Source organism: Streptomyces gamaensis (assembly GCF_042656465.1).
GTDB classification, from domain to species: domain Bacteria; phylum Actinomycetota; class Actinomycetes; order Streptomycetales; family Streptomycetaceae; genus Streptomyces; species Streptomyces gamaensis.
Genome location: NZ_JBHSPB010000027.1, coordinates 1 through 57482 on the forward strand (window position 1 = coordinate 1; position 57482 = coordinate 57482).

General features: G+C 69.7%; 47 protein-coding genes and 1 pseudogene (1 of these 48 running past the window's edge). 22 read left to right on the plus strand and 26 right to left on the minus strand.

All coding sequences use genetic code 11. The annotated features are described in order from the left end of the window. Positions 1-184: 184 nt before the first annotated feature. Positions 185-586, minus strand: a complete 402-nt coding sequence (locus tag ACFP1Z_RS29760) for an ATP-binding protein (protein WP_390320812.1) — start codon at positions 584-586, stop codon at positions 185-187. Between the two features lie 149 nt (positions 587-735). On the opposite strand from ACFP1Z_RS29760, the gene ACFP1Z_RS29765 reads away from it, so the two are divergent. The 8 genes from ACFP1Z_RS29765 (at position 736) to ACFP1Z_RS29800 (ending at position 10431) form a co-directional block, all read left to right on the plus strand. Beyond that, positions 736-1584, plus strand: a complete 849-nt coding sequence (locus tag ACFP1Z_RS29765) for a helix-turn-helix domain-containing protein (protein ID WP_390320813.1) — start codon at positions 736-738, stop codon at positions 1582-1584. Then, positions 1581-1799: a DUF397 domain-containing protein gene (locus ACFP1Z_RS29770; protein WP_390320814.1), complete on the plus strand. Its 219-nt coding sequence runs from the start codon at positions 1581-1583 to the stop codon at positions 1797-1799. Before ACFP1Z_RS29765 ends, ACFP1Z_RS29770 begins: the two co-directional genes overlap by 4 nt. A 155-nt stretch (positions 1800-1954) precedes the next feature. Next, a complete protein-coding gene (locus tag ACFP1Z_RS29775) occupies positions 1955-3163 on the plus strand; it encodes an ROK family transcriptional regulator (RefSeq protein WP_390320815.1) in 1209 nt (402 codons plus the stop codon). Between the two features lie 98 nt (positions 3164-3261). Further along, entirely contained in the window at positions 3262-4389 is a 1128-nt protein-coding gene (locus ACFP1Z_RS29780; protein WP_390320816.1) for a substrate-binding domain-containing protein, read from the plus strand. Between the two features lie 29 nt (positions 4390-4418). Next, on the plus strand, positions 4419-5216 hold the full coding sequence (locus ACFP1Z_RS29785) for an ATP-binding cassette domain-containing protein (RefSeq protein ID WP_390320883.1): 798 nt from the start codon (positions 4419-4421) through the stop codon (positions 5214-5216). After that, a complete protein-coding gene (locus ACFP1Z_RS29790) occupies positions 5213-6517 on the plus strand; it encodes a sugar ABC transporter permease (RefSeq protein WP_390320817.1) in 1305 nt (434 codons plus the stop codon). The genes ACFP1Z_RS29785 and ACFP1Z_RS29790 overlap by 4 nt, the downstream gene beginning before the upstream one ends. Before the next feature lie 256 nt (positions 6518-6773). Beyond that, a complete protein-coding gene (gene dxs, locus ACFP1Z_RS29795) occupies positions 6774-8699 on the plus strand; it encodes a 1-deoxy-D-xylulose-5-phosphate synthase (RefSeq protein ID WP_390320818.1) in 1926 nt (641 codons plus the stop codon). A 232-nt stretch (positions 8700-8931) separates the two neighbouring features. Next, positions 8932-10431 (plus strand): amino acid permease, encoded by a 1500-nt coding sequence (locus ACFP1Z_RS29800; protein WP_390320819.1) that lies wholly within the window; start codon positions 8932-8934, stop codon positions 10429-10431. Between the two features lie 101 nt (positions 10432-10532). Here ACFP1Z_RS29800 and ACFP1Z_RS29805 read toward each other — a convergent pair whose 3' ends face one another. Next, on the minus strand, positions 10533-11000 hold the full coding sequence (locus tag ACFP1Z_RS29805) for an NYN domain-containing protein (protein WP_390320820.1): 468 nt from the start codon (positions 10998-11000) through the stop codon (positions 10533-10535). Positions 11001-11168: 168 nt separating this feature from the next. On the opposite strand from ACFP1Z_RS29805, the gene ACFP1Z_RS29810 reads away from it, so the two are divergent. Next, positions 11169-12266 carry a PLL family lectin gene (locus ACFP1Z_RS29810; RefSeq protein WP_390320821.1) on the plus strand — a complete coding sequence of 366 codons (1098 nt, stop codon included), beginning with the start codon at positions 11169-11171 and terminating at the stop codon, positions 12264-12266. Between the two features lie 17 nt (positions 12267-12283). Here the strand turns inward: ACFP1Z_RS29810 and ACFP1Z_RS29815 are convergent. From ACFP1Z_RS29815 to ACFP1Z_RS29835, 5 genes and pseudogenes are all read right to left on the minus strand, one after another. Beyond that, a pseudogene (locus ACFP1Z_RS29815) lies at positions 12284-12598 on the minus strand (helix-turn-helix domain-containing protein); the annotation flags it as partial. A gap of 6 nt (positions 12599-12604) precedes the next feature. Further along, the gene (locus tag ACFP1Z_RS29820; protein ID WP_390320822.1) at positions 12605-13633 is read right to left on the minus strand and encodes a serine hydrolase domain-containing protein; all 1029 of its coding nucleotides are present in this window, start codon (positions 13631-13633) and stop codon (positions 12605-12607) included. Continuing rightward, complete coding sequence (locus ACFP1Z_RS29825) at positions 13634-14005, minus strand: hypothetical protein (protein ID WP_390320823.1); 372 nt, start codon at positions 14003-14005, stop codon at positions 13634-13636. A gap of 2 nt (positions 14006-14007) precedes the next feature. Next, on the minus strand, positions 14008-14196 hold the full coding sequence (locus ACFP1Z_RS29830; protein ID WP_390320824.1) for a DUF397 domain-containing protein: 189 nt from the start codon (positions 14194-14196) through the stop codon (positions 14008-14010). An 11-nt stretch (positions 14197-14207) separates the two neighbouring features. Beyond that, positions 14208-15062 carry a helix-turn-helix domain-containing protein gene (locus tag ACFP1Z_RS29835; RefSeq protein WP_390320825.1) on the minus strand — a complete coding sequence of 285 codons (855 nt, stop codon included), beginning with the start codon at positions 15060-15062 and terminating at the stop codon, positions 14208-14210. A 191-nt stretch (positions 15063-15253) separates the two neighbouring features. Between ACFP1Z_RS29835 and ACFP1Z_RS29840 the strand changes: the two genes are divergently transcribed. After that, positions 15254-15718 (plus strand): ATP-binding protein, encoded by a 465-nt coding sequence (locus ACFP1Z_RS29840; protein WP_390320826.1) that lies wholly within the window; start codon positions 15254-15256, stop codon positions 15716-15718. Positions 15719-16035: 317 nt separating this feature from the next. Here the strand turns inward: ACFP1Z_RS29840 and ACFP1Z_RS29845 are convergent, their stop codons facing one another. Further along, positions 16036-16677, minus strand: coding sequence for a hypothetical protein (locus ACFP1Z_RS29845; protein ID WP_390320827.1), 642 nt, complete (start codon positions 16675-16677; stop codon positions 16036-16038). Between the two features lie 154 nt (positions 16678-16831). Next, on the minus strand, positions 16832-17632 hold the full coding sequence (locus ACFP1Z_RS29850; RefSeq protein WP_390320828.1) for a hypothetical protein: 801 nt from the start codon (positions 17630-17632) through the stop codon (positions 16832-16834). A gap of 320 nt (positions 17633-17952) precedes the next feature. Here ACFP1Z_RS29850 and ACFP1Z_RS29855 point away from each other — a divergent pair, with 320 nt between their 5' ends. Then, positions 17953-18369, plus strand: coding sequence for a DUF4878 domain-containing protein (locus tag ACFP1Z_RS29855; protein ID WP_390320829.1), 417 nt, complete (start codon positions 17953-17955; stop codon positions 18367-18369). A gap of 81 nt (positions 18370-18450) precedes the next feature. On the opposite strand, the gene ACFP1Z_RS29860 is transcribed toward ACFP1Z_RS29855, so the two are convergent. Further along, positions 18451-20517, minus strand: coding sequence for a tachylectin-related carbohydrate-binding protein (locus ACFP1Z_RS29860; protein ID WP_390320830.1), 2067 nt, complete (start codon positions 20515-20517; stop codon positions 18451-18453). Positions 20518-21019: 502 nt separating this feature from the next. Between ACFP1Z_RS29860 and ACFP1Z_RS29865 the strand changes: the two genes are divergently transcribed. The 6 genes from ACFP1Z_RS29865 (at position 21020) to ACFP1Z_RS29890 (ending at position 35752) form a co-directional block, all read left to right on the plus strand. Next, on the plus strand, positions 21020-30853 hold the full coding sequence (locus ACFP1Z_RS29865; RefSeq protein WP_390320831.1) for a DNRLRE domain-containing protein: 9834 nt from the start codon (positions 21020-21022) through the stop codon (positions 30851-30853). A 3-nt stretch (positions 30854-30856) separates the two neighbouring features. Then, positions 30857-31426 (plus strand): suppressor of fused domain protein, encoded by a 570-nt coding sequence (locus ACFP1Z_RS29870; protein WP_390320832.1) that lies wholly within the window; start codon positions 30857-30859, stop codon positions 31424-31426. An 818-nt stretch (positions 31427-32244) separates the two neighbouring features. Next, the gene (locus tag ACFP1Z_RS29875; RefSeq protein WP_390320833.1) at positions 32245-33495 is read left to right on the plus strand and encodes a hypothetical protein; all 1251 of its coding nucleotides are present in this window, start codon (positions 32245-32247) and stop codon (positions 33493-33495) included. A gap of 29 nt (positions 33496-33524) precedes the next feature. Next, positions 33525-34052 carry a GNAT family N-acetyltransferase gene (locus tag ACFP1Z_RS29880; RefSeq protein WP_390320884.1) on the plus strand — a complete coding sequence of 176 codons (528 nt, stop codon included), beginning with the start codon at positions 33525-33527 and terminating at the stop codon, positions 34050-34052. 407 nt (positions 34053-34459) lie between these two features. Continuing rightward, positions 34460-34960 (plus strand): DUF4265 domain-containing protein, encoded by a 501-nt coding sequence (locus ACFP1Z_RS29885; RefSeq protein WP_390320834.1) that lies wholly within the window; start codon positions 34460-34462, stop codon positions 34958-34960. A 141-nt stretch (positions 34961-35101) separates the two neighbouring features. Then, positions 35102-35752 carry a hypothetical protein gene (locus ACFP1Z_RS29890; protein ID WP_390320835.1) on the plus strand — a complete coding sequence of 217 codons (651 nt, stop codon included), beginning with the start codon at positions 35102-35104 and terminating at the stop codon, positions 35750-35752. Positions 35753-35814: 62 nt separating this feature from the next. Here ACFP1Z_RS29890 and ACFP1Z_RS29895 read toward each other — a convergent pair whose 3' ends face one another. The 4 genes from ACFP1Z_RS29895 to ACFP1Z_RS29910 all read right to left on the minus strand — a co-directional run bounded on the left by ACFP1Z_RS29895 (position 35815) and on the right by ACFP1Z_RS29910 (position 38933). Then, positions 35815-37080 (minus strand): tetratricopeptide repeat protein, encoded by a 1266-nt coding sequence (locus ACFP1Z_RS29895; RefSeq protein WP_390320885.1) that lies wholly within the window; start codon positions 37078-37080, stop codon positions 35815-35817. A gap of 246 nt (positions 37081-37326) precedes the next feature. Beyond that, complete coding sequence (locus tag ACFP1Z_RS29900; protein WP_390320836.1) at positions 37327-37908, minus strand: Imm21 family immunity protein; 582 nt, start codon at positions 37906-37908, stop codon at positions 37327-37329. A 96-nt stretch (positions 37909-38004) separates the two neighbouring features. Beyond that, positions 38005-38598 carry a hypothetical protein gene (locus ACFP1Z_RS29905; protein ID WP_390320837.1) on the minus strand — a complete coding sequence of 198 codons (594 nt, stop codon included), beginning with the start codon at positions 38596-38598 and terminating at the stop codon, positions 38005-38007. Beyond that, positions 38595-38933, minus strand: a complete 339-nt coding sequence (locus ACFP1Z_RS29910) for a hypothetical protein (protein ID WP_390320838.1) — start codon at positions 38931-38933, stop codon at positions 38595-38597. Before ACFP1Z_RS29910 ends, ACFP1Z_RS29905 begins: the two co-directional genes overlap by 4 nt. Before the next feature lie 6 nt (positions 38934-38939). Between ACFP1Z_RS29910 and ACFP1Z_RS29915 the strand changes: the two genes are divergently transcribed. Beyond that, on the plus strand, positions 38940-39275 hold the full coding sequence (locus tag ACFP1Z_RS29915; protein WP_390320839.1) for a hypothetical protein: 336 nt from the start codon (positions 38940-38942) through the stop codon (positions 39273-39275). 26 nt (positions 39276-39301) lie between these two features. Here the strand turns inward: ACFP1Z_RS29915 and ACFP1Z_RS29920 are convergent, their stop codons facing one another. Next, positions 39302-40639 carry a tetratricopeptide repeat protein gene (locus ACFP1Z_RS29920; RefSeq protein ID WP_390320840.1) on the minus strand — a complete coding sequence of 446 codons (1338 nt, stop codon included), beginning with the start codon at positions 40637-40639 and terminating at the stop codon, positions 39302-39304. Between the two features lie 129 nt (positions 40640-40768). Here ACFP1Z_RS29920 and ACFP1Z_RS29925 point away from each other — a divergent pair, with 129 nt between their 5' ends. Further along, positions 40769-40972, plus strand: coding sequence for a hypothetical protein (locus ACFP1Z_RS29925; RefSeq protein ID WP_390320841.1), 204 nt, complete (start codon positions 40769-40771; stop codon positions 40970-40972). A 235-nt stretch (positions 40973-41207) separates the two neighbouring features. Here the strand turns inward: ACFP1Z_RS29925 and ACFP1Z_RS29930 are convergent, their stop codons facing one another. The 5 genes from ACFP1Z_RS29930 to ACFP1Z_RS29950 form a co-directional block, all read right to left on the minus strand. Further along, a complete protein-coding gene (locus ACFP1Z_RS29930) occupies positions 41208-43337 on the minus strand; it encodes a 3-hydroxyacyl-CoA dehydrogenase NAD-binding domain-containing protein (protein ID WP_390320842.1) in 2130 nt (709 codons plus the stop codon). Continuing rightward, positions 43334-44548 carry a thiolase family protein gene (locus ACFP1Z_RS29935; RefSeq protein ID WP_390320843.1) on the minus strand — a complete coding sequence of 405 codons (1215 nt, stop codon included), beginning with the start codon at positions 44546-44548 and terminating at the stop codon, positions 43334-43336. The genes ACFP1Z_RS29930 and ACFP1Z_RS29935 overlap by 4 nt, the downstream gene beginning before the upstream one ends. 214 nt (positions 44549-44762) lie before the next feature. Continuing rightward, positions 44763-46040: a ribonuclease D gene (locus ACFP1Z_RS29940; RefSeq protein ID WP_390320844.1), complete on the minus strand. Its 1278-nt coding sequence runs from the start codon at positions 46038-46040 to the stop codon at positions 44763-44765. A gap of 167 nt (positions 46041-46207) precedes the next feature. Then, on the minus strand, positions 46208-46870 hold the full coding sequence (locus tag ACFP1Z_RS29945) for a LuxR C-terminal-related transcriptional regulator (protein WP_390320845.1): 663 nt from the start codon (positions 46868-46870) through the stop codon (positions 46208-46210). Positions 46871-47047: 177 nt separating this feature from the next. Beyond that, positions 47048-47689 (minus strand): DUF3000 domain-containing protein, encoded by a 642-nt coding sequence (locus ACFP1Z_RS29950; RefSeq protein ID WP_390320846.1) that lies wholly within the window; start codon positions 47687-47689, stop codon positions 47048-47050. Positions 47690-47779: 90 nt separating this feature from the next. Here ACFP1Z_RS29950 and hemE point away from each other — a divergent pair, with 90 nt between their 5' ends. After that, on the plus strand, positions 47780-48853 hold the full coding sequence (hemE, locus tag ACFP1Z_RS29955) for a uroporphyrinogen decarboxylase (RefSeq protein ID WP_390320847.1): 1074 nt from the start codon (positions 47780-47782) through the stop codon (positions 48851-48853). Positions 48854-48976: 123 nt separating this feature from the next. Here the strand turns inward: hemE and pcaG are convergent, their stop codons facing one another. The 4 genes from pcaG to ACFP1Z_RS29975 all read right to left on the minus strand — a co-directional run bounded on the left by pcaG (position 48977) and on the right by ACFP1Z_RS29975 (position 52726). Next, a complete protein-coding gene (gene pcaG, locus ACFP1Z_RS29960; protein WP_390320848.1) occupies positions 48977-49540 on the minus strand; it encodes a protocatechuate 3,4-dioxygenase subunit alpha in 564 nt (187 codons plus the stop codon). Between the two features lies 1 nt (position 49541). Then, a complete protein-coding gene (gene pcaH / locus ACFP1Z_RS29965) occupies positions 49542-50231 on the minus strand; it encodes a protocatechuate 3,4-dioxygenase subunit beta (RefSeq protein WP_390320849.1) in 690 nt (229 codons plus the stop codon). A gap of 52 nt (positions 50232-50283) precedes the next feature. Further along, entirely contained in the window at positions 50284-51456 is a 1173-nt protein-coding gene (locus tag ACFP1Z_RS29970) for a 4-hydroxybenzoate 3-monooxygenase (protein WP_390320850.1), read from the minus strand. 76 nt (positions 51457-51532) lie between these two features. Continuing rightward, on the minus strand, positions 51533-52726 hold the full coding sequence (locus ACFP1Z_RS29975) for a thiolase family protein (protein ID WP_390320851.1): 1194 nt from the start codon (positions 52724-52726) through the stop codon (positions 51533-51535). Positions 52727-52917: 191 nt separating this feature from the next. On the opposite strand from ACFP1Z_RS29975, the gene hemG reads away from it, so the two are divergent. Next, the gene (gene hemG / locus ACFP1Z_RS29980) at positions 52918-54351 is read left to right on the plus strand and encodes a protoporphyrinogen oxidase (protein ID WP_390320852.1); all 1434 of its coding nucleotides are present in this window, start codon (positions 52918-52920) and stop codon (positions 54349-54351) included. A gap of 10 nt (positions 54352-54361) precedes the next feature. Beyond that, a complete protein-coding gene (hemQ, locus tag ACFP1Z_RS29985; RefSeq protein WP_390320853.1) occupies positions 54362-55078 on the plus strand; it encodes a hydrogen peroxide-dependent heme synthase in 717 nt (238 codons plus the stop codon). 33 nt (positions 55079-55111) lie between these two features. On the opposite strand, the gene ACFP1Z_RS29990 is transcribed toward hemQ, so the two are convergent. Both ACFP1Z_RS29990 and ACFP1Z_RS29995 read right to left on the minus strand, forming a co-directional pair. Then, entirely contained in the window at positions 55112-56692 is a 1581-nt protein-coding gene (locus ACFP1Z_RS29990) for an alpha/beta hydrolase (RefSeq protein WP_390320854.1), read from the minus strand. Positions 56693-56774: 82 nt separating this feature from the next. Next, positions 56775-57482: the 3' portion of a TIGR04222 domain-containing membrane protein gene (locus tag ACFP1Z_RS29995; RefSeq protein WP_390320855.1), read on the minus strand. 93 nt of this gene lie beyond the right edge of the window; 708 of the gene's 801 nt are visible here — the last part of the coding sequence; its start codon lies beyond the right edge, outside the window — the gene reads right to left on this strand; it ends in the stop codon at positions 56775-56777.

Below are 57482 nucleotides of genomic sequence, written 5' to 3' on the forward strand. Positions count from 1 at the left end.
GCGAAACCCTTCGCCTGGACGGCGACCGCCGACGAGATCCTCGCGAAGGTCCGTCTGACACAGCGCAACGTCAGAAAGCTCGTCGCGAACAACTCGAAGTGACACAAGCAGGATCACGAGACACTAGGAACAGCGCGGAACGCTCTGTCGCGCGGAAGACTCCGTTGTGCGGAAAGGCCCGCCCTCAACCCAGCGTGAACCAGACCGCCTTGCCCGCCCCCTGCGGCCCCGGGTGCACGCCCCAGGCCGTCGCGCAGCAGTCGACGAGGGTCAGCCCCCGCCCCGACTCGTCGTCGCAGCCCGCGCTGATCCGCGCGGGAACCTCCGGGCTCGCGTCGTGGACGTCGACCCGCAGCGTACGCGCCCGGCAGCTGAGGTCCACCGTCACCGGGCTCCCCGCGTGCACCACCCCGTTGGTGACCAGCTCGGTGACCAGCAGACAGGCGGTGTCCGCGAGATCGGCCCGGCCGTGCTGCTGGAGCGCCAGCCGCAGTGCGCCGCGGACGACGGCGATCATCCAGGGCTGGGCCGGGATGCGGAGTGTGTACCACCAGTCGGCACCGGCCAGTTGGGGGTCCTCGCACATGACTGGGCTCCGTTCGGGGGGTGGATTCACCAGAGTGGGATCGGATCGGGCGCGAGTGCATAAATTCCGGGGGCTTTCCACCCTGTGAGTGACTGTGCCCACCGGGTTGGTGCAGGCAGACTCTCTGCCCAAAGGAAGGGAGGATTGTCATGCCGCAGAAGTCCCCAACTATCCGCCAGAAACGCCTCGGTGCGGAGCTGCGCAAGCTGCGCGAGGCGGCGGGTATGTCGGGGGAGGCCGCCGCCGAGGCGCTGGAGTGCGGACAGGCCAAGATCAGCCGGATCGAGACCGGCGCGAACGGGATTCGCCCGTTCGAGCTACGCGGACTGCTCTCGGCCTACGGGGTGACCGACCGGGACCTGATCGAGACCCTGGTGGAGCTCGCCAAGGAGGGCCGCAGACCGGGCTGGTGGAGCCGGTACGCGCAGTCCTTCCCCGGCATCGCGGACCTCGCGCACCTGGAGGCGCACGCGGTCGTCGTCCAGACCTGGCAGACCGTCCTCGTGCCCGGCCTGCTGCAGACCGCCGACTACATGCGCGCCCTGTTCCGGGGCGGCCGCTACGGGTACGACGCCGCCGAGGCCGAGCACGCCGTCGCGGCGCGCACGGCGCGGCAGCAGGTGCTCGCGAGCGCGGACGCGCCCCGGCTGAGCGCCGTGGTCTACGAGGCCGTGCTGCGTGCCGAGGTGGGCGGGCCCGCGGTGATGCGCGGCCAGTTACGGCACCTGGCGGCGCTCGCCGACAGCGAGCGGGTGCGGCTGCGGGTGCTGCCGTTCGCGGCCGGCGCGCACGGCGGCTTCGACGGGCCGTTCGTCGTCTACGGGCTGGAGCCCGCCGACATGGACGTGGTCCTCATGGACGGCCTGGCCGGGCCGCAGTACCTGGACCGGCAGGCGGACGTGCGCCGCTTCCGCGAGCTGTTCGCCTCGCTGAGCGCCGCCGCGCTCGACCCGGAGTCCTCGGCCGGTCTGCTGCGGCGGCTGGCGTCCCGCTCATGACGGAACGGGGCACCGCCCCCGGATGGCGCAGGTCGAGCTTCTCGGGCAGCGGCGGCGGCAGCGAGTGCGTGGAGGCCGCCGTCTGTGACGGCGGCCTCATCGGTCTGCGGGAGAGCGAGGCCCCGCAGCACGTCCTGCTGGTGCCGGTCGCGGTGTGGGCGGCGTTCGCCCGTACGGTCCGGGCGGGGGGCCTGCGACGCGGCGGGGCCCGGTGAGACGGCCCGCTTCCGGCCGGATCGGGAACTTGACGGAACCCGGCGGCGCGGATCCGCTTAGAGTTCACCTGTTGTACGAGCGGGCCGGACCGCAAGGGCGCGGGGCCGGTGAAAGGGACGGCGCGGGCGCCGTCCGGGCAGGGGAGAGGATGGGCGTGGAGACTCCGGGGTCGCAGTCGTCGCTGCACCGGGCCAACCTGGAGCGGGTCGTGCGCGCCGTGCGCATGGCGGGCTCGCTCACCCAGGCGGAGATCGCCAGGTCCACCGGGCTGTCGGCGGCCACGGTGTCCAACATCGTGCGGGAGCTGAGGGAGAGCGGCACGGTCGAGGTGACCCCCACCTCCTCCGGCGGGCGCCGGGCCCGCAGTGTCTCGCTGTCGGGGGACGCCGGCATTGTCGTCGGCGTCGATTTCGGCCACACGCACCTGCGGGTCGCGGTCGGCAACCTCGCCCACCGGGTGCTGGCCGAGGAGGCCGAGCCGCTGGACGTGGACGCCTCCGCCGCCCAGGGCCTGGACCGGGCCGAGCAGCTGGTCAAGCGGCTGATCGCGGAGGCGGGCATCGACGCGGGCAAGGTCGTCGGTGTGGGGCTGGGCGTGCCCGGCCCGATCGACGTCGGCACGGGCATCCTCGGCTCGACGGCGATCCTGCCGGGCTGGGCGGGCACCAACCCCCGCGACGCCCTCGCCGAGCGGCTCTCCGTGCCCGTCCACATCGACAACGACGCCAACCTCGGCGCCCTCGGCGAGCTGGTCTGGGGGGCCGGCCGCGGCGCGAGCGACCTGGCCTACATCAAGGTCGCCAGCGGAGTCGGCGCCGGCCTGGTCATCGACGGACGCATCTACCGGGGCCCGGGCGGCACGGCGGGCGAGATCGGCCACATCACCCTGGACGAGTCCGGCCCCGTCTGCCGCTGCGGCAACCGCGGCTGCCTGGAGACCTTCGCCGCCGCCCGCTACGTGCTGCCGCTGCTCCACTCGGCCCACGGCCCCGACCTGACCGTCCCGCGCATGGTGCGGCTGGCCCGCGAGGGCGACCCGGGCTGCCGGCGCGTGATCGCCGACGTCGGCCGGTACATCGGCAGCGGCGTGGCGAGCCTGGCCAATCTGCTCAACCCGCGCCGCATCGTGCTCGGCGGCGATCTCGCCGAGGCCGGGGAGCTGGTGCTCGGCCCCATCCGCGAGTCCGTCTCCCGCTCGGCCATCCCCAGCGCGGCGCGCCAGCTGGAGGTCGTGCCCGGGGCGCTGGGCGGGCGCGCGGAGGTGCTGGGCGCGCTCGCGCTGGTCCTGAGCGAAATGGGTGACGCGAGCCTGCTCGGGGAAGGCCGTCCGACGGGCGCCGACGCCTCCGTGCGGGGAACATAGAGACACGTCTTCACTTCTTGACGCCCCTATGGGGTCCGAGTTGACTGCCAGCCACCTCGGCCGCGACGACGCGGCCCCCGTCAGGGAGGTATCGGCAAGTGAACACGCAGGTGCGCCGTACGGCCGCGGCCGTCGCGGCCGTTTCACTGGCGGTGGGCCTCGCCGCGTGCGGCAAGGCGAAAGAGGCGGGCGGCGGGGGAAGGACCGGGAAAACGGGCGCGCTCACCGTCGGCCTGCTGCTCCCGGAGAACCAGACCGCCCGCTACGAGCGCTTCGACAAACCCCTCATCGAGAAGAAACTGCGGGAACTGGCGGGCAGGAGCACCACCGTCCTGTACGAGAACGCCAAACAGGACGCCTCCCTCCAGCAGCAGCAGGTCGACACCATGGTCACCAAGCGGGTCGACGCGCTGGTCCTGGACGCGGTCGACGCCAAGTCCATAGCCGGATCCGTGAAGAAGGCCACCGAGGCGGGCATACCCGTCGTCGCCTACGACCGCCTCGCCGAGGGCCCCGTCAAGGCGTACACCTCCGTCGACAACGAGCGCGTCGGCCGGATCCAGGGCGAGTCCCTGCTGCGGGCGCTCGACGGCAGCACCGGCAAGGGCGAGATCGTCATGATGAACGGCTCGATCACCGACCCCAACGCCAAGATGTACAAGGACGGCGCGCACGCCGTCCTCGACGGCAAGGTGCGTATCGGCAAGGAGTACGACACCAAGGAGTGGAAGCCGGAGAACGCCAACGAGAACATGAAGGGCGCCATCTCCTCGCTCGGCAAGGACCGCATCATCGGCGTGTACTCCGCCAACGACGGCATGGCCGGCGGCATCATCACCGCCCTCAAGAGCGCCGGCTACGACAGACTGCCGCCCGTCACCGGCCAGGACGCCGAACTCTCCGCCGTACAACGCATCCTGACGGGGGATCAGTACATGAGCGTCTACAAGCCCTACAAACCCGAGGCCGACGCCGCCGCCTCCCTCGCTGTCGCCCTCGCCCGCGGCACCTCCCTCGATGCGGTCGCCGGGTCCACCGTCGACAGCGCCTCCGAGAAGAGGATCCCCGCCGTCATCGTGACCCCCTTCGCGCTCACCAAGGGCGACATCGCCCAGTACGTCGGCAAGGAGGGCTTCTTCACCTTCGGCGAGATCTGCACCGCCAAGTACAGGGCCGTGTGCGAGAAGGCCGGCCTGAAGCAGCCCGCGAAGGGAGCGGCGAGGTGACGGCGTCCGCGAGCGCCGCCGCGCCCCCCGTGCTGGCGCTGCGCGGGATCTCCAAGCGGTTCGGCGCCGTCCAGGCGCTCACCGACGTGGAGCTGGAGATCCGCCCCGGCGAGGTCGTCGCGCTCGTCGGCGACAACGGCGCCGGGAAGTCCACCCTCGTCAAGACCATCGCCGGAGTCGGCCCCGCCGACGAGGGCACCGTCGAATGGGAGGGCCGGCCCGTCACCGTCGACCGGCCGCACCAGGCCCAGGCCCTGGGCATCGCCACCGTCTACCAGGACCTCGCGCTGTGCGACAACCTCGACGTCGTCGGCAACCTCTTCCTCGGCCGCGAGCTCACCACCGCCGGGGTGCTCGACGAGGTCGAGATGGAGCGCCGCTCCCGCGAACTGCTGGCCACGCTCGCCATCCGCATCCCCAGCGTGCGCATCCCCGTCGCCTCGCTCTCCGGCGGGCAGCGGCAGAGCGTCGCCATCGCCCGTTCCCTGCTCGGCGAACCCAAGGTCGTCGTTCTCGACGAACCCACCGCCGCCCTCGGCGTCGAACAGACCGCGCAGGTCCTCGACCTCGTCGAGCGGCTGCGTGAACGCGGCCTCGGCACCCTGATCATCAGCCACAACATGGCCGACGTCATGGCCGTGGCCGACCGCGTCGCCGTGCTGCGCCTGGGCCGCAACAACGGCACCTTCGACATCCCCGGCACCACCCAGCAGCAGATCATCTCCGCCATCACCGGAGCCACGGACAACGCCGTGACCCGCCGCCGGGCGCGCCGCGGCGGCACGGCCGGGGATGACGGGCCCGACAGCGCGGAGGGGCAGGCATGAGTACGGACGTGACCGGGACCAGCAACGGCGACGACTCCCGCGAGGCCCCGCGCGACGAGGTGCCCGTCGCGCCCGCCGCCGTCACCGCCGTCGACCCCCGCCTGCTGGTGCGCGAGAAGGGCCTCGCCGGCTACTGGAGCGAGTCGGTCCGCAGACTGCGCAGCGGCGAACTCGGCTCGCTGCCCGTCGTCGTGGGGCTCGTGGTCATCGCGCTCGTCTTCCAGCTGCGCGATGCCGCCTTCCTCGGCGCGGAGAACCTCTCCAACCTCTTCGTCACCGCCGCCGGCACCGGACTGATCGCCGTCGGCGTCGTCTTCGTCCTCATCCTCGGCGAGATCGACCTGTCGGTGGGCTCCGTCAGCGGACTGGCCGCCGCCGTCCTCGCCGTCCTGAACGTCCAGCACGGGGTCCCCGAGTGGCTCGCGCTGATCGCCGCCCTCGCCACCGGCGCGGTCATCGGCACCCTGCACGGCTTCTTCTTCGCCCGTATCGGCGTGCCCGCGTTCGTCGTCACCCTCGCCGGACTCCTCGGCTGGAACGGGCTCATGCTCCAGGTGCTCGGCGCCAACGGCACCATCAACCTCGACGACATCGGCCTCGTCGCCTCCCTGACCAACCACTACTTCGAGGACATCTCCGCCGCCTACGGCCTCGCCACCCTGGGCGTGGCCGCCTACCTCCTGTTCTCCTTCCGCGACGCGCGCCGCCGCGAGGCCGCGGGCGTCCCCGCCCGGCCGCCCGTCGAGATCGTGCTGCGCACCGCCGTGCTCGCGGTGCCCGCCTACGCGGTGGCCTGGCTGTTCAACCAGTACAAGGGCCTGCCCCTGGCCGTCGTGATCTTCCTGGGCGTCGTCGTGGCCCTCGACCTCGTGCTGCGCCGCACCCGCTACGGGCGCACCGTCCACGCCCTGGGCGGCAGCGTCGAGGCCGCCCGGCGCGCGGGCATCGACGTCGCCGCCGTCCGTATCTCCGTCTTCGCCCTGTCGGGCACCATGGCCGCGCTCGGCGGGCTCTTCCTCGCCTCGCAGATCAACGCCGCGAACCAGTCCTCCGGCTCCGGCAGCCTGCTGATGAACGCCATCGCCGCCGCCGTCATCGGCGGCACCAGCCTCTTCGGCGGCCGCGGCAAGACCTGGTCGGCGCTGCTGGGCGTGCTCGTGATCCAGTCGATCGCCTCCGGCATGGCCCTGCTGGGCATCGCGGCCGCCGTCCAGTACATGATCACGGGCGCGGTGCTGCTGGCCGCCGTCGTCATCGACTCGGTCTCCCGCCGTACGCAGAAGACCGCGGGGCGGGCGTAACCGCCGCCCCGCCGCCGTCGCGGCGGAACCGGCGGCCACCGCCCCGGCGTCCGACCCCACGGCGGCGATCGACGCCGATCGCCGCCGATCGGCGGCTATGGAACCGAGCCGATCGGCGGCTATTGGCCCGGTTTGCGGGGCGGCTGGGCCGTTCGCGTGACATACCTCGCAGCACCCGCTGACCGCCGTCCCGGGCGGAACATTAGACTCGACAAATCCGCAAGGCTCGACAGCTCGACAGCTTAAGGAGGCACGGGTGGCGCTGCTGACCCGCATCAGGGGACCGCGCGATCTGGACCGGTTGAGCCCGGAGCAGCTCGACCGGCTGGCCGCGGAGATCCGCTCCTTCCTCGTCGACGCGGTCGCCAAGACCGGCGGCCACCTCGGACCCAACCTCGGAGTGGTCGAGCTCACCATCGCCCTGCACCGCGTCTTCGACTCCCCGAAGGACAAGGTGCTCTTCGACACCGGCCACCAGGCGTACGTGCACAAGCTGCTCACCGGCCGCCAGGACTTCTCCCGGCTGCGTGCCAAGGGCGGCCTGTCCGGCTATCCCTCGCGCGCCGAGTCCGAGCACGACGTCATCGAGAACAGCCACGCCTCCACGGTCCTCGGCTGGGCCGACGGCCTCGCCAAGGCCAACCAGCTGCGCCGCGTCGACGACCGCGTCGTCGCCGTCATCGGCGACGGCGCCCTCACCGGCGGCATGGCCTGGGAGGCCCTGAACAACATCGCGGTCGCCAAGGACCGCCCGCTCGTCATCGTCGTCAACGACAACGAGCGCTCCTACGCCCCCACCATCGGCGGCCTCGCCGACCACCTGGCCACCCTGCGCACCACCGACGGCTACGAGCGCTTCCTCGCCCGCGGCAAGGACCTCCTGGAGCGCACCCCCGTCGTCGGCAAGCCCCTCTACGAGACGCTGCACGGCGCCAAGAAGGGCCTGAAGGACTTCATCGCCCCGCAGGGCATGTTCGAGGACCTGGGCCTGAAGTACATCGGCCCCATCGACGGCCACGACGTCCAGGCCCTCGAATCCGCCCTCCAGCGCGCCAAACGCTTCGGCGGCCCCGTCATCGTGCACTGCCTCACCCAGAAGGGCCGCGGCTACAAGCCCGCCGAGCAGCACGAGGGCGACCGCTTCCACGGCATCGGCGTCATCCACCCCGACACCGGCCTGCCCGTCTCGGCCGGCGGCGCCGACTGGACCTCCGTCTTCGGCGACGAGATGGTCGGGATCGGCCGCGAGCGCGAGGACGTCGTCGCCATCACCGCCGCGATGCTCCAGCCCGTCGGCCTGGAGAAGTTCGCCAAGGAGTTCCCCGACCGCGTCTACGACGTGGGCATCGCCGAGCAGCACGCCGCGACCTCCGCGGCCGGCCTGGCCACCGGCGGACTCCACCCCGTCTTCGCCGTCTACGCGACCTTCCTCAACCGGGCCTTCGACCAGGTCCTCATGGACGTCGCCCTGCACAAGTGCGGGGTGACCTTCGTCCTGGACCGGGCCGGCGTCACCGGCACCGACGGCGCCTCCCACAACGGCATGTGGGACATGTCGATCCTCCAGGTCGTGCCCGGCCTGCGGATCGCCGCCCCGCGCGACGCCGACCAGGTCCGCGCCCAGCTCCGCGAGGCCGTCGACGTCAAGGACGCCCCCACCGTCGTGCGCTACTCCAAGGGCGCCGTCGGCCCGGCCGTCGAGGCCGTCGGCCGCGTCGGCGGCATGGACGTCCTGCGCGAGCCCGCCGACGCCACCGCCCGCCCCGACGTCCTGCTCGTCTCCGTCGGCGCGCTCGCCCCCATGTGCCTGGAGATCGCCGGCCTCCTCGACAAGCAGGGCATCTCCGCGACCGTCGTCGACCCGCGCTGGGTCAAGCCCGTCGACGAGGCGCTGCCCGCGCTCGCCGAACGCCACCGCGTCGTCGTCACCGTCGAGGACAACTGCCGTGTGGGCGGCGTCGGTTCGGCCGTCGCGCAGGCCCTGCGCGACGCGGGCGTCGACATCCCGCTGCGCGACTTCGGCATCCCGGCGAGCTTCCTCGACCACGCCTCCCGCAAGGAGGTCATGGCCGGCATCGGGCTCACCGCCCCCGACATCGCCCGCCAGGTCACCGGCCTCGTCGCCAAGCTCGACGGCCGCTTCGAGGACTCCGCCGAGCCGGCCGAGGCCGTCCGCGACTGACCGCTCCCCGCACTGTTCCCGGGCCGGCCGGTCCACCCCTTCCGGGTGGACCGGCCGGCCCGCCCGCATAACCGCCCGTACCTCCCATCGGGTGAATCCTCTTCCCGTCCGTCGCTGCCACCCCTGCGTGGGACGCAACATCGCGGACACTCGCTCAGTTCAGTTCTCGTACACAGGCCGTGACGGCCGACGAGCGGGGCGCAGCACGGGACGAGCAGGCGGAGGCGGGCCGATGACGACACAACACCCCCCGCGGAACGACGGGCGCGGCCGGCGTGCCCTGTTCCGCACCAAGACGGTCGAACAGTCCATCCGTGACACCGAGGAGCCCGAGCACGCGCTGCGCAAATCGCTCTCCGCCCTCGACCTGACCGTCTTCGGTGTCGGCGTCGTCATCGGCACCGGCATCTTCGTCCTCACCGGCAAGGTCGCCAAGGAGAACGCCGGCCCCTCCGTCGCCCTCGCCTTCGTCCTCGCCGGTGTCGTGTGCGCGCTCGCCGCCCTGTGCTACGCCGAGTTCGCCTCCACCGTGCCGGTCGCCGGCTCCGCCTACACCTTCGCCTACGCCTCCCTCGGCGAACTCCCCGCCTGGATCATCGGCTGGGACCTGATCCTCGAACTCGCCCTGGGCTGCGCGGTGGTGGCCGTCGGCTGGTCCGGCTACATCCGTTCGCTCCTGGACACCGCCGGCTGGCACCTGCCGCCCGCCCTGATCGGCCCGCACCACGGCCACTTCGGCTTCGACATCCTCGCCTGCGCCCTCGTCGTCGCGCTGACCGTGATCCTCGTGCTCGGCATGAAGCTCTCCTCGCGCGTGACCGGCATCGTCGTCGGCGTCAAGGTCACCGTCGTCCTCATCGTGATCGTCGCGGGCTCGTTCTTCATCACCGGCACCAACTACGAGCCGTTCATCCCGCCGTCCAAGGGCGTCACCGGCCGCAACGACATCACCGCCCCGCTGGTGCAGCTCATGTTCGGCTTCACGCCCTCCCACTTCGGCGTCATGGGCATCTTCGCGGCCGCCGCCGTCGTCTTCTTCGCCTTCATCGGCTTCGACATCGTCGCCACCGCCGCCGAGGAGACCCGCAACCCCCAACGCGACGTCCCGCGCGGCATTCTCGGCTCCCTGGCCATCTGCACGATCCTCTACGTGGCCGTCTCCGTCGTCGTCACCGGCATGCAGAAGTACAGCGAGCTGAGCACCGACGCCCCCCTCGCCGACGCCTTCAAGTCCGTCGGGCACCCCTTCTGGGCCGGGCTCATCAGCTTCGGCGCGGCCGTCGGCCTCACCTCCGTGTCCATGATCCTGCTGCTCGGGCAGAGCCGCGTGTTCTTCGCGATGAGCCGCGACGGGCTGCTGCCCCGCTTCTTCTCCGTCGTCCACCCGCGCTTCGGCACCCCCTACCGCTCGACGATCCTGCTCGGCACCGTCGTCGCGGTCGTCGCGGGCTTCACCTCGATCGACGTCCTCGCCGAACTCGTCAACATCGGCACGCTGTTCGCGTTCGTCGTCGTCGCCCTCGGCGTCGCCATCCTCCGCCGCAGCCGCCCCGACCTGCCCCGCGCCTTCCGCACCCCCTTCGTGCCGACGGTGCCCGCGCTGTCCGTGCTGGCCTCGCTGTGGCTGATGCTCAACCTCACGGCGGAGACGTGGATGCGGTTCGTGGCGTGGATGATCCTGGGGGTGGTCGTGTACTTCGTGTACGGGCGGGGGCACAGCCGGGTGCCGTGAGGGGGTGCGGCCGGCTTTTGGGGGTGCGTGTGCCCGTACGAGCCGGGGCGCCCGTACGGACCGTACGGCGCCCCGGACCACCCCCGACGGGCTCCGCCGGATCAGCCGGTACGGTCCGTACCGCCCGTACGGTCCGTACGCCCCCGGCCCCCGGAACCGCCCCCGGAACCGCCCCCCGCCTCCGGCCGTACCGCGCGCGGACCCACCACCTCCGCGCCCAGCGCCCGCACCCGCTCCCGCAGCCCCCGGTCCGCCGTGACGACCACGCACCGTCGCCCTGCCTCACGCTCCGCGACGAACTCGACGATCCGGTCGTCGCCACTGCCGTCCGCCGCCACGACCCGCACCCCCGCCGCGGACTCGACGCCGCGCGCCGCGCCCTCCACGACGAGCACGACCTCCACCGGCCCGGCGAGCGGGGGCTCGCAGCCTCCGGGCACGCTCTCCCCGGTCGCGTACGCGACCAGCGCGTCCCGCAGCCGCTCGGCGGCCGCCCGGCGGTCCCGCCACCAGCCGTCCGGCACCGCACCCACGACATTCGCGGCATCCACGACAAGCAGTGCACTCATGCAGAACAGCCTCGCACGCGGATTCCGCACGGAACCCCCCGGCACCTGCGATGTTAGGGTCGGGGGTCGACAATCGGGGCCCGCGCCGGGCGTGACGGCTGCGCCGCACGCTGTCGAGCGCCCGTCCCTGGGAACGCCCTCACCCGTGAGAAAGGCTGGCAGCGAGAGATGGCAGTGCGTACGGCCACCCCTGTCACCGGCTGGCTCCTGCGCGGCAGTGACGGCCGCCTGACCGCCTACGCGCCCACCGAGGGCGGCATCGCCCGCTGGACCGAGGCCCGCCCCGGCGGCCCCGAGTGGACCGGCCCCGAACTGCTCCCCGCGCCGGACCTGGAGCCGTACCTGTCGATAGCCCAGGAGCCCCAGGGCTACGTCCGCCTCGTCGGCGTCCGCCGCCGCAGCGCGGACGAGCGCACCGACACCGACGTGGTGACCGAGGTGGTGTACGCCACCCAGTTCCAGTCCGGCCGCCCCCTGACCCACTGGCGCTCCATCGGCACCCCGCACCACGCGGACTGGGAGCGCGCCCACCAGATCGGCGTGCCCGAGGCCGTCTGCGACTCCGTCGGCCTCCAGGTCTTCGTCCGCAACGCGGGCGGCGGCGTGTGCGCCCGCCGTCAGGACGCGCGCGGCCTCTGGGGCCCCTGGACCGACCTGAAGGGCAGTCACGTCCTGGACTCGCTGTCGTCCGGCGTCACCTCCGACGGCCGCGTCGAACTCCTCGCCCCCGCCAGCGAGTTCGTCCTCCGCTGGCGCCAGGACGAACCCGGCGGCCCCCTCCAGCGCGCCCGCAACATCCCGGCGAAACCGGCGGCTTGCTCCTCCACTTCGGTCCCGACCGCCGACGACCGCATCACCCACTTCTGGCGCGACACGACGGATTCGGCGCTGCACGTACTGCGGCGCGAGGCCGCCGACGACCCGGACGGCCACGACGGCCCGGGCGCCGGCGTCGTGGGCGGCACGGGCTCCGGCCCGGTCGCGGCACTGCGCGCGACCGTGGACGGACGGGACTGCGTGGTCCTGGCCCAGCGCTCCACGTCCGGCCTCCCGGCTGTGGCCGTCTGCCCGGCGGGTGACGACCCCTCGGACGTCCACTGGTCGGAAACCGGCGAGGAGTTCGCTTCACAGTCGGCCCCGGCCCTGGCCCTCGACGCGTCCGGACGCGTGGTCCTCGCCGTGATCGGGGAGGACGGGCGGCTGTGGGTGGCCCGTCAGACGCGGGCGGAGAAGGGGTTCGCGCTGGGGGAGTGGGGGCGGGTCTGAGGACGCGCCGGGGCCGCTCAGGTCACGGCGGAGCTCCCGGACGGGGAACCGCTGATTCCTGACTCCGTGTCATGGGCGGTGAAGGTGAAGACCGAGTCGTCACCGTCCAGATGGACCGTCAGCGAGGCGTCCAGGGCTTTGGCGAGCCGTGTCAGCAGGGGGAGTGCCGGTACGGAGTCGCCGCCTTCGATGTCGGAGATCTGAGATTCGGTCATGTGGGCCCGCCGGCCCAGTTCGGCGTGCGACAGCCCGAGTTCGGTGCGCCGGTCGTGGACGGCTTGCCCGAGGGCGAAGGCGTAGCCGGCTTCGACGTAGGCGGGGGAAGGCTCTACTTCCGTTCAGGTGGACGAGATCGTCTTGAGCGCGAGGGCCCGCAGCGGCGCGAGCCGGGTGCGGGCCGGGCCGTAGTAGACGGCGTTGGTACAGATGACCAGGTAACGGCCGGTGGGCGGGGCGAGGTAGAGGCTGGTGCCGGTGAAGCCGTGGTGATAGGCCACGGTCCCGCCGTGGGCGAGGATCCAGGACAGACCCCGGTCGAGGCCCGGTTCGATGGCCGCCTGGGGGACGGTGCTGCTGCGCAGCCAGTCGCCGAGCACGCCGTTCTCCTCACCGGTGAGGAGAACGCGGGCGTAAGTGGCGAGGTCGGACGGCGTGGAGAACACACCGGCGTGGCCGGCCACGCCGCCGAGCAGGACGGCGTTGTCGTCGTGTGCCGTGCCCCAGATCCTCGGAGCACCGGGGAATCGCTGCTCGGTGGGGGCCACTTGCGGAGTGCGGGTCACCGGGCCGTAGGTGGTCGCTGTCATGCCGAACGTGCCCCACGTCCGTGCGGCGAGCCGGTCGAGAGGTCGGCGGTGGACGTGGGCGAGGGCGAGGCCGAGGAGGATGTAGCCCCGATTGATGTAGCGGTGCGCACCGGTGCTGTTTTCGAGCGGCTCACGGCACATCGCCTCGTGCAGAGGAAGCTCGGTTCCCCGGTAGTGGTCCAGGCGTGTCGAGGCACGCAAGCCGGAGGTGTGGGCGAGCAGTTGACGTACCGTGGCTTCCCCGCTGGGTGTCTCACCGGTCATCACCGGGAGGATGTCGCGTACGGGGCCGTCCAGATCGATCAGCCCCTCCTGCACGGCCTGGCCGATGAGCGGCCAGGTGGCGACTACCTTCGTGAGCGATGCGATGTCGTACAGGGTGTGGGCGGTTGGCGGTTGAGGACCGCATTCCGTGGCGATCGTGCCGGCCGTCACGACGTGTTGATCGCCGTCGGTCGTTCCGGTGACGAGGACGCCACCGGGGGTGGCGCCGTCGGTGACGATCTCCTGGAGCGTCTCGCGGAGACGTTCGGTGTCGTCGGTGGTGAAGGGTACGGGCATCTAGTTCTCCGGTGACGTGGTGATCCCGGCGCCCAACGCGGGCAGGTGAGTGAGCAAGCGTCCGTAGCCGCGCCGGAAGTGGTGCAGGCCCCGGATCGTAGAGGTGCCGTCGGCCGCCAGGGCGGCAATCAGCAGTGCTGTCACCGCCCGGATGTCGGCGGCTTCCACATCCGCCGCGTGAAGCCTGCTGAGGCCACGCAGCCGGATCGTGGATCCGATGGAGGTGACGTCCGCGTCGAAGGCCCGCAGAGGTGCGACGTGGGTGTCCCTCCGGGGATAGACCCGTTCGTCGATCACGGAGCAGCCGACCGCCTGCGTGAGCATGGCCGCCAGGGGAGTCACGGGCAGGAGCGCCTGCCCCGGTCCGGGCACACTCAGCCGTCGAACGCGCCAGCTTTGATACGGGATATGAGGGGGCGGAATCTGTCTGGAGTCGTAGTGAGCACGACTTCGGGATCGTCGCTCTCGCATATGAACAAGACTCCGCAATGACTGGTTGCCAGGCATACACACGAGGAGCCCGACGCGCTGTAGGTGGACTTCTGCCATCCGAGTTCGACCATGACCGCCTCTCTCACAGGTCGTGCGCGATGCGCTGAATCAGATCACGTGAGGGCCCGGGTTTGAGAGCAACCGACTCCATCCGGTCCAGCACAAGGCGGCACACCTCAAGTTGAGCCGCTGCATCGATCGCAGCCCCGCTTTGGGCCGTGTCCAGGATCGCAGTGTCCAACTGGGTAACCGGGCCGTAGAGATAGTCGATTCCGTGACCCACACTGGGGAACGACGTCCCCTCGAAAGGGATCACGACGACAGTCACCGAGTCCCGCTCACTCACTTCGACGAGGTGGTGGAGCTGCGCCTTGGCTGTGTCGATTCCCCCGAACTGCATGCGCAGGGCCGCTTCGTGGATGATTGCCGTGTAGGGCGGAGGGTTGTCCCGGTAGAGGATCGCTTGCCGTTTGATGCGATGGGACAACCTGTGCTCGGCCTCGTGCGCGAGAAGCGGTGGCACTGCATCGCTGAAGATCGCACGCGCATAATCGACCGTCTGGAGCAGGCCAGGAATGTTGATGACCTGGCCAACCCGGATCGCCGTCGCGTGATGTTCGAGCTCCGTGAGGTCGATCAGGTCCGCCGGCAGAACTTCTCGGTAGTCCTCCCACCAACCCTGTCTGCGCTCACCCGTCATCGCGGCAAGAGCTTCGATCAGTACGTGGTCCGAGCAGTTGTATGTGCGCGCCAACGCGCGGACACGGTCTGCGCTGACCCCGTACCGACCGGCCTCGATGTTACTGATGCGTGACTGGGTGATCCCGAACCGGACACCCGCCTCGGTGGCCGACAGATCCGCGCGTTCTCTGAGTCGACGCAGCTCGGCTCCAAGTCGGCGTCGTCGTACGGTCGGCAGGGGGACGTTCGGTGACATCGGAACCTCGTTCTGGCTATCACTCGATCAGGCTGCATGGACTTCAGTCCACACATTCCATGGAATGTAGTCCACGGAAGGCGCTACGGTGTGGGCCACGCCACTCGGGCTGACCTGCCTCAGGGGCACGGGATGCGCAGCAACCCCGAGCTGGTCCATGCCGCAACTCTGCTTCCTCCCAGGAGACTTCCATGGTCACCGTATCCGCCTCACAACCGTGGACGTACACCCTCGAACTGCCTCGCGATCCGAGAGCTCCCGGAGTCGCCCGGACCACCCTCCGGACAGTCCTCCAGCGTCACGGGATGCCCGCACTCATCGATGTGGCCGAGCTGTTGACGTCCGAACTCGTCACCAATACCTATGTGCACACGGACGGTCCGTGCTCCATGCGCCTGCGTGGCGACCCTCAAGGTGAACGGCTACGAGTGAGTGTCTGGGACACCAGCCCACGGATCCCGCCACTCTTCAACGGGCCACCACGGACCATCGACCGGGAGGCCGACAACGGACGCGGACTGACCCTCATCCGCCTCTGCGCCAGCAACTGGGGCAGCTACACCTTCGACCCCGAACTCTTCGGCAGCACCAGCGGAAAGATGCTCTGGTTCGAACTCGCACCGCGCGGCACCGGCAGCTACAGCCCCATCGCTTGAGGCGCCGATCCGAGTTCTCCACGCATCCGAACTCTCCACGCTTGCCTGGAGGGAGACACCATGCCCAACCCCACCCCCATTCCCCGCCCTGGCGACCTCACCCCCTCCAGGACGCCATCCGCCGCGCCCGCGAACGCGAACCCGTCCCGCCCCACGTCACCGTCCAGCTCCGCAACGCCCTCACCACCCTGACTCCCAACTCTATGAGCCCCCCCGATTGCCCGAGCCTGCGTGTGAGCAGGGCAATGGGCCCGAACTGAAGGATCAGGTCGGGCCCATTGCGGCGTGGGAGCCCCCGCGCTGGGCGCTCCCATGCTTCACCGAGTCACAGGGACGTCCCAGTTACTGAGTTCAGCGACTTCCGTGATGGCTTCTGCCGCTCTCCCGGAAAATGCTCGTGCAGATTCCCGAGCCTGGACCACTGCCTCGTGAGGGACGGTAGCTTCATCCCGCTGAGTCAGTTGCCAAATATTTTCCCATTCAGCGTCGATTTCTCTTCTCGTGAGGACCCCCGGTGGAGGAGTGGCCTCCCCGAACCTGATGATCACAGTCCGTTCGCCCCCCAGCTTGAAGTCAAGCATCGAGAACAGAGTCTTCAGCGTGTTAACGGACATCTCGGCCTTCGCTGCGGAAGGGTGTAGCGATACGGCGAGTGCGTTTCCGACCAATGCTACGGATTGAGCCACGTAGAAATCTGGGCTGGAGGGGTCATCCTCGTCGCACCCAGATTCCAAGTCCAGCTCATCCAACGCCTCGGCGCACTCGTCCTGTACCGGCTCACCAGCGGCTACCGCCCAAGCCAGCTCAAGTGACCGTTCCACCCAGGCAAGGTCCTCCTGAGCGCCGAGAGTGCGACAGAAGGCAGCCCCTCGTTCTGCAGCCGCAGCGCAGATCAATGTCAGGCCCTGAGGCGAGGCAGTCGAGATGGCGCGAAGTTCAGGCGGAATCTCCATGTTCATCTAGCCTCCTGTGGCCCAGAAAGTTGTGAATGGGGAGTTCTGTGCGGCATGGCCACGCAATCCCGCACCTCCCAATTGCACGCCACGCACATTCAGCATGGGTGAACAGATGGCAACGCAGAAGTTCCGAGACGCTGCACCAAAGACAGCATGTTCATTGGGCCCCAAGCTGTTGAGGATTCCTTCTTCCGCGTGCCCGGCAGCCTGAACAAACTCCTCTCCCTCTCGCAGCGTCCAGCTTGACGGCATGCCGCCACCGCCATTGATTCCAGGCCTTGTCGGTCCAGGACGTCAGACGGCCCGCGTCGTCGTAGCCGTACTTCTGCTCCCCGGCATCCGCCGTGCCCGTCGTCTTCTTCGATATCAGACGGTCGTTGTCGTCGAAGCCGTACTCGGCCGTGGCCAGCACCGTCCCCGACACCACGGACTTGGTGACGTCCGAGGTCTGACGGCCCAGGTCGTCATAGCCGAAACTCCGGCTCACCCCCGGCGAATCGATGCCCTCCAGGGCGCCCGTCCTGTCGTAGCGGTAGCTGAACAGCTGCTGCGACTGCGCGTCCTTGACGGACTTGAGCCTCCCCTTCTCGTAGCCGAACACAGCCGTGCCGGCGGCATCGACGCGGGTGAGCAGGCGCCCGTCCTCGTCGTAGCCGAAGGCCGCGTCACCGGAGCCGCCACGGGCCGAGGTCAGCAGACCGCGGTCGTCGTAGTCATAGGTGTTCACGCCCTTCGGCGCGGTCGCCGACACGACACGGCCATTGCCGTCGTACTCGTAGACACGGTCCGGAGTCGAGACCTCCGCGCCCTTGCCCGTCTCACGCAGCAGCAGACCCGACGGGTCATACGTACGCACCCGCTCGACCTTGCCCGGCTCACTCAGCCGGACCGGGTTGCCGACAGCGTCGTACGACGTCGTCCACGTACGGTCGGCAGCCCCCGGGTACTCCTTCGTCACCGGCTCGACCACCGTAACCAGTGCTGGTCCTCACCCCGCATCGGATCACTGGCACCCGGCGGCGCGTCCGACAGCGACGTAGCCGCTGTCGGACGCGCCAATGACATGAGGGCCTCTCCCGACGGCACCGTGACCGAGGAGCCCAAAGGCTGAGCAACGTGTCAAACTTGCTCGGCTCAGTAGTGCAAAAAGGAGAGGAAAGTGTGCCGGACCAGTTGGAGTTCCCTCATGCAGGGCAGACGATGACAAACAGACAACGCACAGCCCAGGGCATACGACGCCTCGGCTCCTTGCTGTGGGCTTCGCCGCGTCGGCGTCTCGTGACACTGGCGGCCTCAGCAGCGGTGCTCGCGGCGGCAGTCACCACAGGAACATACCTGTTGTGGTTCCAGGACCCCGGTGCTCAGCCGGGCGAAAAGGGCGCGCGCAAGATCGTCATCGCGTACATCGACGCTCTCGCCGACGGGGACATGGACGAGGCATGCAAGCTCCTGCACCCACGGGTCACCGCCTCCATGGCGCAGGCGGAGGGCGGTTGCCCGGGGGCCATGCGCACCCAGGTGGGAAAGCGGTTGAGCGGCAAGGACCGTGAGCGGGTCGCGGGCATCGACGTCGGCGATGCCCAGGTCGAGGGCAAGACCGCTCGCGTCGAGGTGAGTTCTGGTGGCAGTGCCGCGCAGAAGAGCACTGTGGTCGTGGAGCGTGTCGACGACCGGTGGCGGGTGCTGGAGGACTGATCGGGCCGCATGGGCGGGCGGCCGGGGTGTGTGCCCCGGCCGCTCGCCCATGGCGGACGTCAACGCCCTTCGGTGCAAGCCTTACTTGTCGGTCGGCGCACTCGGCTTGCCCGAACCCGGTCGTGCCGTCGGGCCACCGACGAACAGCGACTGGGGCTCGGCACTCCGCTTGACCCTGGTGTTCGGTGCGGCCGGTGCGGCATTCGCGGGCGTGAGCGTGTACATGCGCTCCACTCCGTCGTTGTCGATGAAGAAGACTCCCCAGCGACCGTCCGCGAGCTGCACCACCGAGGGGTCGGTGCTCGACTTGCCGGACCAGACGAGGCTCCAGCCACCGAAGGAGCCGTCGGCGCGCTGGGTGGAGTAGCGGATGTAGCCCTTTTCATCACGGACGAGGACACCGAGGGACTTGTCCTTGTTGACGGCGACCGCAGGAGACCCGTCCGTCTTCACCCCCGGGATCACGGTGCCGTCGCCGAAGAATCCGTTGAGCGTCAACTTTCCGTCGGAGTACGGACGGTTGGACTCCTTGGCGGCCCAGATCTGGCCGTCCTTGTTCCGGGCGAAGGCCATGATCTTGCCGTCGGCCGCTCGGGCGGCGACAGGGGTGCCGCTCAGGCCCGTGACGTCCGAAACGCCCCACACCCACCAGCCGTCGCGCGTGTCGTCGGCGCGGTTCATGCCGAGACGGCCCTGTTTGTCGATGCCGAGGACGAACGGACGGGCGCTCTCACCGTCCACAACGGTCGCCTGGCTCACGCCGGCGAATGTCGCCTGCTCGTAACCGGAGGGGATGGAGGAGTCCGCGTACCGGGTACGCCACGGGATGAAGTCCTCGCTGTTGGCGGCACGCTGGTTGAGGTACCAGAGCCTGCCCTCCCGGTCGAAGGCGTGCACCGCCACGATGCCGTTGGAATTGCGCACGACCGTCGGAGCGGCGGTGAAGTTGCCGCCGAGGTCCACGAGCGGACTCCAGACGGCGCCCGGCTGCCGCTTCGTCATGTAGACGTGGCCGTCCTTGCCCAGGACGAAGGCCAGCGGGGTCCCGTCCACCTGTTCGGTGATGACGGGCTGGTCGACCAGGTCCTGTGCTCCGGGCACGACGCTGTACATCACGGTGCCGAGGTCGTTGATGTCGCGTTGCAGACCCTGGATGAGCCAGCCGCGTTCGTCGACGTAGAACTGCTGGATGAGCTTGTCGCTGCCCTGCCGCAGCGCGGCGGGGATGTGCGGACGCGCGGGGAGCAGAGGCGACGGGCTCTGAGCCGGGGTCGTGCAGGCGTCCGTGCGCAGTGAAATCCCGTTGTACGACTGGAAGTTCCACCCTGCCTTACGGGGTTTGGTGTCGACCCAGGCCTCGGCGTTGACGTCGTAGCGGTACCAGTAGAGACTGCCGTCCTTCTGCCGGGCGTACAGGGTCCCGCCACCGGCCGAACGGAGTTCCTGTGTGTCCTGCCAGCCTCCGGACCAGGCGAGGGCGCTCATGTCCAGCCACTGCTGGCGGTCGATGTCGTAGCGGAAGCGATAGAGGTCGTTGCCCTTGCGGGCGAACAGCAGCCCGTCCCCGGCTGAGACCAGGATGTCGTACGAGCCGAAGCCTCCGGAGACGATGCGGCCTCGGTCGGGCAGGGGCGCCCCGGTCTTCTGGTCGTAGCTGTAGAGCCGCAGGGTGCCGTCGTCGTGAATGGCGAGGACATTGCCGCGTTCGTCGACGGTGATGCGGTTGCGCCGGGAGTCTACGAGGTAGTCGCCCCAGCCGGTGTCCATCTTCTGACCCACCGTCGTCCAACGGTCGGTGTCCGGTTCGTAACGGCTGCGGGACAGGATTCCGTCGCCACCGATGCTGTACACCCAGCCGCTGGGGCCGCCGAGGGTGAGGCGCGGAGCGCCCCAACCGCCCTTGTCGATCTGCTTGTCGATAACGGGCCAGTTGAAGGTGCCGTTGCTCGCGTCGGCATGGGCGAAGTATCTGAGCAGGTGGTCCTGTGTCGCGCCGTACATGGCGGTCCGGGGGTCGCAACTCACCTGTGGCGAGGGGGCGGGCGTCGCCGGTATCGCGTCGGCGGCCGCGACGGGGGCGCTCGCCAGTCCCAGGGGCAGGGCCGTGATGGCGGCGATGGTCAGGGACGCCGCGCGGTAGGCGGACAAGCGAGAACGGCTCTTCGGCATGTGGGGCGCTTTCTTGACGCTGCGACACGGACCGCAGAACTGGCCCGAGGCCCGGCCGAGCAGCCGGGCGACAGGCATGTAACCACACGCTTTGCCATCAACTGTCCGACTGTTGACCCATCGTCACTCAACGTCTAGGGCAAAATTGGCATTTTGCCCGTATTTCCCCGTGATGGTAACGCACAGCAATAGATCGACTTATTGACTGACCATGAGCACCCCAACCTCTTGCAATGTCGATCTTTATTCGGATACAACATCAACCTATGCCCGCCATCTCTGTGGTCGTGGCTATCTGTGGTAACCCCTGCCCATTTGCAGGGGTTTCGTTCTTTAAGCTCAAGGATGGGTGGATTTTTCCGTGTATCCTGGCAGTAGGCGCGCCGGTCCCGGTGCGCGACGCCGCCGCGGTGGTTTCAGACACCGCTCCTTCTTCAGTCAACGGCCCGGCCTGAGCCGGGCCGTTGCTCTGACCGCAGCCATGCTGGTGTTCGCCGGCGCTGCGCCCTCCGAGGCCGTTCAACGGCCCGACTCCGGTCCCGAACTCCCCGGTGTCAAGGGGCACACGAAGCGCCCCGACGGTCAGCGATGGGGCAGCGCGGCCGGGCGGGACCATCTCGACGGCTCACCCGACCCCGTCAAGGCCGACGGCCCGCAGACGCTCCATGGCAAGTACGCCGTGGAGCACCCGAAGGTGCCCACCCCGACCGCCCGCAACGAGGCCAGGGTCGAGGAAGGCCCCGCCAAGGACATCAAGGGCTACGACCCGAAGAGCAGCAGCGAAGCAGCCGACAAGCGGGGCGAGTTCGAGCGTACCTACACCAACAAGGACGGCTCCCAGACCACCCAGTTCTCCAAGGAGCGGCTCAACTTCCAGCTGCCCGACGGCACCTGGCAGCCCATTGACGCCCGCCTCGTCCCGAACAACGACAAGGGCGCGAGCGGCTGGCGCAATGCCGCCGACAGCCTCGGCATCAACCTCGCGGCCAGGGCGGACAGCGCAGACCTGGCCCGTCTCGTCGTCGACGGCGACCACGAGGTGTCCTTCGGGCTGGAGGGGGCGCAGGCCTCGTCCGGCCGGGTCGACGAGAAGAATCCTTCCGCCGTCACCTACCCCGACGTCCTCAAGGACGCCGACCTGGAGCTGATATCCAGGCCCGGCGGTCTCAAGGAGGTCATGGTGCTGCGCTCGGCGAACGCCCCGCGCACCTGGACCTTCCCCCTGCGGAGCAAGGGACTGACGGCGTCCGTCGACAACGGCGACGTGATCCTCAAGGACGCCGACGGCAAGGAACGCGTCCGCATCCCGCACGGGTACATGGAGGACTCCAAGACCGACCCCGAAACGGGCGACGGCGCGATATCCACGAAGGTCGACTACCGGATCGTCGAGCACAACGGCGGCCAGGCGCTGCGCGTGGAGCTCGACGGCGATTGGCTCTCCTCGCCGGAGCGCAGCTTCCCGGTCCGCGTCGACCCGCCCATGGTCGAGCCCATCAGCGCCTCGTCCAGCATGTACGTCGAGAAGTCCGGCAGCAACAACTGGAGTTCGGCGTCGGAGGACACCCTCAAACTGGGCTCGGTCCGAGACGGGAAGACCAGCCAGGCCGCGAGCTATCTGACGTTCCCGAACGTCGCCTCGAAGCTGCGCAACCACAAGATCTTCGGCGCGTCCCTCACCGTACTGAACTACTGGTCGGCCTCCTGCCGCCCGCGTGAGGTCAACGTCCACCCGGTCACCGAACCGTGGACGCCCGGCAAGGGGCACACCTACCCCGGCCCCAAGTACGGGGACAAGATCGCCGGTTCGTCCTTCGCGCACGGCTGGATAGCCGAAGGCCAGTCCAGCTCGGCCTGCCCGGCGGCCTGGGAGGCCATTGACCTGGGCACCAAGGGCCGCGACCTGATCGAGGACTGGGCCAACGGAAACCGTCCCAACTACGGTCTCACCCTGCGCGGGTCGGAATCCGAATCGCTGAACTGGAAGAAGTTCTCCAGCACCAGCAGCGCCAACCCGCCGTCGCTGTACGTGACGCACACCCCGTACGACGCCAAGTACTCCATCGAGCGTGCCCTCCCGGAGCCGCCGGTCAGCCGGGGTCAGGACGGCAAGATCAGGATCAAGGTCACCAACCTGGGTGCCGAGACCTGGACCCCGAGCACGTACGTACTGGCCTACCGGGCCTACCGAAACGGCAGCTACGTCCAGCAGACGATTGCCGCGCAGCTGCCCAACGACGTTCCTCGCGGGGCCAGCGTCACGCTCGACGCGGTGATCCAGAGGACGGAGCCGGGCCAGTACTACTTCGACTTCTCCATGGCCCGCAAGAACGTTGCCTTCTTCACCGATGAAGGCGTCCCGCCGGCGCGACTCGCGCTGGACGTGCTGGCCATCCCGCCGGTCGTCGACTCGCTGTATCCGGCCAACGGCTACCAGTCCCAGACGCTCTCGCCCGAACTGTGGGCGAACGCCCGGGACCTGGACAGCACCGGCCAGAAGCTGCAGTACCGCTACGAGGTCTGCGAGGCCGACAAGGGCAACAAGCCGAAGGACTGCTTCTTCTCCGACTGGTCCCCGGACCGCAGTTGGGTCGTGCCCGCCGGCAAGCTCTCGTGGTCCAAGACGTACCTGTGGCGTCCCTGGAGCAAGGACAACGCCGCCACCAGCCCGGAGCTTCCCTACACCACCCTGCTGACAGGGGTCCCGCAGCCGGTCATCACCTCGCATCTCGCGGGTTCCCCGTACGGCTCGTCGGACAAGCCCTTCGACCCGCAGGTAGGCAACTTCGCCAGCTCGGCCGTCGACGCCTCGGTGCCCACGGTCGGCCCGGACCTGACGATCAGCCGCACGTACAACAGTCTCGACCCGAGCACCGACCACGTCTTCGGCGCCGGCTGGGCCTCACGCCTCGACATGCGGGTCACGCCCGACGACGACGGCACCGGCAACGTCGTGGTCACCTATCCCGACGGGCAGCAGGTGCGGTTCGGCCGCAACCCCGACGGCTCCTTCGCTCCGCCCCAGGGCCGCGACGCCGTGTTCACCGCTGCCAAGGACGGCGGGTGGGAGCTCACCGACAAGAACGGCGTGCGCTACACGTTCCGCGCCGACGGCCGACTGGTCAGGATCACCGACGCGAGCGGGCTGACGCAGACCTTCACCTACGCGGGCGGCAAGCTCGTCCAGATCAGCAATGACACCAGCAGGCGCAGCCTGTTCTTCCGCTGGTCGGGCGGTCACATCAGCACGGTCGGTACGGACCCGCTGCGTACGTCGCCACTGACGTGGACGTACGAGTACGAGGGCAACAAGCTCACGAAGGTCTGCTCGCCGGAGAAGACCTGCACCACCTACGAGTACGCGACCGGTTCGCACTACCGCAGCGTGGCCCTGGACTCCGGCCCGTACGCCTACTGGCGCTTCGGCGAGGACTCCGGTGAGGACGCCGTCAGCCAGGTCACGGTCAACCAGGGCAAGGACCAGGCCCGCTACGTGGACGTGAGCCACGGCTCCTCCGGTCCGCTCAGCGGAGCCACGGACAACGCGGCCACCTTCAACGGCAGTTCCTCGCGCGTGGACCTGCCCGAGAACCTGCTGAACCTCCAGCGCAGCCTCGCGGTCAGCATGTGGTTCCGTACCACCGGCAACGGTGTGCTGCTGAACTACCGCTCCGACAAGCACAACGACAGCAACGACGGCACCAGTGCCCCCGTGCTGTACATCGGCGCGGACGGCAAGCTGCGCGGCCAGTTCCGCATGGTCCGGGGCATCACCCCCATCACGACCGGCAGGGCGGTCAACGACGGTCAGTGGCATCACGTGGTGCTCAGCTCCGACGGGGTGCGCCAGACCCTGTTCGTCGACGGCAACGACGTCGGCACGCTGGAAGGCCCGATCGACCACAGCATCCAGCGCTACGCCGAGATCGGCGCGGGCTGGGCGTACGACTGGCCCTCCCCGCCGGCCAAGGGTCCCTCCTACTTCAAGGGCGACATCGACGAGGTCGCGGTCTACCACAAGCCGCTGGGCGGTGCCGCCGCTCGGTCGCTGTTCACCGCACGGGACCAGGCCGACCAGCTCACCAGGATCACGACTCCCGCCGGACGCAAGGCCGTCGAGGTCACGTACGACACGAACGTCGACCGCGTCAGCAAGCTGACCGACGTCAACGGCGGTCAGTGGAAGCTGGGCGTTCCGCTCACCGCGATGTTCGGCAAGGACCTGATCCGGTCCGTCGAGGTGACGGACCCCAAGGACCGCTCCTCCTTCTACGACTACGACCCGCTGGCCGGCCGTCTCATCCGCTTCGTCTCGCCGCTGCGCGACAAGCCCAAGGAGACGGAGAAACCGAAGCCGTCCCACACGCCGGAACCGGGCGTCGAAGGCGGCCTGTTCGAGGGCGGCGCGACCGGGAACGGGCAGCCTCCGACGGAGTACCCGGACCCGGGATTCATCGGTGGCGCGATCAACGCCATGGGCGTGCGCAGCTTCGGCTACGACGACAAGGGTCTGCAGAACCACGTCGTGGACGAGAACGGTCACGCCCTCGACATGACGTACGACGACCGGGGCAACGTCGCCTCGCGCAAGACGTGCCGGAGCCGCAGCGACTGCCAGACCACCTACTACACCTACTACTTCAACGAGCAGAACCCGGTAGACCCGCGCAACGGCAAGCTGACCGAGTCCCGCGACGCCCGCTCGAAGGACGCCTCCGACAACGCCTACCGGACGACGTACTCGTACGACACCCGGGGCGAGCTGGTCGAGCAGACGGCGCCGGACGGCCGCAAGGCGGTCCGGACCTTCACCACCGGCAGCGAGCCCGCCTTCGGTGGCCAGGGCACCATGCCCGCCGGAATGCTCGCGTCGCTGACCGACGCGAAGGGCAAGACGACCCGCTATCAGTACTTCGCCAACGGTGACCTCGCCGAGACCACCGACCCGGCGGGGCTGATCACGCGCTACACCTACGACCGGCTCGGCCGGAAGCTGACCGAGACCGACGTCAGCGGCTCCCAGCCGCAGGGCGTGACGGTCTCCTTCACCTACGACGGCGTCAACCGGGTCGTCACCACGACAAAGCCGGGGGTGAAGAACGAAGTCACCGGTGCCACGCACACCCAGCGCACGGCCGTCGAGTACGACAAGGACGGTCTGCGGGTGGGCTCGGAGGTCACCGACCTCACCGGTGGCGACGCGCCGCGCGTGACGCGTACCGAGTTCGACGACTCGGCACGGCCGGTGCGGGTGACGGACGCCGAGGGCGCCGAGACCAGCTACGGCTACGACGTGCTGGGCAACCGCGTCTGGCAAGTGGATCCCAACGGCACGCGTACCGAGACCACGTACACCACGCGCAACAGCATCGCCGAGGTGCGGGTGCGCGACTGGCAGGGCGATCCGCAGGACGCACCGAAGGACGGCTCGGGCGACGAGAAGGTCCTCGTGACCGACTCGTACGCCTACGACTTGGCCGGACGGCTGACGAAGCACACCGACGCCATGGGGCGTACACGCGCCATCAGCTACTACAACGACGGCCTGACGAAGTCCGTGCGCATGGAGGACGTTCCCCAGGCGGACGGCTCCACGCGGGACATCGAGCTGGAGCGCAACGAGTACGACGCGCTCGGCAACGTGATCCGCAAGACGACCGGCAACGGCGCACTCGTCACCGAGTACAGCTACGACCTGACCGGCCGCACGGAGAGCATCACCACCGACCCGGGCAAGCTGGACCGCAAGGTCAGCTACAGCTACGACGACGCGGACAACGTGACGCGCGTCGTGCACACCGGCCGTAGCTCCAACATCACCTGGAGCAGCAGCAATTCCGAGATCGTCGAGTACACCTACGACGCCGTCGGCCGCGAGCTGAGCGAAACCACGCACAACAACAAGCAGCGCCTGACCACCACCTTCAAGTGGGACCAGCGCGGCCTGCTGCTCGCCGAGACCGAGCCGCGCGGCAACGCCGAAGGCGCGGATCCGGAGGCGTTCACGACCACGTACGCCTATGACGCGCTGGGACGCCGCATCTCGGTGACCGAGCCGGCGGCGGACGTGGAGAATGGGCAGGAGGGCGACGCGGGCAAGCCGGTCAAGCTGCGCCCGACGACGCTCACCGGCTTCAACACTTTCGACGAGGCGACGCAGTCCAAGGATCCGCAGGGCCGTGTGTCCTCGGTGGACTTCGACAAGACGGGCCGTCCGACGACGACCACGTCACCGTCGTACACCCCGCCGGGGGGCAGTGAGCCGATCACGCCGGTCAGCCGCAACGAGTACGACGCGGGCGGCCGCATCACCGCCGTCACCGACGCGCTGGGCAACACCAAGCGTTTCCGTTACGACCAGCTGGGCCGTCTGGTGCAGCGGGAGGAGCCGCGTACTTCGAAGCTGCTGGGCCTGGTGACCGAGCCGGGCAAGGCCGTGCCGTCGGGCGCGGGGGCTGTGTGGTCGTACACCTACAGCCGTACCGGCGAGGAGCTGTCGGTGACGGACCCGACGGGTGCGCGTACCGAGAGCACCTACGACGGTCTGGGCCGGCTGGCGACGGCGACGCAGGTGGAGCGGAAGTCCGGGCAGACCCGGTACTTCACGTCCAGCTTCGCCTACGACGACGCCGACCGGATGGTCGCGAAGACCTCGCCGTCCGGTGACACCACGCGCTACTCCTACGACACGCTGGGGCAGTTGACCGGCACCGAGGACCCGGCCGGAGTGAAGACCACGACCGGTTACGACATGGCCGGCCGGGTCATCAGCAACACCGACGCCCTGGGCCGTCAGGTGCGGCAGACCTACGACCAGGCGGGCCGGATGACCGGCCAGCTGTGGCTGGACAAGGACGAGACCCCGCTGCGCGACCGCAGCTTCCGCTACGACCTCGCGGGCAACGTCGTCTCCTCCACCGACGCCAAGGGCAAGAGCGTCGGCTTCACCTTCGACGCGCAGAACCAGCTCGTCCAGCAGGTGGAGCCGGTCAGCTCCGGCAAGACCATCACCACGACCTTCGGCTACGACGCGAACGGCAACCGCACGCGTTACACCGACGGCCGCGGCAACACCACCCGCTACACCTTCAACACCCTCGGCCTGCCCGAGTCGGTGGTCGAGCCGGTGACGAAGGAGTACCCGGGGGCTGCTGACCGTACGTGGACGACGTCGTACGACGCTGTGGGTAACCCGGTCCGGCTGAGTGAGCCGGGCAAGGTCGAGCGGGTGCGTACGTACGACCCGTCGGGTCTGCTGCTGCGTGAGACGGGCAGCGGCGCGGAGGTCTCGACCCCGGACCGCATCTACGAGTACGACGGCAACGGCCGTGTCGTCTCGGCGACCGCGCCGAAGGGTGTGAACACCTACGAGTACGACGACCGTGGTCTGCTGACCTCGGCCCGCGGCGGCTCCGGTGACGCGGCCTTCGGCTACGACGAGGACGGGCGCCTGCTCACCCGCGTCGACGCCGCCGGCACCGCTGTGTTCGGCTACGAGAAGGGAAGGCTCAAGTCCGTCAAGGACGCCCAGTCGCAGCAGCTGTTCAGCTACCGCTACGACAAGACAGGCGCCCTGGAGGGCATCGATTCGCCGGGCGTCAGCCGCAGCTTCGGCTATGACGACCTGGGCCGTCAGACCTCGGACGTCACCAAGTCCGTGGTGTCGGGGACGGTGCTGGCCACGGCCGAGTACCGCTTCGACGACAACGACCGCCTGAAATCGAAGAAGACGACCGGCACGGCGGACGCCGGGGAGCAGAAGTACACGTACGACGACGCGGGCCGTCTGACGTCCTGGACCGACAAGGCCGGCAAGACCACCACCTACGGGTGGGACGACTCCGGCAACCGCGTCCAGGCCGGCGACCGCAAGGCGGTGTACGACGCCCGTAACCGGTTGATGTCGGACGGGGATTCCACGTACGCCTACACCCCGCGCGGTACCCGGAAGACGTCCTCGACCTCCGGTCTGGTGGAGGAGAGCCGCTTCGACGCCTTCGGGCAGCTGGCCAAGCAGGGCGAGACCTCGTACGAGTACGACGCCTTCGGGCGCCTGACCGACCGGGACGGCACGCAGCACACGTACTCGGGCCTGGGCGACGACGTCGTCACGGACGGGCGCGGTGTCTACAGCCGCGGCCTGACCGGTGAGCTGATCTCCGTCACCCAGGGCGGCACGACGCGCCTGGCGATGGACGACCGTCACGGCGACGTCATCGGCACGGTCGACGCGAAGGACACCGACCCCAAGTCGCTGGCTTCGTCGGTGGGCTTCGACCCGTTCGGCAAGACGACGGCGGCTGCTGGTGAGCAGATCTCCATCGGCTACCAGGGCGACTGGACCGACCCGAAGTCGCAGCAGGTCAACATGGCCGCCCGCTGGTACGACTCGGGAACGGGGGCGTTCACGTCACGGGACAGCTACACGCTGGACCCGACGCCCTCGGTGGAGGCAAACCGTTACACGTACGCCAGCGCGGATCCGATGGACAACACGGACCCGACCGGGCACTGGAGTCTGCGCGGTCTGGCCAAGAAGGCGTGGAAGAAGACCACACAGGCGGCCTCGTCGGGCTACCACGCGGTCACCAGTGCTGTCTCATCCGGCTACAACTACGTGGCCGAGAAGGTCACGTCGGCCTACAACTACGTGGCTGAGAAGGTCGCGTCCGCATACCACTACGTAGCGGAGAAGGTCTCCCAGGCCTACCACTACGTCGCCAGAAAGGTCTCTTCCGCCTATCACTACGTCGCGAGGAAAGTCTCCTCGGCGGTGAACTGGGTCTCCCACAAGGTCTCGTCCGGCGCCAGATGGCTCGGCAACAAGGTCTCGTCCGGAGCCCGGTACGTACGCAACGCGGCCACCCGCGTCTACAAGTCCGCAGCGCAGATCTACCGCGAGAGCAAGCAGTACATCAGCGACAAGGCCCGCGCCGCGAAGAAATACATCGCCACACACAACCCGATACCGGTCCTGGCCAAGGCCCTGCGCCCGGTCTACGCCGGCATGAAGACAGCTGTCTCCGCAGCAGTCCACATCCCGGCCCTGGTGGTCCAGGAGACCAAACAGGTCGTCCAGGACGTCGCCAAGGCAGCCGTCGAAGTCACGAAGATCGTCGCCGACGTCAGCGCCAAGATGGTCTCCGCCGTCGACAGCGCCATCACCGCGGTGTCCGAATTCGCACAGACAGCGGCACCGTACCTGAAGGCCGCCTGGGACTTCACCGCCGAAGTCACCGGCATCAACGACGCCATCAACTGCGCCACCAAGGGCGACGTCGAAGCATGCCTCTGGACAGCGGCAACAGTCGCGAGCATCTTCGTGCCCGGGTCCACCGGAGCCGTCCGCGGAGCAAAAGCCGCACGCATGGCCAGCAAGGTGGAACATGTCGCTGGCAGCGGCAAGGCGGCCGACAAGGTTGAGGAAGCCGTCGGAACGGTCTGCCAGATCAACAGCTTCACCCCCGAAACCCTGGTGGTGATGGCCGACGGCTCCGCCAAACCGATCAAGGACATCAAGCCCGGAGAGAAGGTCCTCGCAACCGACCCCACGACAGGCAGGACAGAAGCCCGACCCGTGGAAGACGTCATCGTCGGTAACGGCGAGAAGCACCTGGTGCGTCTCACCATCGACACGGACGGTGACAAGGGCAACGCCACGGACACCATCACGGCCACCGAGGGCCACCCCTTCTGGGTGGAAGACCAGCACACCTGGGTGAAGGCCAGCGACATCAAACCGGGCGCCCTACTGCGCACTTCAGCAGGCACATGGGTCAAGGTCACCGCGACGCGAGCTTGGACCGCAGTCCAGCAGGTGTTCAACCTCTCGGTCGGCGGGATCCACACGTACTATGTGCAGGCAGGTGCGGCGCCGGTCCTGGTACACAACAACTGTGGGCCGGCGCGAGATGCTGCTGGCCGATTCACTTCGGACCCGAGCCGTCTGAACCCAGGGCAGCTCGACAGCGATGGGATGCTCCGGGGCACCAATGCTACGGGGCAGGTGACAAGCCGGGGAAACTTCCGCAAGGCAACTGAAGATGCGGCGTGGAATAATGCAGAGGTTGGCCCCAATGGCGGGCGCCTCTGCCCCACACAAGGTCCGAACTGTGCTGGCGAGGTCATGGTTCCCCCACGGACGCCCGGTCAACAGCGGGATTGGGATGTGAGTCATAATCCGTCCTGGTCGAATCGACAGTTCTCGCCGAATGTGACACGGAGGGAAGTGATCGATGAATACCAGAGAGGGACCAGCCTCGAATGCGCTGCATGCAACCGAAGTGGAGGAAACAATGACGCTAGGTTTGGTTGACGAATGAGGCTCATCGAGCACATGGAGAATCGCCTCGGTGCGATTGTGAAGGGCTGGACGGCTGACCCTGATTCCCAACCGATGCCGTTCCAGATCGGCTTCTTCCAGAACGGAGTGCTGCCAGAGGTTGATACCTACGCCACGGTCGGGCTGAGTGAGCATGGGCGCAGTGCGCAAGGTTCGGAACGTCTCTACTATCAGGAGCTGGTGCTGGGGGTTGACTCCAAGTACTCGGACGGGCCATTCCCTGCGCTCATCCACCAACTCGCCATGCGTGTTCTCCAGAATGGGGCATTGCTCAGGGGCGATGTTGTAGGACCGTTCGGGCCGATCATCCCTGGAAGCAAGCTCGAAGCCTTCTACTCTGCGATTCCGGTCTACTACGACGACGGTTTCGCTGCTGTGGACCTGGAGTCCGGAAACAGGGCAGTCATGGTCTGGATGGTTCCCATCAGTAGGGCGGAGGCGGCCTATGTCAAGGAATTCGGCTGGGACGCCTTCGAGTCGGAACTCGTGGCGCAGAGCCCGGATTTGATGGACCCGTTCAGGGATGAGATCCGCCTGGACAAGTGACGCGCGCTGAGCGTCTCGTTCAAGGGTGCGCCGGAGGCCAACCTTTTGGTTGGCCTCCGGCGTTTTTGGTTGTCTCATCAGGTTCTACGGCCCCCAGGCAGTCCCTATCCGGGCTGAGGACTCACTCCTCTTTGTGCGGGATACGCGCAAGGTGGCCAACCCACCCCTTCCGATACTCCGCCTCTTGCTTCAAGGCCGCATGGAGTTCAGCGTGCGCCCCGGTGACTCTGGCCCACTGGACGCGCCCGACGGCCCCGTTGATGGCGCTCCGGAACTGGCCGCAGATACCGCACTCGTCCTGCGTGGGGTAGGCAGGCGGGCCGCTGACATGCTGAACAGGGGGCAGGGGCTTCAACACGTGTAGTCCCCCCTGTGGTTGAGCATCGAGACGCGGGCCCTGAGATGGTCGGTCCGGTTGGCGGGGCGATATGTAGTGGTGTGCCATACGTCGCCGCCGTCGAGCGGCTTCAAGATGACCCGTAGCTGTTCTCCGTCCCAGGCAATTGCCGTGCCTACACAGCCACATGAGGTGTCAACGACCAGCGTCTCGGGCGCGGGCACCCATCGGGCCGTACCGGCCTGGTCCACCGTGAATGCGGCGGGGCGTTCCTCACCCACCAGTTACCTCCTTGCGGTACCTGCACCCATCGAGCCGTGACGTGGCGTGGTGCGTCACCCAGTGCACCGTGTGGACGGGCACTGTGACGGTCAGCGGACCGGACGTTTGTGAGGACGTTTCCACGCGCCATGGAAGCCATGTGGCTACGGTGAGGGAGCAAGACGACCGGTGCGAGGGGAAGCGCATGACAGGCGGAGCCATGAAGGAGCTGGCGCAGTTACGGAAGGCTGCCGGACACACGCAGGAGACCTTCGTGGATGCGTTCGCCGAGGAAGCCGCTCGCCTCGGCACCGACGCCACCATCAGCGTGCGGCAGCTCCGCCGTTGGGAACGTGAGGATCCCCCGCCACTTCCTCACCCGGGCCAACAAGTGGTTCTGGAAGCCATGTTCGGCGTACCGCTCGCTGAGATGGGCTTTGACGTCCCTCCTCATCGCCTGACCGTGTCGGCGCCGATCAGCGACCCTGGAGAGGTGAGGCGGAGGACGTTCGTCGCCGACGCTGGGATCCTCGCGGCGGAAGCCATTGTTCCCGCTCGGCCGGGTCCGAGGTTCGGATCGGCCGACGTCGCGTGCCTGCGCGTAAGGCTTGATGGCCTGTACCGGACGGACCACACGGTCGGCAGCATGCCGGCCATGATGCAGGCGGACCGTATCGAGAGGGAGATCACGGGCGCCCTTACCGCCGCTTCGTACACCAGCCGCATCGGCCGTGAGCTGCAAACGATGCTCGCCGAGCTGCACGGCCATCGGGCGTGGTACGGCTACGACGGCGGACGGATCGGCCAGGGGCGGGCTGCCTGCATGGAAGCTCTTGCAGCGGCACAGCTCGTGGACGACCCGCTGCTCCAGGTCTCCGTGCTGGAAACGCTCGTACTGCTCGCCATCAAGGCAGAACGGGTCTGGGAGGCCGTGAGCGCGGTCGAGCATGCTTACCGACTCGCCGTGGGTGCCGGCGCCGGGCATACGGTGCACCTCGTGATCGCGCTGCGGGATGCCAACGTGGCCACTCATGCGGGAGACCTGTCCGGGGCGCGCCGAGCCCTGAGCCGGGCCGTCAACCACCAGGGATGTGCAGATACGGACAGCGAGGTGCCCAAGTGGGCCCGCTTCGTGGGTCCGTTCGAGGTCGACTACGCGACGGCGGAAATGTACGTGCGGGCCGAGCAGCCCAAACGTGCCGTTCCCTTCCTGCGGGCCGCAGTGCGTGCCATGAGCGGGGACCTTGCCCGCAACAGCGCCTCGTACCGTGTAAAGCTGGCTCAGGTACTCCTTGAGGCCGGGGAAGTCGAAGAGGCGTGTGCGGAGATGGCCGCCGTTCTCGATGCGTGCGGCAGTATCGCCTCACCGCGGCTCCTGGACAGGATCCGAGGGTTTCAGCGGGCCGTCGGCGGCATCGACAGCGCTATTGCCCGCGAATGCGGGGAGCGCATGCGAGGGAGCGTCACGTGACAGAACAAGGGGCCATCACCATTGAGCGCATGGACGGGCCTGCCGCTGCGCGAGCCGAGGAGGCGTTGCGGCTGATCTATGCCGACGCGTTCGCGGAACCGCCGTACAACGAGACTGCGGACGACGTTGCGGCTACCTTCCGCCGCTTTCGGTCCCAGACCCGCAAAGCGACCTTCCGTGCTGCCTTGGCCCGTGACGAGAACGGTGAACCCGTCGGCATGGCGTACGGCTACCCGCTCGGCCCCAACACGGGCTGGTGGGACCAACTGACCGAGCCCGTACCGGAAGACATGCGACGTGAGGATGGACACCGCACCTTCGGGCTCATGGAACTCGCCGTACGGGGACCGTGGCGTCGGCAGGGGATTGCGAGCCGACTGCACGAGATACTGCTCCACGACATTGAGGCCGAGCGCGTGCTGCTCAACGTCCACCCGGGGAGCACGGCGGCATCGGCTGCTTACCGGGCATGGGGGTACCGCAATGTCGGGGAAGCGCGCCCATGGGCAGGTGCGGACCTGCATGACGTGATGGTGCTTGACCTCAGTCGAAGATGAGCAGAGTGCCCGGTGTTTGGATGTCGACGGCTGCGGGCAGCAGCGCCGCTCTGGGTATCTGGAAGCTGCTCTCATTTTTCCGCTGGACAAGCTGGCCCAGGTGTATGAAGGCCCGGCAAGTCTGGCCGAGATTATGGTGGTTTCCCGCTTGGTGAAGAGGTCGGCGATGCCCTGTCTGAGAGCGCTCCCGGAGGCCTCAGGTTGCTCGTCACATCGTTGCCCGGATATTCCCGTAGCGGCTGGCGAGCCGCCTCTGTGCGATGGTGGTGGTGCTGAGTGGGAGAATGATGGCACACATAACGGTGCTGCGGCCTGTCGCCAGTGCGACAGGGATAAGTTCACCAAGACCATGGAAGATTGGGACAATGAGCTCAGGGGCTTCCTCGAACCCTAGCGGCGGTGAGTCGGTGCCGACGGGTAAGCCTGAGAGGCTGTACCAGGTAGTCTTCGACCTCCCTGACGAGACTGCAGATTGGGCCCGCGCCTCCTCGGAGCGGCTCTGGACTGGGAAGACGTCCGTGCAGATGGAAGTCCAGATTCGCAACACTCCCTTCTACGTGAAGGGGATCGCCTACGGGGACGTTGTGCGAGTCAAAGCTGATCACGAGCGCAGAGAGTTCGTGTTCGAGGAGTTCGTGTCGGAGGCCGGGCACTCGACGGTTCGAATCATTATTCATGATGACGACGCGAGGGGCACAGTTGAAGCCATGCTCTGCAGCTTTGATTGTTCCTGGGAGATTGATACGACAGGCTGCTTGTGGGCAATCGACGTGCCGCCGCACGTTGATTATTCCTCCATGAGAGCTGCTCTCCTCTGTCATGCCGATGAAGGGAAAATCGGTATCGAAGAGGGTGCTCTTGCAAGGGTTCATCGAGATAGGCTCGGGTCTCCATTGCCCGATTGTTAGCCGAGATCGCCAGAAGTCCCACCAGATTTCATTCCGGCACGGCTTCTAGGGTGTTTGACGGTGACAATCACGAGTCCAAGAACAGCTCTATGGGTTCCGGGAAAGTAGTTCCGGATCCCGATGGCGCCGGAAGGTAAGTAAGTGCTCACTCAAGAACAGATCGACCGGGTCGAGGCAGCCTGCCAGGAGCTTCCTCTTGAGCGAGTTTTCGCTCTCTCGCTGGCCGCAGCCCATCGCACTCTTCCTGTCTATCAGGCATACAGTGAGGCGCACCCCAAGCTGCGAGGACACGGTCTGGTTCATGACGCGCTTGTCGGAGCCTGGAGGGTCCTCCGAGCCAGGCCTGGGGCATCTGCCGTCCAGTTGACCCCCAGGATCGAAGATGCGATCAATAGCGCACAATCAGAGCTTCACCTGATCAATGAAGCCGACGAATTCCTCCTGCCCGAAGCATTGGCTGCAGAGTCGATCACTGCCGCAACCCTGGCTTTGAGCGCCTATCGGGAAGGGTCCCGAGCTGACGCGTTTAACGCCATGATCGGTGCCCTTGAGGTCGACAGAGTGTGGGCAGAAGGGGAAGCCGACCAAGGGGAGCATGAAGGGTTGGTTTCATGGGACAGGCTTATGTCGCACTACGCACAACAAGTGCGCGACATTGATCTCCTGTCGGACATCGGTGAATCGAACGAGAAGCAGCTGTTCCGCGATGTCGCGATGCGTGCTGAACAAGAGGGAATGGCATTTCTCATCCCGATGAGGGGAATCGTCTCGGCGACCTCCTCTGACAGGTAGGAGTACTGAGGTTGCAATCACTGGGCCCGGTCTGATCCGTCAGGCCGGGCCCGCTGCTATGCTCATGCGCCGGTTCGGACCAGGGGACGGGCGCGCTCGTAGAGGTCTCGGGCAGCCTGGTTGCCCTGGTGCGGTTTGATGAGCTGGAACATGGTCCGCATCCGTTGGTCCACGCGTCCGGACTGGACCGCTGGATAGTCGTCCAAGGCCAAGCCCCATGTAGCGCATGCTGCCTCAAGGTGACCGATGGCGAGTTGGCGTTCCGCGAGGATCGCACGTTCTTTTACCCGCGTACGTCGGTAGACGGCATAGCGCAACCGATCGGACTGCTGCATGGCCTCAACGGCGCCGCGCATGTCGCCCATTTCGTAGCGGACTTGACTGGTGTGATAGCTCAAGGCCGCTGGATCGTACGAACCAAAGGTCTTCTCTCGGGATTCGGCCTTCTCCATGGCTGCCTCGGCCTCCCGCAGATAACTCAGTGCCTCCCCGCGGCTCCCCAACTGCGCCGCCGCATGTGCCTGTTGTCCCGCCAGGAACGCCCGCATCCGGGGTCCCGCCTGCGGCGATGCCGCAGCTGCCGCGTCTGCCAGCCGCATCGCGTCCTTGCCGTGCCCCAAGTCCACGGCCTGCACGCTCATCCCTCGCAGCGTCGTGCAGTAGGTCAGGTGGTCCTCCGAAGCCCCAGCCAGCTCAAGGGCCTTGACGTAGTACCGCTGCGCGAGCCCGTGCAAGCCTTCGTCCACTGCCATGTATCCGGTGAGATAGCACAGATCCGACGCGGCCGACATCATGGCCCTGCGCACATTCTCCGGCGCGTCTGCCCGCAGATACGGGCCCACCGTGTTCACCAAGAACGCCGCTGCCATGGGCCGCGCGTGCCGGCCCCCGAACTGGTCGTCCAGCTCCGAGACCCGTTCCGTCATCGAGACGACCATGTCGACCTCGGACATTCCGATACGGGTAACACTGCCGGACTGGACCGCCTCCATCCGCCCCACCACGTCCGGCCACCCCGGCACCGTCAGTGCCACCGAGAACAGCCCGGCCCCCAGCACTCCCCGCCGGGACGGATCCATGTCCTGCCGGCCGAGTCCGATGAGCCCTTCCGCTGTACCTTGGCGAACCCCGGTTTCCTCCGTCGGCGACGGGAACCCCGCTTCCCCGTACGACACCGGGCGCCCCAGTCTCCGTGCCAGTGCTTCCAGGACCAGCGGCCGTACTTCCTCCTTCGGCAGGTGCCCGGCCAGCCACTGGTGCACCGACGGTTCCCGGTACTTGAGTGGCGTACCGCGCTCGGTACCCAGCCGGTTCACTGCCTGCGCCATCTGCCGCAACGACCACCCCGTTTCGCGGAACAGCCGTTCCAGACCCTCGTTTGGTGCCAGGTCCTGCACAGCGCTCAACTCCTCGGTTCCACCGGAGCGTTCAAAGCAGCCACTCCTGCACACGGTACCGCTCTGCGTGACGGGCCAGTTCTGGAGCACGCAGAACATGATCGAGACGGAGGCGGCGGACCTGCCTCCCAGGCTCTCGCTCACCGATCGCGCCCGAGTGCTGCCTCTCGTCGCCGCTCAGTACGGAGTTTCGGGCAGCAACTGGACGACACCGACCGAGGCGAATTCGCTCTTTGCGTAACCCGTACGGACTCGCCACCGGCCAGCTGGCAGAGCAACCGGAGCCTGCTCGGGCAGGCCGCCGTCCGGGTACTCCTCGTTGAGTTCGGCTCCCGGCGTGGTGGCGTCCATGAGCACGGCCGGCCCGTCGGTCTCCCAGATGCCGACGTCTTCCCACTCGATGCCGGGATCGGCCAGGACGGCCTGCGCCGCGGCAAGCAGCTCGCTTTCCGAGCCCGAGGCCAACCAGCGCACGAACACCCGCTGCTCGGGCAAGTAGCGGGTGGTGGCGGGCTCGTCGGCGAGGACCAGGGCCTGGGCACCACTCCGGCCGACATCAAGCAGTCCGGCCCAGCCCTCGACGGCGCAAGCGCGGTCGTAGTCCTCCAAGGGGGCTGATTCCTCGCCCCAGTTCTCCGAACAGCCACCCCATTCCGTCAAAACGGACACGGGGACGGCAACAAGCGGGCCTCCCAAGGACTCTACCCAGCCCGAAGACTTCGTGTTTGAACGGGACACAGTGCGTGAAGAGTGATCCATGCGAGCAGTGTGCCTTCAGCCACTGACAACATATCGCCGGGAATCCGAGATGCGCTCGCTTCACGGCTGCTCTTAGCCCCGGTGTCCTACGTCCGCTTAGTCGTCGAAGTGCAGCCGCTCGCGGGCCCAGAGAGTGAGGTCGCTACTGGTGGCGACGGCCAGGGTTCGGCCCGAGGGGGAGAATCCGACGGTGCGGAGTTGTGAGTAGTCGGAGTGGAAGATGTGCCACCACGTCCCTCCTGCCGGGCCTCGGTGGATCCCGCCGTCCGCGGAGAGGATGACGCGGTCGTGGGGCCACTCGGGGCTGACGACATCAAGGGACCATCCGTCCGGTGTGGTGCTGTGCAGACCGCCACCGAAGAGGCCGGCAATGTGAACCTGGGTGCCTGCGACCGGGCCGAGTCCGGGGCAGGCGAGGTCCGGGTGGGCGTCAGGATTGCTTGTCTCGGGGTCGGGATCCCGGTCGCGCGCGATCTTCTCGCCGGTGACCGCGTCGAAGAGCCCGTGGCCGCTGCTCGACACAACCATGACGAGGTCGTGTCCGTTGCCGGGATGGACGGCGAAGCCGATGCCGAGCAGGCCCCCGATGGGGGTCCTGTGGGCAAAAACGGGCTGCCAGGGTTCTGGGGCAGGTATGACGGGGGCGGAGGCGTACCGCTTGCGCAGCAGTTGCTGGTGCTCCGTGGTCAACTCGCCTCCTTTGCGCGGACTGTATTCAGGGTCTCTCGTGCGATGACCCAAGTCGACTCGAATTCTCCGGCGGTGACCTCGGCCGCGCCGTCCGCATCCTGCCATCCGGTCAGGCTGCCCTCCGCGAGGACGCCGTACTGTCGCTCGTAGGCAGCCATCGCCTGGAGATCTCCGTGATCACGGAGATCTATGACCTCTACCAGCGAGGCCGCCGTCACGGGGCTGCGCTGAGGTCCGTGCAGGTCGACCTGCCGTAGCGCCCATTCCTCGTCATCGAGTTCAAAGTACGACCAGACATCGCTCTCACTGTCGTAGGCGCGGATCCACAGTGTCATGCCCTCATGATCTCTCGGCGCGTGGGCGGAGCCGCTCAGGGCCGTGGCCTGGCACCCAAGGCTCTCTTCGGCGGCTCCATGGACACGGGCGAGCTGATCTCCATTCTGCGGGGCATCGTCTACATGAGGGGCGGTCGGCGAGCAGAGCTGCTTCTGGGGCGGAAGATGGCGGATCTCGGCCTGGTCGTGCACCCTACGCCGATGAAAGGGCTCTTCGTCATCGATGTTCCCCCTGAGCAGTCCTACAGTGCGGTTCGCTCGGTTCTGGATGCCGGAGCCGAACGTGGGGTGTGGGACTACGAGGAGGCCGCCATCTCAGCCGTGCACGATGCGCAACTGTGAGCCGTCGTCCAACCCCGGTGGTCTCGTCACGCGGTGGTTGGGACGAGCGGGCGGGCACGCTCGTAGAGCTCCCGCGCGGTGTGGTTCTTCAGATACGGCCGTAGCCGTCCGAGCATGCCCGACATGTGCTCGTCGCACTGGCCCGAGTGGACCTGGGGGTAGATGTCCAGTGCGTTGGACCATGTTGCGCATGCGAATTCCAAGTGTCCGGTTCCCAGCTGCCGTTCGGCGAGCATCGACAAGTATCGGACACGGGTGCGTCGGTGGGAGCTGTGGCGGAGCTTGTCGGACTCTTCCAGGGCCTCGATGGATCCGGTCACGTCACCGAGTTCGTAGCGGACCTGCCCGATGTGGTAGGCGAGCGAGGACGGGTTGTAGGACGCGAATGTCGCTTCCCTGGACTCGGCCTTCTCCATGGCCACTTCCGCCTCCCGGAGATACGCCAACGCCTTCTCCCGGCTGCCCAACTGCGCTGCCGCATGTGCCTGCTGCCCGGTCAGGAACGCCCGCATCCGGGGACCGGCCTGCGGAGACGATGCCGCAGCCGCATCCGCAAGCCGCATTGCCTCTTTCCCGTGCCCAAGGTCCACGGCCTGCACACTCATGCCCCGCAGCGTCGTGCAGTAGGTCAGGTGGTCCTCCGAAGCCCCGGCCAGTTCCAGCGCCTTGACGTAGTACCGCTGGGCCAGGCCGTGCAGACCCTCGTCGACCGCCATGTACCCCGTGAGGTAGCACAGATCAGAAGCCGCCGACATCATTGCCTTTCGCACCGGCCCCGGGCCCCCCGCCCGCAAGTACGGCGCCACCGTGTTCACCAGAAACGCCGCCGCCAACGGTCGCGCATGTCGTCCCCCGAACTCGTCGTCGATTTCCGAGACCCGTTCCGTCATGGCGATCACCATGTCGACCTCGGGCATCCCGATCCGCGCGACAGCCCCGGACTGGACCGCCTCCATCCGCCCCACCACGTCCGGCCACCCCGGCACCGTGAGCGCCACCGAGAACAGCCCCGCCCCCAAGACCCCTCGCCGCGACGGATCCATGTCCTGCCGCCCGAGGTCGATCAGCCCCTCTGCCGTCCCCTCCCGCGCCACCGCCCCGCCCGGAGCCGACACCGGGAACCCCGCCTCCCCGTACGACACCGGCCGCCCCAGCCTCCGTGCCAGTGCCTCCAGCACCAGCGGCCGTACGTCCTCCTTCGGCAGATGCCCGGACAACCACTGATGCACCGACGGCTCCCGGTACTTCAGCGGTGTACCCCGCTCCGTACCGACCCTGTTCACCGCCTGTGCCAACTGGCGCAGAGTCCACCCCGACTCCCGGAACAGCCGCTCCAGACCCGCGTTCGGCACGAGACCCCGCACAGCTCTCAACTCCTCGGCCCAGCACAGCGCTTAAAGCTCTTAAAACCGGCCACCGCCGCCCACCGTACCGCCACGCGTGACTGCCCGGTTACCTGAAGCGCACAGAGGTGAGTGCGAGAGAGGAGAGCGATGACCTACCGCACCGGCGTCTACGTCGTCGACAGGCGGACCGGACGCCTGGGCCAGCTCATGGGTAAGGAAGGCCCGTACGTACAGCTCCGCCCCCTCGGCGGCGGACGTGAGTGGGACTGCCTGCCGCGAGCGCTCAGACTCGCACCCCCGGACGAAATCCGGCAGGAACGGGCCGCTTCCGCCGGGAGCGGCGACACATGACGGACACCCCGCCGACCCGGCAGCAGCTGGAACCCCTGCCCTGCATGCTCTGCGCCCGCCTCATGATGACCCGCACCACCGCCCTCCGCGATGGCCATTTTCAGCAAGCCTTCAAACTCCAGACAGAGTTGGAGAGACACCAGCAAGAAATGCACCCGTGACAAGCGGAAGGGCCGCGCGGCCCGGGACAAAGCCCGGGCCGCACGGCCCTCAACCAGCCGCGAAAACCCCCCGCTTACGCCGGAACGCTCGCAACCCCCGCCTCCAGGAACCGCTTCCCGTTGACCCGCTCGGAAACGCCCTCCCGGTCCAAGTACGGCGTGATGCCGCCCAGATGGAAGGGCCACCCCGCACCGGTGATGAGGCACAGGTCGATGTCCTGGGCCTCGGCGACGACGCCCTCGTCCAGCATCAGCCCGATCTCCTGGGCCACAGCCTCAAGAACCCGGGCCCGTACCTGCTCCTCCGTCAGGACCACGTCGCCCTGCTGGAGCAGCGACAGCACCTCCGGGTCCAGTTCCGGCTTGCCGGAGTCGTGGACGTAGAAGCCGCGCTTGCCCGCCTTGACGACGGCCGCCAAGTTGGCCGACACCTTGAAGCGGTCGGGGAAGGCGCCCGCCAGTGTCTCGGAGACGTGCAGGCCGATCGCCGGGCCGACCAGTTCCAGAAGGACCAGCGGCGACATCGGCAGGCCCAGCGGCTCGACCGCGCGCTCGGCGACGGCGACCGGGGTGCCCTCGTCGATGGTGTTCTGGATCTCGCCCATGAAGCGGGTGAGGATGCGGTTGACGACGAACGCCGGGGCGTCCTTGACCAGGACGGCCGTCTTCTTCAGCTTCTTCGCGACGCCGAAGGCCGTGGCGAGGGCCGCGTCGTCCGTGCGTTCGCCGCGCACGATCTCCAGCAGCGGCAGGATCGCGACGGGGTTGAAGAAGTGGAAGCCGACGACCCGCTCGGGGTGCTTGAGCTTCGAGGCCATCTCGGTGACGGACAGCGAGGAGGTGTTCGTCGCGAGGATCGCGTGCTCGGGCACGACGGCCTCGACCTCCGCGAACACCTGCTGCTTGACGCCCATTTCCTCGAAGACGGCCTCGATGACGAAGTCGGCGTCGCAGAAGGCGGCGGCCTTGTCCAGGGAGCCGGTCACCAGGGCCTTCAGGCGGTTGGCCTTGTCCTGGTTGATGCGGCCCTTGCCGAGCAGCTTGTCGATCTCGCCGTGGACGTAGCCCACACCCTTGTCGACGCGCTCCTGGTCGATGTCGGTCAGGACGACCGGCACCTCCAGGCGGCGCGCGAAGAGCAGCGCGAGCTGGGAGGCCATCAGACCGGCGCCGACGACACCGACCTTGGTGACGGGGCGGGCCAGCGACTTGTCCGGGGCGCCGGCGGGGCGCTTGGCGCGCTTCTGCACCAGGTTGAACGCGTAGATGCCGGAGCGCAGTTCACCGCACATGATGAGGTCGGCGAGGGCGCGGGACTCGGCCTCGAAGCCCTGGCGCAGGTCGCCGTTCTTCGCGGCGGAGATGATGTCGAGCGCGCGGTAGGCGGCCGGGGCGGCGCCGTGCACCTTGGAGTCGGCGATCGCCCGGCCGCGCTCGACGGCGGCGTCCCAGGACTCGCCGCGGTCGATCTCGGGGCGGTCGATGTGGATGTCGCCCTTGAGGACCTTCGCGGTCCACAGCAGCGACTGCTCCAGGAAGTCCGCGCCCTCGAAGAGCGCGTCGGCGATGCCGAGTTCGGCGACCTGCTTGCCCTTGAGCTGACGGTTCTGGTTGAGGGCGTTCTCGATGATGACCTTGACGGCGCGGTCGGGGCCGATGAGGTTCGGCAGCAGCGTGCAGCCGCCCCAGCCGGGGACCAGGCCGAGGAAGACCTCGGGCAGCGAGAACGCCGGCAGCGACTTGGAGACGGTGCGGTACGTGCAGTGCAGGCCGACCTCGACGCCGCCGCCCATGGCCGCGCCGTTGTAGTACGCGAACGTGGGCACCGCGAGCGCCGCGAGGCGCTTGAAGACCTCGTGGCCGCTGATGCCGATGGCCAGCGCGTCCTCGTACCGCTTGACGACCTCGACGCCCTTGAGGTCGGCGCCGACGGCGAAGATGAACGGCTTGCCCGTGAGGCCGGCGCCGACGATCGTGCCCTCGGCGGCCTCCTTCTCCACCTGGTCGATGGCAGTGTTGAGGTTCGCCAGCGACTGCGGGCCGAAGGTGGTCGGCTTGGTGTGGTCCAGGCCGTTGTCCAGCGTGATCAGCGCGAACCTGCCCGCCCCGTACGGGAGGTCGAGGTGGCGTACGTGCGCCTGTGTGACGACCTCGCCCGGGAAGAGCCCGGCCGCACCCTTCAACAGCTCGGCGGTGGTACTCACTTGCCCTCCCAGTGCGGGTTCTCCCAGATGACCGTGCCGCCCATGCCGAAGCCCACGCACATCGAGGTGATGCCGTAGCGGACCTCGGGCTGCTCCTCGAACTGCCGCGCCAGCTGGTTCATCAGCCGGACACCGGAGGAGGCCAGCGGGTGGCCGAAGGCGATCGCGCCGCCCCACTGGTTGACGCGCGGGTCGTCGTCGTCGATGCCGAAGTGGTCCAGGAAGGACAGCACCTGCACCGCGTACGCCTCGTTGAGCTCGAACAGGCCGATGTCGTCGATGGACAGGCCCGCCTTGGCGAGCGCCTTCTGGGTCGAGGGGATCGGGCCCAGGCCCATCAGCTCCGGCTCGACACCGGCGAACGCGTAGGACACCAGCCGCATCTTCACCGGCAGGCCCAGCTCGCGCGCCACGTCCTCGGCGGCGATCAGCGAGGCCGTCGCACCGTCGTTGAGGCCGGAGGAGGTGCCCGGGGTGACCCGCCCGTGCACACGGAAGGGGGTCTTCAGGCCCGCGAGGGCCTCCAGGGTGGTGCCCGGTCGCATCGGCTCGTCGACCGTGGCCAGGCCCCAGCCGGTCTCGCCGGTCTCCGGGTTGGTGCGGCGTACGGCGATCGGCACCAGATCCTGCTGGATCTTGTTGTCGGCGTAGGCCTTGGCGGCCTTCTCCTGGCTGCGTACGCCGTAGCGGTCGGCGCGCTCCTTGGTGAGCTGCGGGAAGCGGTCGTGGATGTTCTCCGCGGTCATCCCCATGACGAGCGCGGACTCGTCGACGAGCTTCTCCGAGACGAAGCGCGGGTTGGGGTCGACGCCCTCGCCCATCGGGTGCCGGCCCATGTGCTCGACGCCGCCCGCGACGGCGATGTCGTACGCGCCGAAGGCGATACCGCCGGCGACGGTGGTGACGGCCGTCATCGCACCGGCACACATACGGTCGATGGAGTAGCCGGGCACGGACTGCGGCAGCCCCGCGAGGATGCCCGCGGTACGGCCCAGGGTCAGCCCCTGGTCGCCGATCTGCGTGGTGGCGGCCACGGCGACCTCGTCGACCCGGGCCGGCTCCAGGTCGGGGTTGCGGCGCAGCAGCTCACGGATGCACTTGACGACCAGGTCGTCCGCGCGGGTCTCGTGGTAGATGCCCTTCGGGCCCGCCTTGCCGAACGGGGTGCGGACGCCGTCGACGAAGACGACGTCCCTAGCGGTACGAGGCACGTTGGCTCTCCTCCAGGTGCGGATCGCGGCGCGCGGGCATGCCGAAACGGGGGTACGCCACGGCGCGGGACTCACCGTCATGCTACTTACGAGTAACCACGCTGCACAGTCCCCCCGGGCACAGCGGTGAAGGTCACACCGGCACGCGGGACGCGCGAGGGCCCCCGGCCCCGCCGGAAGCGGGATCGGGGGCCCTCGCACGGGTGCGGGCACTTTAGGAGGAGGCCGCCCGCAGCGCGTTGACCAGCACCGGGGTCACCTGCTCGATCTGCCAGCGGCGGGCGCCGTGGGCGGCGAGCGCCTCGGCGACGGCCTCGTGCGTGGTCTCCTTGGGGGGCTCCCAGCACACGCGGCGCACGGTGTCGGGGGTGATCAGGTTCTCCTGCGGCATGGTCAGCCGCTCGGCCAGCTCGGAGACGGCGGTACGGGCCGCCGCGAGCCGGCCGGCCGCGGCCGGGTCCTTGTCCGCCCACGCGCGGGGCGGCGGCGGGCCGGTCACGGGCTGGCCGGGCTGCGGCAGTTCGCTGTCGGGCAGGGCGCGGGCGCGGTCGACCGCCGCCTGCCACTGCTCCAACTGCTTGCGGCTCGTGCGGTGCCCGTAGCCGGGCAGGGCCGCGAGCGCCTGGGTGTTGGCGGGCATGTTCAGCGCGGCCTCGACGATGGCGGCGTCGCCGAGGACCTTGCCGGGCGAGACGTCGCGGCGCTGGGCCACCAGGTCGCGGGCGGTCCACAGCTCGCGGACCACCGCCAGCTGCCGCCGCCGGCGCACCTTGTGCATGCCGGAGGTGCGGCGCCAGGGGTCCTTGCGCGGCGGCGGGGGCGGGGCGGCGGCGATGGCCGCGAACTCCTCGCGGGCCCACTCCAGCTTCCCCTGCCGCTCCAGCTCCTCCTCCAGCGCGTCCCGCAGGTCGATCAGGAGCTCCACGTCGAGGGTGGCGTAGCGCAGCCAGGGCTCGGGCAGCGGGCGGGTGGACCAGTCGACGGCGGAGTGGCCCTTCTCCAGGGCGTAGCCCAGGACGTTCTCGACCATGGCGCCGAGGCCGACGCGCGCGAAGCCGGCGAGGCGGCCCGCGAGCTCGGTGTCGAACAGCCGGGCCGGCGCCATCCCTATTTCGCGCAGGCACGGCAGGTCCTGCGTGGCGGCGTGCAGCACCCACTCGGCGTCGGCGACGGCTTCGCCGAGCGCGGTCAGATCGGGGCAGCCCACGGGGTCGACGAGCGCGGAGCCCGCGCCGGCCCGGCGCAGCTGCACCAGATAGGCGCGCTGGCCGTAGCGGTAGCCGGAGGCGCGCTCGGCGTCGACGGCGACGGGGCCGCTGCCCGCGGCGAAGGCGGCGACGACCCCGGCGAGCGCGGCCTCGTCCGCGACCACCGGCGGGATGCCCTCACGCGGTTCCAGCAGGGGGATCGGCGCCGTCTCGACGTCGTCCGGGGGGGCGCCCCCGGTGTTGCGCAGTGGTTGGTCTGCTGCGGTCTCTTGGGCGTCGGTCACCCGTCAAGGGTATCTGTGCATGGCAAGCGCCCGTCGGCGGCGGCGTGCCGACGACGGGCGCGGTGCGGGTTTCCGCAGTGCTTGCGGAGGTTTCATCGGTACTTGCGGAGTTTTCGGAGGTAATAGGGGAAAGGGGGATTCCGTCCGCTTCTGCGGGCTGTGCCGGGTCAGTGGATGATGCCGGTGCGCAGCGCGACCGCGACCATTCCGGCGCGGTCGCCGGTGCCGAGCTTGCGGGCGATGCGGGCGAGGTGGCTCTTGACCGTGAGGGCGGACAGCCCCATCGAGACGCCGATGGCCTTGTTGGACTGCCCCTCCGCGACCAGCCGCAGTACCTCGACCTCGCGGCCGGACAGCTCGCGGTAGCCACCGGGGTGGCCGGGGGCGCCGGGCGGGCGGCGGTGCAGCCGGGCCGCGGCGGCGGAGCCGATGGGGGCGGCGCCGGGGCGGCCGGGGACGCCGAGGTTGGTGCGGGTGCCGGTGACGACATAGCCCTTGACGCCGCCGGCGAGGGCGTTGCGCACGGCGCCGATGTCGTCGGCGGCGGAGAGGGCGAGGCCGTTGGGCCAGCCCGCGGCGCGGGTCTCCGACAGCAGGGTCAGCCCGGAGCCGTCGGGGAGGTGGACGTCGGCGACGCAGATGTCGCGCGGGTTGCCGATCCGGGGGCGGGCCTCGGCGATGGACGACGCCTCGATCACGTCCCGGACGCCCAGGGCCCACAGATGGCGGGTGACGGTGGAGCGGACGCGGGGGTCGGCGACCACGACCATGGCCGTCGGCTTGTTCGGGCGGTAGGCGAGGCTCGCAGGTTGCTCAAGGAGTACGGACACCAAGCCTCCAGTGGGGGAGTGGCGGGACGGTGCCGACTTGGGGGATAAGCCGGGGCGATCCGTATGGGAAGGGTCACAAGCCTCTTCGGCAGCGAACCGGCCCGGCTTTAGGGAATGATCACGAATTAGTGAGTAACAATTCGGGCAATTCGGACGGCTGGCCGAGGGGTCGGCCGCTCAGCGACTGTGCGGGTCGCGGCGCTGCGGAAGCGTCACCACCCCGGCCTCCGGAGCCCCGCCCGGCGGCAGCCCGGCGATCTGGCACAGCAGATCGCACCACGCGGCCAGGTGCGCCGCGGTGTCCGGCACCCCGGCCGCCTCGGGGGCCGGCGACCACGAGGCGCGGATCTCGATGCGCGTCGACGGCTCCCGGTCCGCCAGCCCCCCGAAGTAGTGCGAACCCGCGCGCGTGACCGTCCCGCTCGGCGCCGTGTACGGCACCCGCCGCGCCTCCAGCGCGCCCGTCAGCCAGGACCAGCACACCTCCGGCAGCAGCGGGTCCGCCGCCATCTCCGGCTCCAGGTCGGCCTGGACGAGGGTGACGAGCCGGAAGGTGCCGCGCCACGCGTCGTGCCCCGCCGGGTCGTGCAGCAGGATCAGCCGCCCGTCGGCCAGCTCCGTGTCGTCCACGACGACCGCCGCCTCCAGGGCGTACGAGAACGGGGCGAGCCGCTGGGGCGGCGGGGTGGGGTCGAGCTCGATCTCCGGCCGCAGGCGCACCCCTTGCAGCCCGGCGACCGCTTGCCGGAAGAGGGACGGGGATTCCTCCCCGTCCGCGTCGTCCGGACCGTCCGAGAGGTGTCCCTGCGCCGCAGCCATGCCCGGAAGACTAGGCGGAAGGACCCCCGCTTCCCGGTACGACACCCACATGGGCGGGTCACTCGTTCGGCCCGTGCGAAGATTTGGGGCATGAGTGAGCGCAGGGAGCCCAGCCAGCAGCAGACCCGCCGCAGCGCGGCGCACGACTCGGCGTTCCTGCGGGCGTGCCGCCGTGAGCCCGTGCCGCACACGCCGGTGTGGTTCATGCGCCAGGCGGGACGCTCGCTGCCGGAGTACCGCAAGGTGCGCGAGGGCATCCCGATGCTCGACTCGTGCATGCGGCCCGAGCTCGTCACCGAGATCACCCTGCAGCCCGTGCGCCGGCACGGCGTCGACGCCGCGATCTTCTTCAGCGACATCGTCGTGCCGCTCAAGGCCATCGGCATCGACCTCGACATCAAGCCCGGCGTCGGCCCCGTCGTCGCCGAGCCCTTCCGCACCCGCGCCGACCTCGCGCGGCTGCGCCCGCTCACGCCCGAGGACGTGCCGTACGTGACCGAGGCCGTGGGCATGCTCACCGCCGAGCTCGGCACCACCCCGCTCATCGGCTTCGCCGGCGCCCCCTTCACGCTCGCCAGCTACCTCATCGAGGGCGGCCCCTCGCGCAGTTACGAGCGCACCAAGGCCATGATCTACGGCGACCCGGAGCTGTGGGCCGACCTCGTCGGCCGGCTCGCCGGGATCACCTCGGGCTTCCTGAAGGTGCAGATCGAGGCGGGCGCGAGCGCGGTGCAGCTCTTCGACTCCTGGGCCGGCGCCCTCGCCCCCGCCGACTACCGGCAGTTCGTCATGCCCGCCTCCGCGAAGGTCTTCGACGCCGTCGCCCCCTACGGCGTGCCCCGGATCCACTTCGGTGTGGGCACCGGCGAACTCCTGGGCCTGATGGGCGAGGCCGGCGCGGACGTGGTCGGCGTCGACTGGCGCGTCCCGCTCGACGAGGCCGCCCGCCGTGTCGGCCCCGGCAAGGCGTTGCAGGGCAACCTCGACCCGGCCGTGCTGTTCGCCCCGCGCGAGGCCGTCGAGGCCAAGACCCGCGAGGTCCTCGACGCGGCACGCGGACTGGAGGGCCACGTCTTCAACCTCGGCCACGGCGTCATGCCCGCCACGGACCCCGGCGCCCTCACCCACCTCGTGCAGTACGTGCACGAGCAGAGCCGGCGCTAAGCGCTCCGCTGGAAGTGCCGCGAACGGGTCGTCGATCGACTGCGGCGCCGTCGTGGCTGGTCGCGCAGTTCCCCGCGCCCCTTCGGGGCGCTGCCGTACCGCAGTGGACTTCGCCCGACCTGCTTAGGCCGGGTCGGGCGGGTACGTCAGGAACACCGTTTCCGCCGTCCCGCCCAGCCGCACGTCGAAGCGGTGGCCGCGCGGCAGGGCCGGGTCCGGGGCGGCCAGCAGTGTCGCGCGCCGCTCCTGCGGCAGGGCGGCGAGCAGGGGATCGTCGCCGGGCAGCGCGAAGTACGCGCGTGTCCGCAGGTGGTGCGTCAGGCCGCGCGTGAAGAGGGCCACCGCGAGGTACGGCGCGCCGCCCGGCGGCAGGGTGCGCAGGGCGTAGTGGCCCTCCGCGTCGGTGGGGACCCGCCCGAAACCGGTGAAGGCGGTTCTCGCCGCGCCGTCGCGGCGCAGGGCACCGGGTGCGCGCGGGGGAGCGCCGCCGGGGCCCGTCTGCCAGAACTCCAGGAGCGCGTCGGTGACCGGCGCGCCCTCGCCGTCGTACACGTACCCGTGCACGGTGACGGCCTCCGGGTGCCCGGCGGGTGCGAGGCCGGCGGCGCCCGGGGCGGGCAGGGCGAAACCGAAGTAGGGGCCGACGGTCTGCGCGGGGGTGGCGGGCAGCGCCCGCTCCGGCGTCATCTCAGCGGTTCCCCTCGGTCCAGGTGGCGGCCGGGCCGTCCAGGACCACGTCCCAGTGGTAACCCAGTGCCTCCTCCGGCTCGTTCAGGCGCGGGTCGTGGACGGCGACCAGGCGCTGCCGGGCGGCCGGGTCCGCGACCGCGTGCCAGACCGGGTCGTACGCCAGCAGCGGATCGCCCGGGAAGTACATCTGTGTCACCAGGCGCTGGACGAAGGCCGTGCCGAAGAACGAGAAGTGCACGTGGGCCGGGCGCCACAGGTTGCCGCCGCCGGGCAGGGGATAGGCGCCGGGGCGGACGGTGACGAAACGGTAGCGGCCCTCGGCGTCGGTCAGGCAGCGGCCCGTGCCGGTGAAGTTCGCGTCCAGCGGCGCCCGGTGCGTATCGCCCGGGTGCGCGTAGCGGCCGGCGGCGTTGGCCTGCCAGATCTCGACGAGCTGGCCGCGCACGGGGCGGCCCGCGCGGTCCAGCACCCGCCCGCTGACGACGATCCGTTCGCCGATCGGCTCGCCCCGGTGCTGCCGGGTCAGATCGTGGTCGAGGGGACCGACGTCGGCCGGGCCGAAGACCGGGCCGGTCAGCTCGACGGCCTCCGGGTCCGGGGCCACCGGTACGGGCGGGCGCTGGGGCCGGCGCGACGGGGCGTCGTACGGGTCGGCGGTGAAGCGTACGCGGCTGTCCGTGGATGTCATGAACACCACCTACCCCTCCGTGCCGCGGGCGACCCCGGCGACTGAAACGCCGTCAGAACAGCGGCGGCCCCGCGCAGTTCTCGGCCAGCTCGGCCGCCGCCGCCGTAGGGCCCGTCAGCCGGCGCAGCCACGCGAGCTGCAACTGCCGGTCGTAGGGGTCGCCGTCCGGCGGGGCGTGCAGCAGCGCCGTCAGATCGTGCGCGAAGCGCTGCGCCTGCCACACGCGGCGCAGACACAGCTCCGAGTAGCGGTCGAGCAGCTGCGCCGAACCGTTCACGCGCCAGTGGAAGAAGCCCCGCGCCATGGTGACCGCGTCCGCCAGGGCCAGGTTCAGGCCCTTCGCGGCCGTCGGCAGGACCAGGTGCGCGGCGTCACCGGCCAGCAGCAGCCGCCCGTGGCGCATCGGCTCGGTCACCCGGCTGCGCAGCGCCGTCACCGACCGGGCGACCACCGGGCCCCGGCGCAGCTCCCCGCCCCCGGCCGCGAGCCGTACCTCCAGCTCCTCCCACACCCGCTCCTCCGGCCACTCCTCAAGCCGTGTGCCGTCCGGCACCTGGAGGCAGAACCGGGACAGCCGGGGGGTGTGCGCCGTGTGCAGGGCGAAGCCCCGCTCGTGCCCCGCGAGCAGCAACTCGTCACTGAAGGGCGGCGCTTCGGCCAGGATCCCCAGCCACGAGCACGGGTGCGTACGCCCGTGCGCACGCACCCCGTCCGCGGGCAGCGCGTCCTGGGAGACACCGCGCGCGCCGTCGCAGCCCGCCACCCACTCGCACTCCAGCGTCTGCTCGCGGCCCTCATGGACGAAACGGATCAGCGGCTGCTCGCTGTCCGGCTTCTCCACCGCCAGCGCCCGCGCCCCGAACAACAGCGGCGGCCCGTCCAGCAGTTGCAGCAGGACCAGGTCCTTGACGAGCTCGGACTGCGGGTAGCTCACGACCGTCCGGCCGCCGGTCAGCGACGGCAGGTCCACCCGGTGGGAGCGGCCCTCGAAACGCAGCTCGACGCCCCGCAGCTCCAGTCCGTCCCGGTCGAGGCGGTCCGCCGCGCCGCACTCCCGCAGCGCGTCCGTCACCCCCTGCTCCAGCAGCCCGCCGCGCCGGCCGCGCTCGACGCGTTCCCGGTCGCGGGCCTCCAGGACCACGCAGTCCACTCCGGCCCGGTGCAGCAGTCGCGCGAGCAGCAGCCCGGCCGGGCCCGCGCCGATGATGCCGACGGTCGTACGCATCACGAGACCTCTCCAAGCAGCGGACGGGGATCGGCCTGCCCGGACCCGCACGGACCTCACGCGCACGGCTGCGCGGTCAGCGTTCCAGCACCAGCGCCTGGCCCTGGCCGACGCCGACGCACAGCGCCGCGAGGCCCGTACCCGCGCCCGCCGCCGCGAGCTGGTGCGCGAGCGACCCCGCGATCCGGGCGCCGGAGCAGCCCAGCGGGTGACCGATCGCGATCGCTCCGCCGCGCCGGTTGACCACATCGGGGTCGAGGTCGGGCCACTGGGCGAAGCATCCCAGAACCTGTGCCGCGTATGCCTCGTTGAGCTCGAAGTATGTCAGGTCGGCCAGAGTGCGGCCCGCCCTGTCCAGCGCCCGGCGCACGGCCTCGACGGGCCCCAGGCCGAACAGATGAGGCTCGATACCGCTCGCCGCCGACGCCCGGATCCGGGCGAGCGGCTCCCGGCCGCTCTCGCGCAGCCCCCGCTCGTCGCACAGCAGCAGGGCCGCCGCACCGTCGTTGAGCGAGGAGGAGTTGCCCGCCGTGACCGTGCCGCCCTCAGGGCGGAAGGCCGGCTTGAGGCGGGCCAGAGCACTGGTGTCGGCCGCGTCCCGGACGGTCTCGTCCCGGGGCAGACCGATCCCCGGCAGCGGGACGACCTCGGCGTCGTACGCCCCCTCCCGCCAGGCCGCCGCCGCTTTGCGGTGGCTGCCCAGCGCGTAGGCGTCCTGCGCCTCGCGGCTGATGCCGAACTTGTCGGCGATCAGCTCGGCGCACTCGCCCAGCGGCGTCGTCCATGCCTCCGGCATTCTGGGGTTGACCAACCGCCAGCCCAGCGTCGTCGAGTACAGCTGCTGATGGCCGGCCGGGAAGGGCCGCTCGGCCTTCGACAGCACCAGCGGGGCCCGTGTCATCGACTCGACACCGCCGGCGATCACGACCGAGGCGTCGCCCAGGGCGATCGCGCGGTAGCCGTGCACGACGGCCTCCAGACCGGAGGCGCACAGCCGGTTGACGGTCACCCCCGGCACGGTCACCGGCAGCCCCGCCAGCAGCGCCGCCATGCGCCCGACGTTGCGGTTCTCCTCACCGGCGCCGTTGGCGTTGCCGAACACCACGTCGTCGACCAGCGCCGGGTCCAGCCCTTCGGCCCGGTCGGCCAGCGCGCGCACCACGTGCGCGGCCATGTCGTCGGGGCGGACGGAGGCGAGGGCGCCGCCGTACTTGCCGACGGGGGTACGGACGGCGTCGAGGATGTACACGTCCCGGATGCGGTCGTTCATGGCGACTCCTCGGGTCGGAGCGGAACGGAGCGGATCGAAACAGAGCGGAATGGAGCGAACGGTCGGTTGCTGTTCAAGATCGGTCCGGAGACGACGAGTCTCCGCAGCGCCCCGAGCCGCTGTCAATGGGCCGCACAGCGGCGGCCCGGACCGGCCGGGGGCGGTCCGGAGCCGTCTGAGAGAGTGGGGGCATGAGCGCAGCGGACAGCCCCGGCAAGCACGTCGTCGTCATCGGCGGCGGGATCTCCGGACTCGCGGCCGCCCACCGGCTGCTCGCCGGCGGCGCGCGCGTCACGCTCCTGGAGGCCTCCTCCCGCCTCGGCGGCAAGCTGCGCGCCGGGGAGCTCGCCGGCGTCCCCGTGGACCTGGGTGCCGAGTCCATGCTGGCCCGCCGCCCCGAGGCGGTGGCCCTCGCCCGCGCCGTCGGCCTCGCCGACCGGCTGCAGCCGCCCGCCACCACCACCGCCGGGATCTTCACGCGCGGCGGGCTGCGGCCCCTGCCCAAGGGCCACCTCATGGGCGTGCCCGGCGACCTCGGCGCGCTCGCCGCCTCCGGCGTGCTGTCCGAGGAGGGCCTGGCCCGCGTCGCCGAGGACGAGCGCCTGCCCGCCGGAGAGGTCGGCGACGACGTCGCGCTCGGCGCGTACGTGGCCTCCCGGATGGGCCGCGAGGTCGTCGACCGGCTCGTCGAGCCCCTGCTCGGCGGCGTCTACGCGGGCGACCCCTACCGCATCTCGATGCGGGCCGCCGTCCCCCAGCTCTTCGACATCGCCCGCGGCCACCGCTCCCTCGCCGAGGGGGTGCGGGAGTTCCAGGCGCGCGCCGCGCTGCGGCAGCAGGACGGGCCCGTCTTCATGGGCATCGAGGGCGGCATCGGCCAACTGCCCCTCGCCGTCGCCGAGTCGGTGCGCGCGGCCGGCGGGGAGATCCTCACGAGGACCGTCGTGCGCGGCCTGCGCTGGTGCGGCGACGCGTGGGAGGTCGCCGTCGACGACCGGGCCGTCGAGGCCGACGCGGTGGTCGTCGCGGTGCCCGCCCCCGAGGCCCGGCGGATCCTGCGGGAGTCCGTCCCCGCGGCCGCCGCCGAGCTCGCCGCCGTCGAGTACGCCTCCATGGCCCTGGTGACCATGGCCTTCCGCCGCCCGGAGGTGGCCGGCCTGCCGCAGGGCAGCGGCTTCCTCGTGCCGCCCGTCGACGGCCGGAAGATCAAGGCGTCCACGTTCTCCGCCCGCAAGTGGCGCTGGGCCGCCGACGCCGACCCGGACCTGTTCGTCCTGCGCACCTCCATCGGCCGCTACGGCGAGGAGGAGGACCTGCGGCGCGAGGACGCCGAGCTCGTCGCGATGTCGCTGAAGGACCTCGGGGAAGCCGTGGGCCTCACGGCCGCGCCCGTCGCGAGCCGCGTCGACCGCTGGTACGGCGGGCTGCCGCAGTACCCCGTCGGCCACCTCGCCCGCGTCGCGCGGATCCGCGACCACGTCGCGGCCCTGCCCGGGCTGCGCGTGTGCGGCGCGGTCTACGACGGTGTGGGCATCCCCGCGTGCGTCGCGAGCGGCCGGCGGGCCGCCGACGAGATCGTCACGGGCCTGGCCACCCTGGCGGAAGGTCCTTCCGGCGGCGAGTGACAATAGGGACATGACTCACGCGCCCGAGAAGATCCCCAACGCCGGCAAGAAGGCCAAGGACCTCAACGAGGTCATCCGCTACACCCTCTGGTCGGTCTTCAAGCTCCGCGACGTCCTGCCGCAGGACCGCTCCGGCTACGCCGACGAGGTGGAGGAGCTGTTCGCGCAGCTCGCCGAGAAGGACGTGACCGTGCGCGGCACGTACGACCTCTCCGGTCTGCGGGCCGACGCCGACGTCATGATCTGGTGGCACTCCGAGACCTCGGACGCCCTGCAGGACGCCTACAACCGCTTCCGCCGCACCCGCTTCGGCCGCGCCCTGCAGCCGGTGTGGTCGAACATGGCGCTGCACCGGCCCGCCGAGTTCAACAAGTCGCACATCCCGGCGTTCCTCGCCGACGAGGAGCCGCGCGACTACGTCAGCGTCTACCCCTTCGTGCGCAGCTACGACTGGTACCTGCTGCCCGACGAGGACCGCCGCCGTATGCTCGCCGACCACGGCAAGATGGCCCGCGGCTTCCCCGACGTGCGCGCCAACACCGTCGCCTCCTTCTCGCTGGGCGACTACGAGTGGATCCTCGCCTTCGAGGCCAACGACCTCTACCGCATCGTCGACCTCATGCGTCATCTGCGCGGCTCCGAGGCGCGGATGCACGTGCGCGAGGAGGTGCCGTTCTACACCGGGCGGCGCAGGGCGGTCGCCGAGCTCATCGCCGGCCTGGCCTGACCGGCGGGCACCGGCCGGGCGGCGGTACGGCTGCTACGGGCCGTCCGTCGTGGCCGCCGGGACCGGTTCCGGGCGCGGCGCGCAGGAGGTGCGCCGCGCCGGGAGCGCCCCGGTGAGCAGATAGCGGTTGGTGTGGGCGTTGACGCACGCGTTGGGGCCGTTGGCGATGCCGTGCGTGCCCGCGCCCCGCTCGGTCACCAGCGCCGAACCCGGCAGCCTGCGCTGGAGTTCCAGCGCCCCCTTGTACGGGGTGGCCGCGTCCCGCTCGGCGGCCAGCAGCAGGGTGGGCGGCAGCGCGCGGCGCGCGACGCCGATGTCCAGCGGCCGCTGCCGGTGCGCCGGCCAGAAGGCGCACGGCAGGTTCATCCACGCGTTCTCCCAGGTCTCGAACGGCGCCCGGCCGGCCAGCCGGGAGTTGTCCCGGTCCCACACCGGCCAACTCGTGGGCCAGCGCGCGTCGTTGCACTCGACGGCCGTGTAGACGGCGTTGGAGTTCTCGGCGGCCACCGCGCCGGACGCGTCGGGCGTCGCGAGCGCGCGCAACGGCCGGTCGTTGCCGTCGAGATACGCCGAGAGCGCGGCCGCGCTGCGGGGCCAGGCACTGTCCGCGTAGCCGACCTGGAGGAAGGCCGCCTGCAGCTGGCCGGGGCCGATCTTCCCGGCGACGGGCCGGCGGGCGAGCTGCCGGCGGGCCCGGTCGTAGGAGGCCAGCACCTGGTGCGGGGTACGGCCCAGGTGGTAGACGTCGTCGTGCCGGGCCGTCCAGCGCCGCCAGTCGCTCCAGCGGACCTCGAAGGCCGCGGACTGGGCGAGGTTGCTGCCGTACCAGATCATGTGCGGGTCGGGGTTGACGACGCTGTCGAAGACCATGCGGCGCACGTGCCCGGGGAACAGCGTCGCGTACACGGCGCCGAAGTAGGTGCCGTAGGACGCCCCGATGTAGTTCAGCTTCTTCTCGCCCAGCGCGGCGCGCAGCACGTCCAGGTCGCGGGCGTTGTTGAGGCTGTTGAAGAACTGCAGGTCCCTGCCCGCGCGGCGGGCGCAGCCCTGCGCGTAGCCGCGGGCCTGCGCGACGCGCGCCTTCTTGTAGGCGGGCGAGGGGTGTTCGGGCGCGTCGCTGGGCGCCTTGGTGAAGGCGCGCGGGTCGACGCAGGACAGGGGCGCCGAACGGCCCACGCCGCGCGGGGCGTAGCCGACGAAGTCGTACGCCTTGGCGAGCGTCTGCCACGAGCCGAGACCGGAGAGCAGCGGGAAGAACATGCCGGAGCCGCCGGGCCCGCCCGGGTTGTACAGCAGCGCGCCCTGCCGCTCGGTGCGGGAGCCGGTGGCGCGGGAACGGCTGACGGTCAGTTGGATCTGCTTGCCGTCGGGGTGCGCGTAGTCCAGCGGGACGGAGACCGTGCCGCACTGGATGACGCCGGGCAGTTGCTCGGCGGCCGGGCACGCGGTGAAACGGATGCCGCGGGCGGCGGCCCGCTCGGCGGCGCGGGCCGCGCCGCGTGCCTCGGCCTTCCCGCCCGGCGGTGACGCGAGTTCCGCGCCGCCGGCCGGCGCGGTGGTGAGCGCCGTGAGAACGAGCGATCCGAGGGCTCCGTACAAGGCTGCTGTTCTCACTGGCCATCCCTTCACATCTATGCGACAAAAGGGATAATTGGCGGGGCGGTTGGTGAAGTAAAGCACCACGGGCCGGTGTCGGTCAGATGCGTCCGGTCGGGCCCGGGCCGCCGCCGCCCCGCGGCCCGGGGGCGAGGGCGGCCCGCAGATCCGCGTCCGGCAGGGCCCGGCGGCCGTGGACGGCGAGCGCGGTGAGCGCGTCCGGAGCGGCGCACGGAGGCCCGGCGGCGGCGCGACGCAGCACGTCCTGCCCGGCGGGCGAGGCCCAGCGCGTGTACGGCGGGGTCTCGATCCGCGCGAACCCCAGGCACGTCACCGTCATCAGCAGCGGCAGCGAGAACCACGCCGCCGCCTCCTGCCAGCCGCTCGCCGGCGGCACCGCCAGCGCGGCCGCCGCGCCCGTCAGCAGCACCACGGCGCAGGCGCCGCGCACTTGACGGACCGCCAGCAGTACGGCCGCGCGCCGCGGGGCCGGCACCGCGAGGCCCGCCTCGGTCAGCCGGCCGTCCAGGGCCGCGACGGCGTCCGTGCCGGCGTGGGCGCTGCGGACCTCCGGTACGGGTGCCTGGCCGCCGGGCCCGATCGCGGAGATCAGTGAACGCTCCAGCTCGTCACGGCCCAGGGGGTCGACGACGGTCGCCCAGCCGGTCCGCGCGAGCAGCAGCCGCTGCTGACGCTCCATCACCACCAGGGCGAGATCGGTGACACGGCCCGGACCGCCGGCCAGGAACGCCGTCTCGTACAGGGTCGGGACGTACGGCCCGCCGGGGCCGGCCGCACCGTCACGGTC

What these genes read in the sequence shown, in the direction of transcription:
- pcaH (WP_390320849.1), bottom strand. Translation starts at nt 50,231, where the DNA reads ATGACATCCACGGACAGCCGCGTACGCTTCACCGCCGACCCGTACGAC.
- ACFP1Z_RS29970 (WP_390320850.1), bottom strand. Translation starts at nt 51,456, where the DNA reads ATGCGTACGACCGTCGGCATCATCGGCGCGGGCCCGGCCGGGCTGCTG.
- ACFP1Z_RS29810 (WP_390320821.1), top strand. Translation starts at nt 11,169, where the DNA reads ATGGCAGTGCGTACGGCCACCCCTGTCACCGGCTGGCTCCTGCGCGGC.
- ACFP1Z_RS29835 (WP_390320825.1), bottom strand. Translation starts at nt 15,062, where the DNA reads ATGTCACCGAACGTCCCCCTGCCGACCGTACGACGACGCCGACTTGGA.
- pcaG (WP_390320848.1), bottom strand. Translation starts at nt 49,540, where the DNA reads ATGACGCCGGAGCGGGCGCTGCCCGCCACCCCCGCGCAGACCGTCGGC.
- ACFP1Z_RS29910 (WP_390320838.1), bottom strand. Translation starts at nt 38,933, where the DNA reads ATGACACTGTGGATCCGCGCCTACGACAGTGAGAGCGATGTCTGGTCG.
- ACFP1Z_RS29845 (WP_390320827.1), bottom strand. Translation starts at nt 16,677, where the DNA reads ATGAACATGGAGATTCCGCCTGAACTTCGCGCCATCTCGACTGCCTCG.
- ACFP1Z_RS29770 (WP_390320814.1), top strand. Translation starts at nt 1,581, where the DNA reads ATGACGGAACGGGGCACCGCCCCCGGATGGCGCAGGTCGAGCTTCTCG.
- ACFP1Z_RS29805 (WP_390320820.1), bottom strand. Translation starts at nt 11,000, where the DNA reads ATGAGTGCACTGCTTGTCGTGGATGCCGCGAATGTCGTGGGTGCGGTG.
- hemQ (WP_390320853.1), top strand. Translation starts at nt 54,362, where the DNA reads ATGACTCACGCGCCCGAGAAGATCCCCAACGCCGGCAAGAAGGCCAAG.
- ACFP1Z_RS29830 (WP_390320824.1), bottom strand. Translation starts at nt 14,196, where the DNA reads ATGGTCGAACTCGGATGGCAGAAGTCCACCTACAGCGCGTCGGGCTCC.
- ACFP1Z_RS29870 (WP_390320832.1), top strand. Translation starts at nt 30,857, where the DNA reads ATGAGGCTCATCGAGCACATGGAGAATCGCCTCGGTGCGATTGTGAAG.
- hemE (WP_390320847.1), top strand. Translation starts at nt 47,780, where the DNA reads ATGAGTGAGCGCAGGGAGCCCAGCCAGCAGCAGACCCGCCGCAGCGCG.
- ACFP1Z_RS29925 (WP_390320841.1), top strand. Translation starts at nt 40,769, where the DNA reads ATGACCTACCGCACCGGCGTCTACGTCGTCGACAGGCGGACCGGACGC.
- ACFP1Z_RS29760 (WP_390320812.1), bottom strand. Translation starts at nt 586, where the DNA reads ATGTGCGAGGACCCCCAACTGGCCGGTGCCGACTGGTGGTACACACTC.
- ACFP1Z_RS29915 (WP_390320839.1), top strand. Translation starts at nt 38,940, where the DNA reads ATGATCTCTCGGCGCGTGGGCGGAGCCGCTCAGGGCCGTGGCCTGGCA.
- ACFP1Z_RS29950 (WP_390320846.1), bottom strand. Translation starts at nt 47,689, where the DNA reads ATGGCTGCGGCGCAGGGACACCTCTCGGACGGTCCGGACGACGCGGAC.
- ACFP1Z_RS29865 (WP_390320831.1), top strand. Translation starts at nt 21,020, where the DNA reads ATGCTGGTGTTCGCCGGCGCTGCGCCCTCCGAGGCCGTTCAACGGCCC.
- ACFP1Z_RS29820 (WP_390320822.1), bottom strand. Translation starts at nt 13,633, where the DNA reads ATGCCCGTACCCTTCACCACCGACGACACCGAACGTCTCCGCGAGACG.
- ACFP1Z_RS29765 (WP_390320813.1), top strand. Translation starts at nt 736, where the DNA reads ATGCCGCAGAAGTCCCCAACTATCCGCCAGAAACGCCTCGGTGCGGAG.
- ACFP1Z_RS29895 (WP_390320885.1), bottom strand. Translation starts at nt 37,080, where the DNA reads ATGGCGCAGGCAGTGAACCGGCTGGGTACCGAGCGCGGTACGCCACTC.
- ACFP1Z_RS29790 (WP_390320817.1), top strand. Translation starts at nt 5,213, where the DNA reads ATGAGTACGGACGTGACCGGGACCAGCAACGGCGACGACTCCCGCGAG.
- ACFP1Z_RS29975 (WP_390320851.1), bottom strand. Translation starts at nt 52,726, where the DNA reads ATGAACGACCGCATCCGGGACGTGTACATCCTCGACGCCGTCCGTACC.
- hemG (WP_390320852.1), top strand. Translation starts at nt 52,918, where the DNA reads ATGAGCGCAGCGGACAGCCCCGGCAAGCACGTCGTCGTCATCGGCGGC.
- ACFP1Z_RS29875 (WP_390320833.1), top strand. Translation starts at nt 32,245, where the DNA reads ATGAAGGAGCTGGCGCAGTTACGGAAGGCTGCCGGACACACGCAGGAG.
- ACFP1Z_RS29840 (WP_390320826.1), top strand. Translation starts at nt 15,254, where the DNA reads ATGGTCACCGTATCCGCCTCACAACCGTGGACGTACACCCTCGAACTG.
- ACFP1Z_RS29880 (WP_390320884.1), top strand. Translation starts at nt 33,525, where the DNA reads ATGGACGGGCCTGCCGCTGCGCGAGCCGAGGAGGCGTTGCGGCTGATC.
- ACFP1Z_RS29900 (WP_390320836.1), bottom strand. Translation starts at nt 37,908, where the DNA reads ATGGATCACTCTTCACGCACTGTGTCCCGTTCAAACACGAAGTCTTCG.
- ACFP1Z_RS29800 (WP_390320819.1), top strand. Translation starts at nt 8,932, where the DNA reads ATGACGACACAACACCCCCCGCGGAACGACGGGCGCGGCCGGCGTGCC.